The 57,671-nt window shown below is 64.2% G+C and carries 46 protein-coding genes (1 of these 46 running past the window's edge); 26 read left to right on the top strand and 20 right to left on the bottom strand.

Annotation, left to right across the window (positions count from 1 at the left end; all coding sequences use genetic code 11):
* A protein-coding gene (mazG, locus tag GXH28_RS10290; protein WP_240550325.1) for a nucleoside triphosphate pyrophosphohydrolase crosses the window boundary here: on the bottom strand, positions 1-738 show its start. Its footprint begins 903 nt before the window's first position; only the first 738 of its 1,641 coding nucleotides appear in the window; its start codon is at positions 736-738; its stop codon lies off the left edge, out of view.
* Between mazG and GXH28_RS10285 the strand changes: the two genes are divergently transcribed.
* From GXH28_RS10285 to GXH28_RS10270, 4 genes are all read left to right on the top strand, one after another.
* A complete protein-coding gene (locus tag GXH28_RS10285) occupies positions 737-2,848 on the top strand; it encodes an AAA family ATPase (protein ID WP_169238938.1) in 2,112 nt (703 codons plus the stop codon). The two genes, mazG and GXH28_RS10285, sit on opposite strands and share 2 nt — an antisense overlap.
* A gap of 47 nt (positions 2,849-2,895) precedes the next feature.
* Positions 2,896-3,795 carry a patatin-like phospholipase family protein gene (locus tag GXH28_RS10280; RefSeq protein WP_169238937.1) on the top strand — a complete coding sequence of 300 codons (900 nt, stop codon included), beginning with the start codon at positions 2,896-2,898 and terminating at the stop codon, positions 3,793-3,795.
* Positions 3,796-3,994: 199 nt separating this feature from the next.
* Positions 3,995-5,539, top strand: a complete 1,545-nt coding sequence (locus GXH28_RS10275; RefSeq protein ID WP_169238936.1) for a choice-of-anchor Q domain-containing protein — start codon at positions 3,995-3,997, stop codon at positions 5,537-5,539.
* A 68-nt stretch (positions 5,540-5,607) separates the two neighbouring features.
* The gene (locus GXH28_RS10270) at positions 5,608-7,056 is read left to right on the top strand and encodes a potassium/proton antiporter (RefSeq protein WP_169238935.1); all 1,449 of its coding nucleotides are present in this window, start codon (positions 5,608-5,610) and stop codon (positions 7,054-7,056) included.
* Between the two features lie 8 nt (positions 7,057-7,064).
* Here GXH28_RS10270 and GXH28_RS10265 read toward each other — a convergent pair whose 3' ends face one another.
* Together GXH28_RS10265 and GXH28_RS10260 are read right to left on the bottom strand one after the other, a co-directional pair.
* Positions 7,065-7,769: an energy-coupling factor transporter transmembrane component T family protein gene (locus tag GXH28_RS10265; protein WP_169238934.1), complete on the bottom strand. Its 705-nt coding sequence runs from the start codon at positions 7,767-7,769 to the stop codon at positions 7,065-7,067.
* A complete protein-coding gene (locus GXH28_RS10260) occupies positions 7,747-9,336 on the bottom strand; it encodes an ABC transporter ATP-binding protein (RefSeq protein ID WP_169238933.1) in 1,590 nt (529 codons plus the stop codon). The genes GXH28_RS10265 and GXH28_RS10260 overlap by 23 nt, the downstream gene beginning before the upstream one ends.
* A gap of 165 nt (positions 9,337-9,501) precedes the next feature.
* Here GXH28_RS10260 and GXH28_RS10255 point away from each other — a divergent pair, with 165 nt between their 5' ends.
* The gene (locus GXH28_RS10255) at positions 9,502-10,062 is read left to right on the top strand and encodes an ECF transporter S component (RefSeq protein ID WP_169238932.1); all 561 of its coding nucleotides are present in this window, start codon (positions 9,502-9,504) and stop codon (positions 10,060-10,062) included.
* A gap of 146 nt (positions 10,063-10,208) precedes the next feature.
* On the opposite strand, the gene GXH28_RS10250 is transcribed toward GXH28_RS10255, so the two are convergent.
* The 4 genes from GXH28_RS10250 to GXH28_RS10235 are packed head-to-tail and all read right to left on the bottom strand — an operon-like array spanning position 10,209 to position 14,270.
* On the bottom strand, positions 10,209-11,132 hold the full coding sequence (locus tag GXH28_RS10250) for an NAD-dependent epimerase/dehydratase family protein (RefSeq protein ID WP_169238931.1): 924 nt from the start codon (positions 11,130-11,132) through the stop codon (positions 10,209-10,211).
* A gap of 58 nt (positions 11,133-11,190) precedes the next feature.
* On the bottom strand, positions 11,191-12,177 hold the full coding sequence (locus GXH28_RS10245; RefSeq protein ID WP_169238930.1) for a P1 family peptidase: 987 nt from the start codon (positions 12,175-12,177) through the stop codon (positions 11,191-11,193).
* 3 nt (positions 12,178-12,180) lie between these two features.
* A complete protein-coding gene (locus GXH28_RS10240; RefSeq protein ID WP_169238929.1) occupies positions 12,181-13,449 on the bottom strand; it encodes a M20 family metallopeptidase in 1,269 nt (422 codons plus the stop codon).
* 35 nt (positions 13,450-13,484) lie between these two features.
* Positions 13,485-14,270, bottom strand: a complete 786-nt coding sequence (locus GXH28_RS10235) for an SDR family NAD(P)-dependent oxidoreductase (RefSeq protein WP_169238928.1) — start codon at positions 14,268-14,270, stop codon at positions 13,485-13,487.
* 75 nt (positions 14,271-14,345) lie between these two features.
* Between GXH28_RS10235 and argS the strand changes: the two genes are divergently transcribed.
* From argS to GXH28_RS10220, 3 genes are read left to right on the top strand one after another with little or no spacing between them, the layout of a single operon-like run.
* A complete protein-coding gene (gene argS / locus GXH28_RS10230) occupies positions 14,346-16,121 on the top strand; it encodes an arginine--tRNA ligase (RefSeq protein ID WP_169238927.1) in 1,776 nt (591 codons plus the stop codon).
* A 21-nt stretch (positions 16,122-16,142) separates the two neighbouring features.
* Positions 16,143-16,715 carry a dCTP deaminase gene (gene dcd / locus GXH28_RS10225; RefSeq protein ID WP_169238926.1) on the top strand — a complete coding sequence of 191 codons (573 nt, stop codon included), beginning with the start codon at positions 16,143-16,145 and terminating at the stop codon, positions 16,713-16,715.
* On the top strand, positions 16,712-17,266 hold the full coding sequence (locus tag GXH28_RS10220) for a M20/M25/M40 family metallo-hydrolase (RefSeq protein ID WP_169238925.1): 555 nt from the start codon (positions 16,712-16,714) through the stop codon (positions 17,264-17,266). Before dcd ends, GXH28_RS10220 begins: the two co-directional genes overlap by 4 nt.
* Before the next feature lie 23 nt (positions 17,267-17,289).
* Here GXH28_RS10220 and GXH28_RS16670 read toward each other — a convergent pair whose 3' ends face one another.
* Together GXH28_RS16670 and GXH28_RS10215 are read right to left on the bottom strand one after the other, a co-directional pair.
* Positions 17,290-17,415, bottom strand: coding sequence for a hypothetical protein (locus GXH28_RS16670; protein ID WP_255464569.1), 126 nt, complete (start codon positions 17,413-17,415; stop codon positions 17,290-17,292).
* 13 nt (positions 17,416-17,428) lie between these two features.
* Positions 17,429-19,222 (bottom strand): LCP family protein, encoded by a 1,794-nt coding sequence (locus GXH28_RS10215; RefSeq protein ID WP_169238924.1) that lies wholly within the window; start codon positions 19,220-19,222, stop codon positions 17,429-17,431.
* Positions 19,223-19,773: 551 nt separating this feature from the next.
* On the opposite strand from GXH28_RS10215, the gene GXH28_RS10210 reads away from it, so the two are divergent.
* Positions 19,774-20,409, top strand: coding sequence for a haloacid dehalogenase (locus tag GXH28_RS10210; protein WP_169238923.1), 636 nt, complete (start codon positions 19,774-19,776; stop codon positions 20,407-20,409).
* Positions 20,410-20,433: 24 nt separating this feature from the next.
* On the opposite strand, the gene mtnP is transcribed toward GXH28_RS10210, so the two are convergent.
* The 3 genes from mtnP to GXH28_RS10195 all read right to left on the bottom strand — a co-directional run bounded on the left by mtnP (position 20,434) and on the right by GXH28_RS10195 (position 22,634).
* Positions 20,434-21,312, bottom strand: coding sequence for an S-methyl-5'-thioadenosine phosphorylase (mtnP, locus tag GXH28_RS10205; protein WP_169238922.1), 879 nt, complete (start codon positions 21,310-21,312; stop codon positions 20,434-20,436).
* A gap of 85 nt (positions 21,313-21,397) precedes the next feature.
* On the bottom strand, positions 21,398-21,976 hold the full coding sequence (locus GXH28_RS10200) for a peroxiredoxin family protein (RefSeq protein ID WP_169238921.1): 579 nt from the start codon (positions 21,974-21,976) through the stop codon (positions 21,398-21,400).
* Between the two features lie 7 nt (positions 21,977-21,983).
* A complete protein-coding gene (locus tag GXH28_RS10195; RefSeq protein WP_169238920.1) occupies positions 21,984-22,634 on the bottom strand; it encodes a DUF2085 domain-containing protein in 651 nt (216 codons plus the stop codon).
* Positions 22,635-22,820: 186 nt separating this feature from the next.
* Between GXH28_RS10195 and GXH28_RS10190 the strand changes: the two genes are divergently transcribed.
* A complete protein-coding gene (locus GXH28_RS10190) occupies positions 22,821-28,913 on the top strand; it encodes an Ig-like domain-containing protein (protein ID WP_169238919.1) in 6,093 nt (2,030 codons plus the stop codon).
* Between the two features lie 165 nt (positions 28,914-29,078).
* Here GXH28_RS10190 and GXH28_RS10185 read toward each other — a convergent pair whose 3' ends face one another.
* From GXH28_RS10185 to GXH28_RS10160, 6 genes are all read right to left on the bottom strand, one after another.
* The gene (locus tag GXH28_RS10185; RefSeq protein ID WP_169238918.1) at positions 29,079-30,665 is read right to left on the bottom strand and encodes a methanobactin export MATE transporter MbnM; all 1,587 of its coding nucleotides are present in this window, start codon (positions 30,663-30,665) and stop codon (positions 29,079-29,081) included.
* Positions 30,637-31,350: an SCO family protein gene (locus GXH28_RS10180; protein WP_169238917.1), complete on the bottom strand. Its 714-nt coding sequence runs from the start codon at positions 31,348-31,350 to the stop codon at positions 30,637-30,639. The genes GXH28_RS10185 and GXH28_RS10180 overlap by 29 nt, the downstream gene beginning before the upstream one ends.
* A 39-nt stretch (positions 31,351-31,389) precedes the next feature.
* Positions 31,390-31,893, bottom strand: coding sequence for a c-type cytochrome (locus GXH28_RS10175; protein WP_169238916.1), 504 nt, complete (start codon positions 31,891-31,893; stop codon positions 31,390-31,392).
* An 86-nt stretch (positions 31,894-31,979) separates the two neighbouring features.
* Positions 31,980-33,194, bottom strand: coding sequence for an MbnP family copper-binding protein (locus tag GXH28_RS10170; RefSeq protein WP_169238915.1), 1,215 nt, complete (start codon positions 33,192-33,194; stop codon positions 31,980-31,982).
* Entirely contained in the window at positions 33,191-34,249 is a 1,059-nt protein-coding gene (locus GXH28_RS10165) for a copper resistance D family protein (protein ID WP_169238914.1), read from the bottom strand. The genes GXH28_RS10170 and GXH28_RS10165 overlap by 4 nt, the downstream gene beginning before the upstream one ends.
* A gap of 128 nt (positions 34,250-34,377) precedes the next feature.
* Positions 34,378-34,743: a hypothetical protein gene (locus GXH28_RS10160; RefSeq protein WP_169238913.1), complete on the bottom strand. Its 366-nt coding sequence runs from the start codon at positions 34,741-34,743 to the stop codon at positions 34,378-34,380.
* Between the two features lie 171 nt (positions 34,744-34,914).
* On the opposite strand from GXH28_RS10160, the gene GXH28_RS10155 reads away from it, so the two are divergent.
* Complete coding sequence (locus GXH28_RS10155; RefSeq protein WP_169238912.1) at positions 34,915-36,801, top strand: CAP domain-containing protein; 1,887 nt, start codon at positions 34,915-34,917, stop codon at positions 36,799-36,801.
* Positions 36,802-37,002: 201 nt separating this feature from the next.
* Here GXH28_RS10155 and GXH28_RS10150 read toward each other — a convergent pair whose 3' ends face one another.
* Complete coding sequence (locus tag GXH28_RS10150; RefSeq protein ID WP_169238911.1) at positions 37,003-38,184, bottom strand: class I SAM-dependent RNA methyltransferase; 1,182 nt, start codon at positions 38,182-38,184, stop codon at positions 37,003-37,005.
* Between the two features lie 226 nt (positions 38,185-38,410).
* Here GXH28_RS10150 and GXH28_RS10145 point away from each other — a divergent pair, with 226 nt between their 5' ends.
* Positions 38,411-38,854 (top strand): OsmC family protein, encoded by a 444-nt coding sequence (locus GXH28_RS10145; protein WP_169238910.1) that lies wholly within the window; start codon positions 38,411-38,413, stop codon positions 38,852-38,854.
* A 166-nt stretch (positions 38,855-39,020) separates the two neighbouring features.
* On the opposite strand, the gene GXH28_RS10140 is transcribed toward GXH28_RS10145, so the two are convergent.
* Positions 39,021-39,758, bottom strand: coding sequence for a FadR/GntR family transcriptional regulator (locus GXH28_RS10140; protein ID WP_169238909.1), 738 nt, complete (start codon positions 39,756-39,758; stop codon positions 39,021-39,023).
* A gap of 277 nt (positions 39,759-40,035) precedes the next feature.
* On the opposite strand from GXH28_RS10140, the gene ilvB reads away from it, so the two are divergent.
* From ilvB to GXH28_RS10070, 14 genes are all read left to right on the top strand, one after another.
* Positions 40,036-41,793 (top strand): biosynthetic-type acetolactate synthase large subunit, encoded by a 1,758-nt coding sequence (ilvB, locus tag GXH28_RS10135; RefSeq protein WP_320447947.1) that lies wholly within the window; start codon positions 40,036-40,038, stop codon positions 41,791-41,793.
* Positions 41,794-41,811: 18 nt separating this feature from the next.
* A complete protein-coding gene (ilvN, locus tag GXH28_RS10130) occupies positions 41,812-42,324 on the top strand; it encodes an acetolactate synthase small subunit (protein WP_169238908.1) in 513 nt (170 codons plus the stop codon).
* Between the two features lie 43 nt (positions 42,325-42,367).
* Entirely contained in the window at positions 42,368-43,387 is a 1,020-nt protein-coding gene (gene ilvC / locus GXH28_RS10125; protein ID WP_169238907.1) for a ketol-acid reductoisomerase, read from the top strand.
* 37 nt (positions 43,388-43,424) lie between these two features.
* Positions 43,425-45,062: an ATP-binding cassette domain-containing protein gene (locus GXH28_RS10120; RefSeq protein WP_169238906.1), complete on the top strand. Its 1,638-nt coding sequence runs from the start codon at positions 43,425-43,427 to the stop codon at positions 45,060-45,062.
* Positions 45,059-46,648: a 2-isopropylmalate synthase gene (locus GXH28_RS10115; RefSeq protein ID WP_169238905.1), complete on the top strand. Its 1,590-nt coding sequence runs from the start codon at positions 45,059-45,061 to the stop codon at positions 46,646-46,648. Before GXH28_RS10120 ends, GXH28_RS10115 begins: the two co-directional genes overlap by 4 nt.
* Before the next feature lie 3 nt (positions 46,649-46,651).
* Complete coding sequence (locus GXH28_RS10110; protein ID WP_169238904.1) at positions 46,652-47,341, top strand: hypothetical protein; 690 nt, start codon at positions 46,652-46,654, stop codon at positions 47,339-47,341.
* 6 nt (positions 47,342-47,347) lie between these two features.
* Positions 47,348-48,766 carry a 3-isopropylmalate dehydratase large subunit gene (gene leuC / locus GXH28_RS10105; RefSeq protein WP_169238903.1) on the top strand — a complete coding sequence of 473 codons (1,419 nt, stop codon included), beginning with the start codon at positions 47,348-47,350 and terminating at the stop codon, positions 48,764-48,766.
* Positions 48,767-48,802: 36 nt separating this feature from the next.
* Positions 48,803-49,393, top strand: a complete 591-nt coding sequence (leuD, locus tag GXH28_RS10100; RefSeq protein ID WP_169238902.1) for a 3-isopropylmalate dehydratase small subunit — start codon at positions 48,803-48,805, stop codon at positions 49,391-49,393.
* A gap of 60 nt (positions 49,394-49,453) precedes the next feature.
* Positions 49,454-50,044 (top strand): hypothetical protein, encoded by a 591-nt coding sequence (locus tag GXH28_RS10095; protein WP_169238901.1) that lies wholly within the window; start codon positions 49,454-49,456, stop codon positions 50,042-50,044.
* A gap of 1 nt (position 50,045) precedes the next feature.
* A complete protein-coding gene (locus tag GXH28_RS10090) occupies positions 50,046-50,606 on the top strand; it encodes a DUF6036 family nucleotidyltransferase (protein ID WP_169238900.1) in 561 nt (186 codons plus the stop codon).
* A gap of 518 nt (positions 50,607-51,124) precedes the next feature.
* Positions 51,125-52,711 (top strand): citramalate synthase, encoded by a 1,587-nt coding sequence (gene cimA / locus GXH28_RS10085; protein ID WP_169238899.1) that lies wholly within the window; start codon positions 51,125-51,127, stop codon positions 52,709-52,711.
* 192 nt (positions 52,712-52,903) lie between these two features.
* Entirely contained in the window at positions 52,904-53,779 is an 876-nt protein-coding gene (gene cmr1, locus GXH28_RS10080) for a type III-B CRISPR module RAMP protein Cmr1 (RefSeq protein WP_169238898.1), read from the top strand.
* Positions 53,769-55,106: a hypothetical protein gene (locus GXH28_RS10075; protein ID WP_169238897.1), complete on the top strand. Its 1,338-nt coding sequence runs from the start codon at positions 53,769-53,771 to the stop codon at positions 55,104-55,106. The genes cmr1 and GXH28_RS10075 overlap by 11 nt, the downstream gene beginning before the upstream one ends.
* Positions 55,099-57,633: a CRISPR-associated protein Csx11 gene (locus GXH28_RS10070; RefSeq protein ID WP_169238896.1), complete on the top strand. Its 2,535-nt coding sequence runs from the start codon at positions 55,099-55,101 to the stop codon at positions 57,631-57,633. Before GXH28_RS10075 ends, GXH28_RS10070 begins: the two co-directional genes overlap by 8 nt.
* Positions 57,634-57,671 lie beyond the last annotated feature (38 nt).

Genomic DNA, 57,671 nt, shown 5'->3' with positions numbered 1-57,671 from the left:
GACGAAGACGGGATGCTGCGGCGGATACTGGTTCATCAGCGTGAGCTTGACGTCGGAGGCGACGGCGCGCGAGTGGATTTGGGCGATCAGCGCCGGACGATCTGGGTTCAGCGGGGGATGATGGCGCGCGGCCATTTCGAGCGCGTCGCCGATTTGCAGGCCGTCCAGCGGGTCGAGCGAAAGGGGTTGAAGGTCATGGGTTGAGGGTCGAGTCGGTGCGGTCGAGGTGTGATCCGAACTCGGAACTAAACTCAACGCTTCCAGCGTGGATTCGATGAAACTCATCCCGCCGACGATGCGAGTGAGGATGCCAAGCTGCCGGGCGCGCCGGAGGATCAGCCATACGCTGGCCTCGCCGACGAGGGGGTGACCCGGCACGGCGTACACCACATCGCCTGAAGTCGCCTGAGCCGCTGCGATGATCGCCTCAGCGATTTGGGCATACACATCGTCGAAGTCGGTCGCGCTCTCGTAGAGCGCGTCGAAGTCGTGTAGCGCGAGGTGAGCCGGTAGTCCAGCGACGGCCGGGTGATGCCGTGTTCTCAGGTAAACACGCTCCACCGCGCTGAGCACCTCCCAGGCTTCCCGCGTCAGAAGGTTTGCGCTTCCGGGACCTAAGCCAAGCAAGATTATCACGATCTTCTCACCAAACTCTAAACCAATTGGGCTTGTTCTGATCTGGAGCAATACTACAATCAAAGGGCCGTAATTTGAAGAGTAGTTAAGGAGTTCGTTCATGGCGAGCCTTTCTGGCCCACTGAGTGTGTCCGATCCCAAACCCAAGAAGCAAAAGAAAAAGATCGACATCCCCTATAACCGTTGGCCGAACCGCTTGCGCCGGGCGATCCGCAGCTTCATCAAAATCTTCATCCTGGTCAGCCTGGGCGTCACGATCTACATGCTGGCCACCATTGACGACGTGTCGCTGAACATGTTCTTCAGCGCAGTGGGGCTAGCCATTGACCTCTCGTTGCGCATCATGGCTGTGCTGCTCAGCATCGTGCTGCAGTTCGGCTTGCTGTTCTGGTTCCTCTCCCGCCCCCAGGTGGAGATCATCCGACCCGGCGACGACACTACCGTCACCTTCGATGATTACTGGGGCCAACCGCAGCTTGTCAAGCTGGTGAAGCAGTGGATGAGTCTGTTGCGCGATCGCAAGGAATTCGAGAAGATGGGCGGCAAGTACATCAGCGGCTTGCTGCTCTACGGCCCGCCCGGCACCGGCAAGACGATGCTGGCCAAGGCCATCGCCGGCGAGTCGGGCATGGCGTTCATCAGCGCGCAGGGCACCAGCTTCCAGGGCATGTTCTGGGGCATGGACATCCTGAAGGTGCTTCGCTTCTGCAAGTGGGCGCGCGACCTGGCCAAGAAGTACGGCGCCTGCGTGGCCTACATTGATGAGATTGACGCGGTGGGCATGAACCGCGGCGGCGTGCGCGGCAGCGGGCCGCTGGTCGGCAGCTTCACCGGCTTCGGGTTGGGCATGTTCGCGCTCTCCACGCTGCTTAGCCAGATGGACGGCATGAACCAGCCCTCGCGCAGCGAAAAATTCTGGCGGCGCGTGTATCGCATGTTTGGCCGCGAGTATCGCCCCAAGCGCAACTGGCACGTGATGTGGATGGGCAGCACCAACCGCCCCGACGTGCTGGACCCGGCGCTCACCCGCTCCGGCCGGCTGGACACCAAGATCGCCGTCGAGCCGCCCGACCGCGCCAGCCGCCGCCTGATCATCCAGGGCTACTTGAGCAAGATCCAGCACGATGACACGGTGGACGTCGAGGCCATCGTTGCCGATACGGCCGGCATGACCCCCGCCGACATCGCCGGTGCCATTACCAAAGACGCCGTCCGACTGGCGTTCTTCGACGGGCGCAAGAAGGTGAGCCAACGGGACATTGACAAGGCGTTCATGGAGCAGACCATCGGCATCGAGACGCCAGTGGAAGAGATGGACGAATCTCAACGCCGCGTGCTGGCCTATCACGAAGCCGGCCATGCCGTCGCCCAATACTACGTCATGCCCGATCAGAAGATCGTCCGCGCCACCATCGTGCGGCTCTCCAGCGGCGCGCAGGGCCACGTCATGCCGGTAGACACGGTGGATCAGCACGTCGAGCCGGTGATGCGCTACGCCTACGAGATCATCGTGTCGCTGGCCGGCCGCGCCGCCGAGAAGATCCTGACCGGCGAGATGTTCGCCTCCACCGGCGGCGACTACCGCAACGTGCAGATCAACCTGTGGAAGCTGGCGGTGTACGGTTACTTCGGCCCACGCATGGCGATGCGCTTCGGATCGTTCGGCGCCGACAACATGGCCTCCGCCATGGCGCAGGATGATGTGCTGGAGAAATATTGGCTGCAGATGGAGCAAGTGACCGAGAAGCTGCTCCGCCGGCACTGGAAAGAAGTGACCGCGCTCGCCGAAGAACTCCTCGCCAGGAACACCTTGAACGGCAAAGAAGTCGTCGAGATCATCGAGGCTAACCAGAGCCTCGAAGCGTTCAAGGAAGAGGAGATCATCCCGCGCACGCTGGCCGCCATTCGCGCCCAGACGCTGGCCGAGTTGCGCAACGGCAAGAGCGGCGGCCAGTTGTTGAACGAGCCGGTGCCGGCGACTGTCGAAGCCAACGGGATGAATCGCCCCGTCGCCGAAGACGAGCCTGTGGTGATCATCAACGGCGCGTCGAACGGCAACGCATCGCATCAACCCACACCTGCGACCGTCGGCGCAGACGCGGACAATCCACCTGGCGAGGGGCCGACGTTGATCAGCAACGGCGTCGGCGATTTCACCCCTGAGATCGTCCACGGTCAGGATCAGCAGCCGCCCTCGCCCGAACAGAAATGAACGCTCAAGAGGTCAGATCGCTTCGCACGGTCTGACCTCCACCCTCGGTGCGCGCGTTTGTCCTCTCCGGCGGCGGTAACCGCGGGCCGTTGCAGGCAGGGGCCGTCAAGGCCTTGCTGCAACACGGCGTGGCGCCCGACATGGTCGTCGGCTCGTCCGTAGGCGCGCTGCACGGCGCTTATCTCGCCGCCGAACCCACGCTCGCTCAAGCCGAGCGCATGATCCAGCTCTGGCGCGATGCCGGTCGGCGCAGGCTATTCAGCAGCTCACCACTGCGCTCGATGCTCAAGGCGCTGCATGGCAGCGATCATCTGGCCGACAGCCGACGCATCCGCGCCTATATCGAACAGTCGCTGCCCAATCACGTGCGCACCTTCGGCGACTTGCAGATCCCGCTTTACGTAACCATCTGCCACCTGCAGACGCTCACACTTTATCTCTACGGCGACGATCCGAGCGCGCCGTTGATTGACGCTGTGCTCACCAGCGCCGCCGTACCCGGCTTCTTCCCACCCACATACCACAACGGTCAAGCGTTCGTGGACGGCGGCGTGATCTCCAACCTGCCGATCCTGGTTGCACTGGCGCGCGGCGCCACCGAGATCTGGGCGCTCGACCTGTCCTTCGAGGTGGATGCCGGTGCGTCGCTCAGAGGCGCCTTCGAGATCGCCGGCTACGCGATCAAGCGCCCGCTCTACAGCCTAGCGCTGCGCGAGTTGGAAGCTGCCGTGCAGACGCCCGGCGTCACCGTGCACCACATCGCGCTGCCGGCCTACGCCAACCTGCAACTAGGCGACTTCTCGAAGACCCAGGTCATGCTCGCCGAAGGCGAACGTTTGGCCTGTGCCTATCTGGCGCACCCGCGCCCAAACCAGATATGCTATCCGCACCGCTACACGGCGCGCGACTTGCCGCCCGGCCCACCCGGCGCGCGCCCGTTCCTGTAGCCCATCCGGCGCAGGTCTAGGCCAAGCCCGCCGCCACAAAACGGCCTCGTCCTGCCACGGAGACACGCGCGAGTTGGGTTAAGATTCAATGACCGTGCGCAGTCCAGCGTTCTTTCCGGATCGTTTGCTGCGGCGATTCAGCGGCCGTCGCCCACAGCAGACCCGCGCGCCTCGTTATTCCTGCCGCATCCCCGGCAGGATGACCCTTCTGGGCTTTGCTTGTATCGCCTCGCTCTGGGCGGCTGCGGAGGCCCACGCCGGCGGCGTGGTGGGCAGCGGCACGCCGGCCAGTTGCACCGAGGCCGCGCTGCAGGCTGCACTCGCCGGCGGCGGGTTAGTCACCTTCAATTGCGGCTCGAACCCGGTCACCATCACCCTGACCAGCTCGCTCACCATCTCCCAAACGACCGAGATTGACGGCGGCGGCCCCGCCCAAGGCGGCAAGGTCACGCTGAGCGGCGGCGGCAGCGTGCGCATCCTCTTCTTCGACGTGAGTTACTTGAACAGCACGAGCACGCCCGTCACGTTGACGCTGCGCAACCTCACGCTGGCGAACGGCTATAGCAATCGCGGCGGGGCGCTCCGCGCCGTCGGCTACAACGCGCGCGTCCGCATCCACAACAGCGTGTTCCGCGACAACGACAGCACCGCCGAGAACAAAGAAGGCGGCGGCGGCGCCATCTCGATGCACTACGGCGCGTTGCACATCGAGGACAGTCTGTTCGAGCGCAACCGCGGGATCAACGGCGGCGCGATCAACAACCTGCGTTGCCCGATCACCGTGCTGCGCTCCACCTTCCGCGACAACGACAGCACGCCGGGCAGCAACGCCAGCGTCAACTTCGGCTTCGGCGGCGCCATCTACAACGACGGCGCCAGCCGTCATTCCGGCATCGGCAATCAGGGGATCGGCGGCGAGGTGGTCATCCGCGACAGCGTCTTCATCGGCAACCAAGCGCGCAACCACGGCGGCGCCGTGTACACCTACCTCTACTACCCCGACCGCTCGACCATCGCGGGCAACTTGTTCATGAGCAACACGGTGTATGCCCGCTACGGCGGCGTCAGCGCCAACGGCGGCGCGCTGATGCACCACAACGGCCCACTCACGCTGCACAATTCCACTTTCGTCGGCAACCGCTCCGAGCAAAACGGCGGCGCGATTCGCATCGCGCAAAGCACCACCTACACTGCCTGGAGCACCGCCACGCTGGTCAACCTCACCATCGCCCACAACCGCGCCGACGCGCTCGCGGCCAACCGGGGCAGCGGCGGCGGGCTGCACATCGAGGGCGGGCAAGTCACTGCCATCAACCTGACGGTAGCCTATAACCACGCCGACGAGTTCGGCGGCGGGATCTACAATGCCAGCGGCTCGCCGGCCAACGCGCAACTGCGCAACCTGATCATCGCCGGCAACCAGCTCGGCGGCGGCCACACGTCCACGCAGTGCTTTGGCGCGCTGAGCGGCAGCCCCAACCTGCAAAGCCCGAGCGGGTCCGATTGCACCACCGGCATTGTGCGGGCCAACCCACTGCTTGCGGCCGGCGTCGCTAACAACGGCGGGCCGCTGCCGACGCTGGCCCTATTGTCCGGCAGCCCGGCCATTGATGCCGGCGTGAACTGCCCGCCGCAAGACCAGCGCGGCGTGGGGCGCTTCGGCCCATGCGACCTGGGCGCCTTCGAGTATGTGCCCGATTCTGCATACTCCCACAAGTCGTTCGCGCCGATCGTGATGCGTTGAGCAACTCAGCCCGCCGCTGGCGTTCGGCTCCCCGCCGAGTTGTTCGACCATCCTAAAATGACGCTCTCATGCCCATCGAACAGCTCCTGCTCATCGTCGCCGGGCTGTTGGCCCTGAGCGTGCTGGCGAGCAAGGCGTCCAGCGTGCTCGGCGTGCCATCATTGGTGTTGTTCCTCGCCATCGGCATGCTGGCCGGATCGGAAGGCCTCGGCGGCATCTACTTCGATGACGCGCGGCTGGCGCAGGCGGTGGGCGTGGTGGCGTTCAACTTCATCCTGTTTTCGGGCGGCCTGGACACGGCGTGGAATGAAGTGAGGCCGGTGTTGAAGCACGGCCTGGCATTGGCGACGGTGGGCGTGCTCATCACCGCATTGGCCGTAGGGCTATTCGCGACGGCCGTGCTGGGCTTTTCGCTCCTGGAGGGGCTGTTGTTCGGCGCCGTCATCTCGTCCACCGACGCGGCGGCAGTGTTCAGCCTGATGCGTATGCGCGCCACCCGGCTGGCCGGCCACCTCGAGCCACTGATCGAATTGGAGTCCGGCAGCAACGATCCGATGGCGGTCTTTCTCACGATCGGCATGATCAGCCTGCTGACCACGCCGGGCGCAAATGCGCTCGGCCTGGTGCCGATGTTCGCCTTGCAGATGTCACTCGGCGCTGCATTCGGGCTGATGAGCGGTTACCTCGGCGTGCGCGTGATGAATCGCATCCGCCTGCAGGCCGATGGGCTTTACGCGGCCATCACCATCGCCATCGTGCTGGTCGCCTACAGCGCCACGACGCTGGCCGGGGGCAACGGCTTCCTGGCAGTGTATCTGTGCGGCCTGTATATGGGCAACCAAGACTTCATCCACAAAGGCAGCCTATCGCGCTTTCATGATGGCCTGGCCTGGCTGATGCAGATCGCCATGTTCCTCACCCTCGGCCTGTTGGTCTTCCCTTCGCAGTTGCTCCCGCTCACCGGCGTGGCCCTGCTGAGCGCGGCCTTTCTGGTCTTCGTGGCGCGTCCGGCGGCGGTCTTGCTCTCGCTGTTCTGGGCGCGCATGTCACTGCGCGAACTGGCGCTGGTGTCGTGGGCGGGCCTGCGCGGTGCTGCGCCGATCGTGCTGGCCACCTTCCCGCTGGTGGCCGGCTTGCCGCAGGCGGACTTGATCTTCAACCTGGTCTTCTTCGTGGTGCTGACCTCGGTCTTGCTCCAAGGCACCACCGTGTCGCTGGTGGCGAATTGGCTGGGGTTGAACCTGCCCGAAGAGCGGCGCGTGCCACCGACGCTTCGCGTGATAGACGCCTCGGACGCCCGGCCGGTGGAAATCCGCATCAGCGCGTCTTCGCCGGCGGTGGGCAAGCAAATCGTGGACTTGCACCTCCCGCGTGGCGCGCTCATTGTGTTGATCACGCGCAACAGCGGTCATATCGTGCCGACCGGCAGCACGGTGATCGAAGCCGACGACACGCTCACGCTGTTAGCAAGCAAAGAGGATGCAGAATCCGCCCGCCAGCAGATCCTCAAGAGTTGAAGCGCGGCTCAGCCCAACAGCAGCCGCGACGCGACGCCGCCGGCCAGCAGGGCGAACGAGGCGACGATCAGCGCGCCGTCGCGCCATCGCAGGCGCAGCGTCTGCGCCCAGGTGCGTGGCCCGGTGCCGAAGGCGCGCAGGTCCATGGCATTGGCGCGCTCCTCGGCGTCCAGCACGGCGCGCACCACCACCGGCACGATGAGCGGGGCAAAGCGGCGCCCCACGGTGAGCATCGCTTTCAGGCTACGATCGCGCGATTCCAGCTCGTAGCCGCGCGCCCGTTGAGCGTCTATGGTGATGCGAAAGTCGCGGATGAGCGTGGGCACGAAGCGCAAGGTGAGGTCGAGCGCGAAGGCGAACGTGTCGGGCAGGCCCATGCGGCGGAAGGTGACGCCGAGTTGGGCTGGGTCGAAGGTGAGCATCACGGCCAGCGAAGCGGCCGCCATGGCCAGGGCGCGCAGCGCTTGCTGCGCCGCCTCCAGCGGCGTGCGAAAGAGCAGATTCAGCGCGGTGATGAACGCGATGAAGAGCAACGCGCCGATCCAGATAGGTCGGATGCGCGCCCACGGCAGGCGCGCCACGCCCAGCACAGCCAACGCCAGCACGGCCAGGCCGGCCAGGGCGCGCCAATCGTTCGCCACCAGCACCGCCGTGGTCAGGCAGGCGTAGAAGGTCACGCGCGCGCGGGGGTCAAACGTTTGCGCCGTCATCATCGTCCCTTCCTTGCGGCCGGGCGTCTTGGGCTACGTCCGGGTCCGCCCACGCCAACTCCGCCCGGCGCAACATCGCTTCGTCATCCAGCACTACTGACGGCGGCCCGTCGGCGACAATGCGCCCGGCGTGCATCAGCAGGACACGGTGGGCGAACCGGCGCGCCAAGGCAAAGTCGTGCGTCACCATCAGGATGGCGCGCGGCCCGTGCGGGGCGCGCAGCAATCGGCGCAACAGGTCCTCGGCGGTGTCGTCGTCCAAGCCGGCGGTGGGTTCGTCCAGGATCAGCACCTCCGGCTGCATGGCCATCACGCTGGCCACCGCCACGCGCTTCTGCTGGCCGAAGCTCAGCCCAAACGGCGATTGATCGAGCGACAGGTGGCTCAACCCCACAAGCTCCAGGGCCTGGCCGATGGCAGCGCCGATACGGTCCTCCGCCATGCCCACGTTGCGCGGCCCGAAGCTCAGCTCCTCGCGCAGGGTGGGGGCAAACAGCATGGCGGCCGGATTCTGGAAGACGTAGCCTACCCGGCGGGCGATTTGCGCCACGCTCAAGCGCGCGGCATCCATCTCGCCGAGAAAGACCCGGCCGCGCGTTGGGCGCAGCAGGCCGAGGGCGGTGCGGCACAGGGTGGACTTGCCGGCGCCGTTGGGGCCGATCAAGGCGATCACCTCGCCGGCGCGCACCTCGAACGACACCCCGCGCAGTTGGGGCTCGGCGGCGCCGGGGTAGGCATAGTGCACGTCGCGGAAGGTCAGCAGGGCCGGCCCCGGCGCCTCCGGCGGCAGGGGCGCAGGCAGTGCACTCGGCCCAGCGACGCCTTCGTCCGGCCGACTGCGCCATGCGTGAAAGCCGGCCGCGTCGCCGTCGAAGGCCACGGCGCCGTCGCGCAGCGCCACGCACCGCTCCGGCGCAATGCGCAATGCCTCGTGCACGCGGTGCTCCACCAGCGCGATGGCCAGACCGTCGTCAGCCAGCCGGCGAAAGAGCGCCAGCGCCCGGCGCGCCGAGGGCAGGTCGAGCGAAGCCAGCGGCTCATCGAGCAGCAGCACCCGCGGGCGCATCGCCAGCGTGGCGGCGATCACCACTTTCTGTTGTTCCCCGCCGCTCAGGGCATACGTCGGTCGCTCCAGCAAAGGCTCGATGCGCAACTGGCGCGCCACCGCGCTCACGCGGGCGATGATCTCCTCCCGCGGTAATCCCAGATTCTCCAACCCGAAAGCGATCTCGTTCCGCACCCGCGCCGCCACGACCTGCTTGTCGGGGTCTTGCAGCACGGTCCCGATGCGGCGCGCCAGTTGCGCTAATGACCACTGGGCCGTAGACTCCCCGTAGTAAAGGATGTGGCCGGAGAGTGTTCCCGCTTTGTAGCGATGTGGGATGAGGCCGTTGATGCAGCGGGTGAGCGTGGTTTTGCCGCTGCCGCTGCGACCTACGATCAGCGTCACCTCGCCGGCCCGAAGTTCGAGCCCGACGTTGCGCAGGGCCGGCTGCTCGCGGCGCGCGTAGGTATAACTCAGATCGGTGATGCACACCGCGGCGTGATGTGAAGCGTTTGGCTGATCCATTCAGCGGCCCGGCGGACAGGCATTGTATCAAACAGGTGCCGGCGCGCCAGCATGGGCAAGCGCCCAACAGTGGCGGCCTTTTCTGGTGTGAGGGAGGATACGCTCGGCGTGCATTGCGCGCCGGCGCGACGCGATGAATTTCACTAAAAGGAGAACCCTAATACTATGCTCTCGACCTCTTCTCATCCTTGGTCGGTCAACACCCGGACGGTGGTGTTGGCCGCGGTCTTCGGCGCGATGGTGGTGGCTTTGCAGGTGGTCGGCATCGGCTCGATCCCCGTGCCCAATTTGAGCGGTGCCATGACCACGCTCCTGATCCCGGTGATCCTGGGCGCGATCATCGGCGGGCCGCTCGTCGGGCTGTTCGCCGGGTTGATCATGGGCGTGCTCTACTTGATTTTGCCGGCGACCGCAGCATTCGGCCCCATCACGCTCATCGTGCCGCGGTTGGTGTTTGCGCTGGTGGCGTGGGCGGTCTTCCGCGCGCTGAAGCGCGCCGAGGGAGACACCACCAACACCGTGGTAGCCAGCGCTGCGGCCGGCGCCGCCGGCGCGCTCACCAACACCGTGACGGCGGTGGGGATCGCCATCCTGCTGGGCCAGGTGCCGGCTTCGATCATCCCCGCCATCCTGCCCCAGGCGCTGATCGAGCTGGTCGGCTGCGCCGTCCTCATCCCCATTGTGGTCGCGGCGGTGGAGTCCGCGTTGAGGGCGCGCGCCGCCTAGCCCGGCTTGCCGATCGGACGGAGCAGTGCGCGGCGCCCGTGGCCCCAAGCCTCAGGGCGCCGCGCTGTGGTTGCCCGCGGCGAGCGCAACGCCGCGCGGATGTTTCGATGCTGCCGTGTGGGACGCGCGCCGCTTCGCCCTGCACCTCACTCCCCGCGGAGGGCAGCCACGGTGCGCTGTAACCCACTCTCGAGCGAGACCTGCGGTTGCCAGCCCAGCTCCGCGACAGCCCGGCTGATGTCCAATTGGCTGTGGCGCACCTCGCCCGGCTGCGCCGGGGCATAAACGGGCGCGTGCGGGTAGTCGCACAGGCGTGCCAGCGACGTGAACAGCGCGTTCACCGAGGTGGGGTGTCCGGTGGCGATGTTGTAGATGCCCTGGCCGCGGGTGATGGCCAACAGATTGGCGCGCGCGACGTCGCCGACGTAAACGAAATCGCGCGTCTGCTCCCCATCTCCGTAGATCACCACCGCTTGCCGGCGCAACATGCGCCGGGTAAAAATAGACACCACCCCCGCCTCGCCTTGGCTGCCTTGGCGCGGGCCGTACACGTTGCTGTAGCGCAGGATGCACACCTCCAAGGCATGCGCGCAGGCATAACTGCGCATCAGCCCCTCGCCGGCCAGTTTGCTCACACCGTAAATGTCGAGCGGCAAGGTGGGGGCGGTCTCCGGGGTGGGCCGCTGAGCGGCATCGCCGTAGATCGCGCCGCCGGTCGAGGCGAAGATCACCTTGCGCACGCCCCAGCGGCGCGCTGCCTCAAGGATGTTGAGCGTGCCGGCGACGTTGACGTTGAGGTAGAGGTGTGGCGCGGCGAAGCTCTCGCGCACGTCCGCGCGCGCGGCCTGATGGAGGATCACCTCCGGGCGCTCGGCGCGGACAACGGCCTCCACCGCGCCTTGATCGCAGATATCTACGCAGTGCAAGGTGACATCGGCGGGCACGTGCGCGCGGCGGCCGCGGCTGAGGTCGTCGAGGACGCTCACGCGGAAGCCGGCCTCGCGCAACGTTTCGACGAGGTGCGAGCCGATAAATCCGGCGCCGCCGGTGATTAACACGTTGACCGTCATGCGCGTGCAGTAGTGGGCGAGAGTTTACCTTTGGCCTGCTGAGGGCGTGGGCTCGGCTTCACGGGGCGGGCGAGAGGTCGCGCGCGCACGGCAAACCGCCCAGCGGCTCGGCGGCCCACACCGCGTTGAGCACGGCCTGCGCCACGGCGTCGGCGGCCAGTGCGCCGACCGCGCTCACATCGGCGGGGCGCTCGCCCAAGGAAAGGGCGAAGATGGTGTCGCCGTCCAGCATGGTGTGGATGGGGCGGATGACGCGCGCCAATCCGTCGTGGGCCATCTGGGCGACTTTAGTGGCGTGGGGCTTGGACAGCGCGGCGTTGGTGGCGACCACGGCCAGGGTGGTGTTCTGGCCGGGGAAGCGCTCGGCCAGGCGCGCAATGGCCAGGCGGTCGGCGTTGGCCAGGTAAGCCGTCGTGTCGGCGAAGCCGTCGTCATCAAGCCGGCGCGCGCCGGCGAGGATGCGTCCGCTCTGCGGGTCAACCACGTCGCCGAAGGCGTTGACGGCAACCAGGGCCGCGACGATGAGGCCGTTGTCCAGGCGCAGGGCGGCCGAGCCGAGGCCGGTTTTGGTGGCGCGCCCGAAGCCGAGGACCTTGCCGCAGCTTGCGCCCGTTCCCGCTCCAACATTGCCCTGGACGACCGGGGCCTCTGTGGCGGCCTGACAGGCGGCGTAGCCGGCGGCGGCGTCGGGGCGCACGTCGGCGCGACCGACGGGCAGGTCAAACAAGACTGCTGCCGGCGCGATGGGCACCTTCGCCACGCCTACATCGAAGCCGTAGCCGCGTTCCTCCAGCCAGCGCATCACGCCGTCGGCGGCGGCCAGGCCGAAGGCGCTGCCGCCGCTCAACAACACGGCATGCACGCGCTCCACGCTGCAGGTCGGCGCCAGCAGCGCCGTCTCGCGCGTGCCCGGCGCGCCGCCGCGAACATCCACGCCGGCCACTGCGCCGGCGGGGCAGAGCACGACGGTGCAACCGGTGCCGGCGGCCAGGTGCGTCCAATGGCCTACCTGCAATCCGGGAATGGCAGTCAGGGTGGGGTTCATTCTTTATCCGAGATACCGCATCGCCGCCAGCGCATACATCCGCGCGGCCAGCTTGATCTCTGCGATGCTCACCCATTCGTCCACGTGATGCGGAATGTGGATGTCGCCCGGCCCACACGTGACGATGGGGATGCCCTTGCGGGCGTGCAGGATGGTGCCGTCGGTGCTGCCGGGCACGCCGCCGTAGATGGGCGGGGTGCCGGTCAAATCGGTGTAGGCAGAAGCGAGCGACTGCACGATCGGATGGTCGCGTTGGGTGTGGATTGGGTGTCGCACCTCGACCACTTCAAACGCATAGCGCAGCCGGTCGTCCACTGCGACGCAGGCGGCGAGCATTTGCTCAACGCGCCGCGCGAGCGCGTCGGGGTCTTGGCCGGGAATCAGGCGGATGTCGAGCACGCACTCGGCAGCGCCCGGCATGACGTTGGCTTGCGGCTCGCCTTCGCCGCGCGCAGGCGACATGACGATGGTCGGCGTGATGCTGGGTTGGCCGAGGAACTCATGCCGGCCGTGCCGGACGATTTCGCGCTCCTCCAGCGCTTGCACCATGGTGAGAAAGCGGGCCATGGGATACATGGCATTTACGCCGGTCAGCGGCATGGCGCCGTGGCTCATCACGCCGCGAATGACGCAGCGCAACCACATCACGCCCTTCTGCGCGATGCACAGGTGATTCTCCTCCGGCTCGCACACGATGCACGCCGTCACGTGATCGGCCCAGCCGCGCTCCACAAAGTGCTTGATGCCGATCATGCCACCCTCTTCGTCGCACACGGCGCCCAGCAGGATGCCCCCGTTCAAGTCAACGCCGCTGCGAACGATGGCCTTGATCGCGGCCAGCGCGCAGCACAAGCCGGCCTTCATGTCGTTTGCGCCGCGCCCGTAGATGCGCCCGTCGCGGATAACGGCGCTGAACGGTGGATCCGTCCACTGGGTCGGGTCGCCTTCGGTCACCACATCGGTATGACCCTCGAACATCAGCCACTTCCGCGCATGGGGCGACGCGGGCGGCCGCAGCAACTCCTCTATCGAGAAATCGGGCGACGAGGCGTAGGCGGCGATGACGTTAGGTCGGCCAGGGACGACGAACTCGAAGCGGGTTTGTAAGCCGATGTCGCGACAATGCGCCTCCACCCAGCGCGCAGCGGCTTCCTCGCCGATGCCCTGCTCGGGCTTCCACACGCTGGGGATGCGCGTCAGCGCCTGAACCCAGCCGATCAATTCGTCGTCATCAATGCAGTCGAGCACGCGGCGTTCGAGATCGGAAATCATGCGTCATCTCGGCGTTCATCGCAATTGATTCGGCGCTAGAGCGGCGGCGTAAAGCGGCCATCCTGCGCCGTCCAGCCCGCGTCCACGTAGAGCACCGCGCCCGTGACGTATGAGCTGGCATCGGAGGCGAGATACACCACTGCGCCGGCCATCTCATGCGGCTGCGCCCAGCGGCGCAGGGCGTTTTTCTCTGCATAGGCGCGATACCAGTCGGGATGATTGCGGATTGGGGCGGTGAGCGGGGTCTCCACCACGCCGGGAGCGATCAGGTTCACGCGCACGCCGCGCGGCCCCAGCTCGGCGGCCAGAGCGCGGCACAATTGGCGCACGCCGGCTTTGGTGGCCGCATATACGCCCTGCCCCGGCTCCACCACCTCGCCGCGAATGCTGCTGAAGACGATGATGCTGCCGCGCCCGCGCTCGGCCATGTCGCGCGCCACGTGGCGCATCAGCATGAACGTGCCGCGCAGGTTCAGGCCGATCACCCGGTCGAATTCCTCGTCGCGGATTGCCAGCAGCGGCTTGCGCACGTTGATGCTGGGCGTGCTCACCAACACGTCGAGCGGCGGGGCATCCTGCAGCGCTTCGGCGATGGCCGAAGCGTCGCGCATGTCGAGCTGGAGTGCGCCGGCACCGCCGCCGATGTCCTGCGCCACGCGCTGCGCAGCGGTCAGGTCGAGGTCGGCGCAGATCACGCGCGCGCCATGCGCGGCCAGCCCATGCGCGCTGGCCGCGCCGATGCCGCTGCCGGCGCCCACCACGAGCGCGGTGCGGCCGGTCAGGTCGAACATCCGACGATAGTCGAAGGCTGGGGTTGTCATAGGCGACAAGTAAACACCAGAGACGCCTGGCTGAAAAGCAGCGTTGTTAGAATACGCGCCTATCGAGCGGCTGCTATGATCCGAGACCACCTCATTCGTTGCATCGCCGACGCCATCGGCCGCGCCCAGCAAGCCGGTGAACTGCCTGACTGCGCCATACCGGCGATCGCTGTGGAACATCCGCGCCAGCCGGAGATGGGCGACTACGCGACCAACGTGGCCATGCAACTGGCGCGCGGGGCCAAGATGTCGCCCGCGACGATTGCCGAGACGATCGCCCGACATCTGCGCGCCATGCCGAGCGCGCCCTTCTCCGTCGAAGTCGCGCAAGGCTTCATCAACTTTCGCCTGACGCCCGCCTATCTCTCACAGCAAGTTGACGTCATCCTCGAGCGCGGTGCGCGCTGGGGGGAGATTGACCTGGGGCGAGGGCGCAAGGCGCAGGTGGAGCACGGCAGCGCTAACCCCACCGGCTACGCCACGATCGGCACCGGCCGCAACGTGGTGGTGGGCGACACGCTGGCCAACACGCTGGAGGCGGCCGGCTATCAGGTGCATCGCGAGTGGTACATCAACGACGCCGGCTCGCAGGTGCGCGTCTTCGGCGCGAGTGTGTATGCGCGCTATGCGCAGGCGCTGGGCGTGGATGAGCCAATGCCCGAGCGCGGCTACCTGGGCGAGGACGTGCAAGAGGTGGCCCGCCTCATCGCTGAGCGCGAAGGCGACAAATACCTGCGCCTGCCCAAAGATGAAGCGGTGCGCGCGTTGGGACGGCTCGGCATCGAAGCGGTGATGGCCAACATCAAGCGCACGCTGGCGCGGCTGAACATCCGCTACGACAACTTCTTCAGCGAGAAGAGCCTGTGGACCAGCGGCCTAGGCCACGAGATGATCGAGCGCCTACGCGCCAAAGGGTTGGTGATCGAACACGACGGCGCGCTGTGGTTCAGCGAGGATGGCTCGCCCATCCGCAGCGGCCAGGGTCAGCGCCGCACCGACGAAGAATACGCCGCGGACAAGGACGAAAGCGGCCGGGCGCTTCCGGTGCAGGCCGTGTTGATTCGCTCGCCGAAGGTGATCCATGATCCCGAGGAGCGACCGACTTACTTCGCCAGCGACATCCCCTACATGTGGCACAAGGTGATGCTGCGCGGCTTCAACCCGGCCATCTACGTGTGGGGCGAAGACCACCAGGCCGACGCGCCGCGCCTGCACGCTGCCGCGCGCGCCCTCGGGCTGCCGGAAGGTTCGATCCGCATCCTGATCTACCGCTTCATCACCCTGCTGCGCAGCGGCCAGGAAGTGCGCATGGGCAAGCGCAAGGGCAACGCGCTGCTGATTGACGACGTGGTGGACGAGATCGGCCCCGACGCGTTTCGCTACATCATGCTCTCGCGCAGCGTGGACACCAAGTTCACCTTCGACCTGGACGTGCTGAAGGAGCAAAATGAGAAGAACCCGGTCTACTACGTGCAATACGGCCACGCGCGCATCTGCGCCATCGAGCGCAAGGCGGCCGAGGAGAACTGGGGCGTAGCAATCGGCGACCCAGGATCGCATCCGGCGCCGAGCGCATATTGCTATGAGCACCCTGCCGAGCAAGCCCTCATCCGCAAGCTGCTGCAGTTGCCGGAAATCGTCGAGCTGGTGGCGACGACGCTGCAGCCGCATCACTACACCACCTATGCCCGCGAGGTGACTCAGGCCTTCAGCAAGTTCTACGAGGAATGTCGGATCAAGGGCAGCCCGCCAGAAGTGGCCCGCGCGCGCATGAGGCTGGCGCGCGCTGCGCAGTTGACGCTGGCGAAGACGTTGAAGCTGATGGGGATGAGCGCGCCGGAGCGCATGTGATTTTTGACATTGAGCGTTGACATGGGCATCAAACCCGATCATTGGATCCGCCGCATGGCGCTCGAACATCGCATGATCGAGCCGTTCGTCGAAAATTCCATCCGGCAAGGCGTGGTGAGCTATGGGCTATCGTCCTACGGCTACGACATTCGCGTGAGCGACGAGTTCAAGATCTTCACCAACGTCAACTCGGCCATCGTGGACCCGAAGAACTTCGTGCCGCAATCGTTTGTGGACTTCAAGGGCGACGTGTGCATCATTCCGCCCAACTCGTTTGTGCTCAGCCGCACGGTGGAATACTTCCGCATTCCGCGCGAGGTGCTGGTGGTGTGTCTGGGGAAGAGCACCTACGCCCGCTGCGGCCTGATCGTCAACGTCACGCCGCTGGAGCCGGAATGGGAGGGCTACCTGACGCTGGAGATCAGCAACACCACGCCGCTGCCGGCCAAGGTGTACGCCAACGAAGGGATCGCCCAGCTCATCTTTCTGGCCGGGGATGGCGTGTGCGAGCAGAGCTACCGCGACAAGAAAGGCAAATATCAGGGTCAGACCGGCGTCACCCTGCCGCGCATCGAGCAGGGCGGAGAACGATGAACGCTTCGTCTCCGCTGGGCGAAGCGCGCCGGGAGCGCATCGTCGCGCTAGCCCGCGACTTGATCCGCTGCAAAAGCCTCTCCGGCGAAGAACGCGACATTGTCGACGTCGTGGCGCGCGCGATGACGGCGCTCGGCTATGACGAGGTGAAGGCCGATGCGCCTGGCAACGTGGTGGGGCGCTTGCGGCCGGCTGCGCCGTCGAGCGAAGGCGCGCTGCTCTTCGACTCGCACATGGACACCGTCGCAGCCGCCGGCGATTGGACGAAGGACCCCTTCGGCGGCGAGGTGAGCGATGGGCGCATTTGGGGACGCGGCGCCAGCAACATGAAGGGCGCGCTGGCAGCCAGCCCGTGCTCAGCGGCATTCGCCCGACAAGACGGGCGGCTGCGCCGCGATGTGCTGGTGTGCGCCAGCGTCAATATCGGTTACTATCGCTTCTGCACGAACGCCGCGCGCAGCGCCGGTATGCTGGGCATTCCCACCCTGGGCTTCGACCCAGGCCTGGAGACCGACGCGCACATCGCCGATGAGTCGCTCAGCCTGGATTAGCTCTTCGGCGCCGCCGAGGGCTATTACCGGCTGGCATCTCTGTAGGCCGATGCCGCGTTGCGCCAGGCCTGCACGCGCTCGAGGGTTGCTTCATCGAACGAGCGGACGACGAGGTCGGCGTCCGAGCAATGCGCCGTCGAAGTCGCCATCGGCACCATCGCGTCATCCCCCTTCTGGCGCAGGTGTGGGTGTTGGCTCTGCCGGCGGCGCATTCGGATCAGCCGGCGCGTCCTCGGTAGGTGGTGCCGGGGCATCCCCCGTCGGCAGCGTGTTCTGCCCGTTCGTAGGCTGAATCGGCGATGGCGCGGCGCGCACGTTGGGCGGCGTGGTCTTGTAGTAACACGGGTCGAAGTCCCGACCGGCGATGATGCGGTAGCGCGGCCCATCCGGATTGGGCTGGGCGATAACATTCTCCGGCCGGAGGCCGAGCGCGCGTTGCAGCAGCGGGATTGCGCTGCCCTTCGCCGTCGTCGTAAAGTCAATCACCTGCGTCTTGGAATAGATGCCATCCGCATCCTGGATGCTCACCACGTTGAACCCCAACTCACGCAGCCGGTCGGCAGCCACGATGCCGAAATCGGCCTGATGTGTGCCGTTCCATACCTCGACGGCGATGCCGCTGCCGGCCTGCTGATTGAGCGGCACGTTCAAGGCCATTTGCAGGTATGGCGTGATGTTGTCTCGGTTGGGGATGAGCACGGCACCGACCACCGGCAACGTCACGCTGGTCATCCCGACATCGTCGAAATAGCGACTGCGAATGATGCTATCGTCAAAGCGATCGGCCTGAGCCGCCAGCGACAGAATTTGGTCGAGGGTGAGGTCGGTCTTGACGTTGCGGGCGAATTGGTTGAGCAGCGCCGGCAGGCGGGTGATCGCGATCAGGCTGCTGCTGCGCACTTTGTGAAGCAGTGCGCGCAACACGCGCTGCGCTCGGCGGGTGCGATCTACGTCGCCGCCGGGCACACCATAGCGCGCCCGCGCATAAGCCAAGGCCTGCAAGCCGTTCAGCTTGTATACGCCAGGGCGGGGGATATTGATCGTCTGCGTCGGCACCGCCTGTCCGGGTTGCCACACCTCGCCGGTGAAAGCGTCTGTATAGGGTGCGGTGACGGTCAGCGGCGTAACCGGATCGGCGGAATAATACGGATCCTTCGGGAAGACCTGGTAGAGCGGGCAGGTGGCGATGACCTCGATGCCGCCTAGCGTATTGACAGCGTTCACCAGGCCGGCAAAATTGATCGTGGCGTAGTAGTCCACGTTCAGGCCGAAGTTGTATTTGATGGTCTGCTTGAATACGTCCGGTCCGGCGGCAAACGCCGTGTTGACCTTGGCCATGCGCCGATTGGGGATATACACCAGCGTATCGCGCGGGATGGACAGCAGCGTCACAGCCGGGATGTTCGGGTTAATGCTGGCGATGATGATGACGTCGGTCAACATCCCCTTTTCAACAGGGCGCGTGTCCACGCCGAGCAGCGCAATGTTGATCACGCCGGGCGGCAACTTCACCGGCGCGACCGGCGGCGGGACTTCGGTGAGCGAAAGCAGACCGGTTGCTGTAATACCGGTGGTCGCAGAGACCGGCACCGCCGGCAGCGCAACGTCAGTGCCGACGAACGCGCCGAGTTCGATAGTCGGCTTGGCTGTGGGCGAAGGCAACGGCAGGGGCTGGGGCGCGCGCGTTGCAGCCGGCAGCTCGGTGGGCGTAGGCGGCATGGTAGCTGTGGGCGGTGGAATCGGTACAGCGGTGGGCGAGGCGCTCATCGTGATGACGATGGGCGTGGGCGATGGGGCGATCGCAGTGACGGTCGGCGTAATCGTGGGGACCTGATCGGCCGGAGCGGCTGAATTGCCGCACGCCGTCACGGCCGATGCCGCTCCCAGCCAAGCTGCAAGCATCCAGTAGAAGCTGGCGCGTCGCAAGCCGCGCCGGTGAGCGGTATCGGCCTTCATAATAGAGATGGCTTCAGATGACCCTGACAGCCGACCAGCCAAGCACCTCTCTGTCAGCGGGCAATAGTCCGCCGCGATCCTCATGGTCGCACCGTTCCGAACAGTCACGCAAGCTGGCCGATCACAATCTTGGGTGTGCACGCGCCGCAGCGCGCTCAACAGATCGCCTAGTCTCGCGGTCAACGATTATCCATTGATTCCACGTAAAGTTCTGTGCGTTTCCACAACGCAAGTCAGTCACGAAAGCAACTCACCTTATTTACGAGCGAACCGCTCGTTCCACATCTCCACACTGTTCACAGGGCTTTTCCTCCACAGGGTGTGAGTTTAGTCCGCGAATCCACACTTCCACACCCCAAATGTAGGGGTTATCCCAGGGTGTGAACAATCTCAATACACGTCACTTCCCGCGCCGGTCGCGCACAACGGCAACATTAAGCCTACATTTAGGGCGCGAATACATGTCGGGGCCAGATATAGGGCGTCCGGATGATTATCCCCAACATCAACAGCCCTACTATGGACTACAAACTAATTTTAGAATGGAGCATATGGCCGACAGCCCATTAGCGAAGATCGGAGAGCGCATCCGCGAAAATTTGCTGGCTAAGAATGCAGCGCGCGATAGAGCGGTGAACCTTTCTAGGGAATTGATTCGTTATTGCTCACTCGCCATCCGCGCTTCGCACCGCGACGAATGGGATGAAGCCGACCGCTTGCTCGGTGAAGCGCGTCGCGCGGCCGATGAACTTGTTACGGTCGTCCAACCGTATCCCGATTTGTGCTTTAGCGGATACACGCAAGATGCGTTGAAGGAGCTGGCCGAAGCGCATATCGCGCTGGCCATCGCACAAAATAAAACAGTCCCTGCGCCGGAGGAGATCGGCGTGGAATATGCAGCGTATCTCAATGGCCTGGCCGAAGCTGCCGGCGAGCTGCGTCGGCGTGTGCTGGACGAGATCCGCGGGGGCCACAGCCAAGAGGCCGAACGCCTGCTTGCTGCGATGGACGAGATCTACGATGTGTTGGTGATGATGGACTTCCCAGAGGCGATCACCGGCGGGCTGCGTCGCAACACCGACATGGTGCGCGGCGTGCTCGAACGCACGCGGAGCGATCTGACCGTCAGCTTCCGCGAATCGGAACTTAAGGCGGCGATTGACGCGCTGCGAGAGAAGCTGAATTAGACTCTACACCCTACGACTTGCGACTTACGACAAATAGTCGCCCACCAGCAGGTGCAATCTTTCCCGCGCTTCGGGGGATATGCGGTCGCGCGCGGTCATGACGGCATATCTCATCGCGCCGGCGCTCTCGTGTGGCAACGTCGCGACGACCGGCGCCAGGTTGGCGATCGCACGTTGCGCCAACGCCAGGTTGTCGTTCAGCCGCTGAATCACCATGTCCACCGTCACCTCGCCCTCTTCTTCGTGCCACACGTCGTAATCGGTGACATGAGCCATGATGGCGAAGTCCAATTCAGCTTCGCGGGCGAGGAAGGCTTCCGGGCAGGCGGTCATGCCGATGATGTCGCAGCCCCATGCGCGAAAGACGCGGCTTTCGGCTTGGGTGCTAAAGCGCGGGCCTTCAATGGTGATGAACACGCCGCCTTCGTGCGCCGTCCCGCCGGCGTCGCGCACCGCTCTGGCCAACGCCGCGCTGAGCGACTTTGAGAACGGCTTGCCGACCGAAACATGGCCGACCATGCCGCCCTCGAAGAACGAATAAGCGCGCTTGCCCTTGGTGAAATCGAACAGCTGATCGGGGATGACGATGTCGCGCGGGCGCAGGTGTTCGCGCAGGCTGCCGCACGCGCTCACGCTGACGACGTGTTTGACGCCCAGCGACTTGAGCGCCCAGATGTTGGCGCGATAGGGCACTTCGCTGGGGTTATAGCGGTGCCCGCGCCCATGACGGGGCAGGAAGGCGATGCGGCAACCGTGATAGGTGCCGAGCACAATTGCGTCCGACGGGTCGCCGAACGGCGTAGGGATTGTGACCTCTTCGACATCGGTGAGACCGGGCATGGCATATAGCCCGCTGCCGCCGATGACGGCCAAGGTAATGGGAGCATGAGATAACTGGGTCATTGGACAACGATAGTTTAGCAATCTCTAAATCTCCAATCTCCAATCTCCAATCTCCAATCTCCAATCATCAATGACCAATGACTACCTACCTCATCCCACGCATAATCTCGATTACCTGTTCCTTCTTGATCGCGCCGTTCCAGATGCGCCGCACCACGCCGCTGCTGTCTACGAACACGGTGGTGGGCATGCCGAGCACGCCATAGGCGTCGCTCACCTCGCCATCTGGGTCTTCGACGATGATATACGGGATGCGGTTGTTCTCGGCGAACTTCTCCAGGTTGGCGCGATCGTCGTTCGTGCCGATGCCGATGAACTCGATGTTGGGATTCGTCCGTTTGAGTTCTTCGTAAGCGGCGATCAATGCCGGCGTCTCCTCTAGGCAAGGGGGGCACCAGGATGCCCAGAAGTTAATCAGCGCCGCCTTGCCGCGCAGATCGGATAGCGCGACCGGCCGGCCGTCGAGCGTCTTGAGCGTAAATTCCGGCGCGGGCGCGCCTTCGCGCAGCAGCGCGCGTGTGGAAGGAGACAAGATCGGCAGACCGCTCTGTTGGGCTGCGCTACTGCTGCTCAAGACCAGCACGGCCAGCCCAACGCCCACCAATGTTGCGGTCGCGCCCAGCAAGATCAAGCCGAAGGGGAAGGATCGCTTTGGTGTGTCCATGTCAGCCTCAATCGCTGCGCACGGCAGTGCGTGGCGCTGCCGGCAGCGGCTTGAACGCGCTCTCGATCAGCGGGAAGATCAGCCAAGCTAGGCTAAATCCGAACAAAGCGCCGGTGATCAGGCGCAGCCCCCAAGTGCTCTCGCGGTAGGGAAGGAGGTTGAACGGGGGCTGGCTGAGCAACTGAGAGAATCCGTCAACGCCGATGGGCACGACGCCGATCAGCACAAACACGAGCCACGGCATGGGCCGCGCGCGGCGGCGCACCAGCGCGTAAGCGATGCCGTTGATGCCCATTGCGAAGTAGATCGCCACATCGCGCTGACAGAGCGCAACTTTATAGCCCATGCGCGCGTCGCCTTGAAAGTCGCGCGCCTGCAACAGGCCGATGAATGTGCCGGTGTCTATGCCCGACGCCTGCTCGAATTCCGGGCGGCTGTAGACAAACTGCTCGCCGAACAAGAAGAACGAGCGGAAGCCATAGGTATGGCACATCAGCTTATATGGCTGATAGATTATCTGTGCCAGCGCATCTAGGCCGAGCTTCTTCAAAATCGGCGCGCCGAACGGCAGCAGCGAATAGGTCAGCAGGATGCCGACCAGGACGGCCAGCCAGTGACGCTCGAAGCCGGCGCCAAGGCGGTTGAGTCGTTCAACCATCAGTGGCGCATTCTAGCGGATGGAAGACGCACGCTGCACAAGCGCCTGAAAGCTCGCGCTTTTGGGGGATAATCTATCTGCCTACAGCACAATGCGTGGCTATTGGCTTATCGAAGGCGCATCTTTGCTAAGCTTCTGAGCACACGATGCATTGCTGAGAAGGAAGAGTTTCTTTCATGCGAACCTATGTATAAGCATCAACTCGCCCACCTCGTGAGCCTCTTGCTCGTTGCTTCGAGCACCCTCGCCGGATGCAGCCAGCCTGCACCTGAGCTCACCACCGAGCCGAACGTCACGCCGCAGGTCACCGTTCAGATCAACCCGTCGGCCACGCCCGGCCCATCGCCCACCCTACGCCTGCTCGCCAACCCGATCCTGGTGGATCGCGTTCCTGTCCAGGGTGAGGAGCTGCCGGTGGACAAGCCCATCGAACTGATCTTCGACCAGCCGATGGACCGGCGCTCGGTTGAGCGCGCCCTGCGCGTGCAGAGCAGCGATGGCGTCGCCATCGCCGGCAGGCTCGAATGGCTGGGCGACAACCGCGCCGCGTTCAAGCCGAGCCAGAACTGGGCGCGCGCGGCGCGCTACAACGTCTCGCTTTCGACCGACGCGCGGAGCGCCAAGGGCTTGGGGCTAGCCCGGCCAGAGTCGTTCACCGTCAACACCATCGGCGCGCTGGCCGTCGCCCAGACGATCCCCGCCGCCAACGCGCAGGATGTCGCCGCCGACGCGACGATCACCGTACTGTTCAACCGACCGGTGGTTCCGCTCACCCTGCTCGACCAGCAGGCCGGCCTGCCTACGCCTGTCGCGTTCAATCCACCAATCCCCGGCCGTGGGCAGTGGCTCAATACCAGCATCTACGTCTTTCAGCCCTCACAGCCGCTGCAAGCCGGCGCGATCTACGAAGGCCGCGTCGCCGCCGGCCTTCAGGACACCACGGGCGCGCTGCTGGAGCGCGACTACGTTTGGACGTTCAGCGTCGCTGCGCCGGTCGTCAAATTCATCGCGCCGTCCGACGGGGCGCGGGGCATCGGCCTGCGCCAACCGATCAGTGTGACCTTCAGCCAGAAGATGGATCGCGCCAGCGCCGAGGCCGCGTTCGTCATCGAACCACCGGTGCGCGGGGCGTTCCGCTGGGCCGATGAGCCGCCCCCCGATGCGTTCGCATCAGAACAACCCGGCGAATCACCGCCCATGCCGCCCCCGCAAGCCACCGGCGAAGTGATGGCCTTCGTGCCCGCAGAGGATTATCGGCGCGGGCAGACCTACACCGTGCGTGTGAAGGCCGGCGCGCGCGCTGCTGTCGGGTCGGGCGCGACGGCCGTCGAGGCGACTACGACCTTCCAGGCCGTCCCGCTGCCGGCTGTGGTGAGCACGCGCCCGGCCAACGATCAAGCTCGCGCCTCGTCCAACGACGGCTTCTCCGTCCGCTTCAGCGCGCCGATGTCCGTGCCTACCGTCATCGCCAACCTGGCGTTCGATCCACCTATCACGCTGACCGGCGTGTATAGCTACTACGACGAGTTCAGCAACGAGTTCTCGCTCAACGTCAACCTCAAGCCGTCCACCAACTATCGTGTGCGCATCGGCGGCGATGCGGCCGACGTCTACGGCGTCAGGATCGGCCAGGATACCGAGGTGCGCTTCTCGACCGGCCCGCTGCCGCCGCTGGTGATCGTGCAGAGCGATGGATTGGTCGGCACCTACAACGCTGCGCAACCCACGCAGTTGTTCGTGCTCCATCGCAACGTCACCCGGCTGGATTTCGCGCTGGCCTCGCTCACGCCGCAACAGTTCTACGACCTCACCGGCGCGAACAACGCATATGAGAATCTGCGCACTTTCAAGCCCGGCGCCGACCAAGTAGTGCGCCGATGGACGGCGATGACCACGTCCGGGCTGAACGAATCGGCCAGCTACAAGCTCTTGCTGAGTGAGGACGGCGGCGCGTTGCCGACCGGCGTCTACCTGCTCGAAGTGAGCGCGCCGGAGTTGGTCGCCCTCGATCGCGAATTCCAGCCTGTGCGCCACATTCTCATCGTCACGAACGTGCACATCGGCCTAAAACATGGCGACCGCGAAGGGTTGGCCTGGGTGACGAACCTGAATACGGGCGCGCCCCTGTCGGGCGTGGCCGTCTCCTTCCGCGACGCTGCGTTTGCCGAGATCGCTTCCGGCGTCACCGGCACCGGCGAGGAAGCTGGCCAAGCCTTCGTCACCTTCCCTGAAAGCTACCGGCCCTACCAAACGCTTTATGCGCTGGTGGGCGAGCCGGGCGGATTAGGCCCGTTTGGCATCGCCTGGAGCGAAATGTCCTACGGCATCAACATCTACGACTTCAACCTGCCGGGGCGCTATCAGGCCGAACCATTCTTCGCTTACCTCTATACCGACCGGCCGATCTATCGCCCCGGCCAGATGGTGTTCTATAAGGGCATCGTGCGCCGCGATGACGACGCCCGCTACACCGTGCCGGCGGACGTTGCGCAGGTCAACCTCGCTATCTTCAACGGCCAAGCCCAGCAGGTGTTCAGCGCCACTGTGCCGCTGGACGCCAACGGCGGCTTCAACGGCCAGTTCACGCTGGACAACGGCGCGCCCACCGGCCAGTATTTCATTCAGGCGTGCGTCCCCAAACCCAACGTCGGCAGGGACGAGTCGCCGTGCAGCTACTACGGCGTGTCATTCCTCGTCGCCGCCTATCGCGCGCCGGAGTTCGAGGTGACGGCGACGACGGACAGGGCGGACTACCTCGACGGTGAGACGATCAACGCGACCTTCGACGCCGAATACTTCTTCGGCGGCAGCGTGGCAGGCGCGAAGGTGAGCTGGTCGTTGCTTGCCACCGATTACTTCTTCGACCGCTACACCGGCGCGGGCAACTACACCTTCGGCGACTTCGACTTCAGCCCGCGCAGCTTCTTCGGCTTCAATGAACTGATCGCCAGCGGCGAGGGTGTGACCGACGCACAGGGCCGCTTCACGCTGCGCTTGCCGGCCGACCTGAGCAAGCGCAAGACCAGCGCGCGCTTCACACTGGAAGCCAGCGTGACTGACGTCAACGACCAGAGCGTCTCGGCGCGCGCCGGCGTCGTCGTGCACAAGGGCGCGTTCTACTTCGGCATCGCCCCACGTGGCTATGTCTTCAACGCCGGCGACGAAGTCACCGCTGACGTGATCTCGGTAGGCTGGGATGGCCAACCGGTGGCCAACAAACCCGTCGTCGTCTCGTTCAACCGCCGCGAATGGTTCACGACGCAGGAACAAGACCCCTACGGCGGGCTGTACTACACCTCTGTGCCCAGCGATACCGAGGTGTTCTCGGTCACCGTCACGACCGCCGCCGACGGCAAAGCGCTGGCCAGTTTTCGGCCGCAGGAAGGCGGCGAGTACCACATCGTCGCTGCCGGCCCCACCGGCGCAGAGCCGGCCGTAGCGGCCGGCACGTCGGTCTATGTCTCGTCGGCCGGCGAATATGTGGCCTGGCGCGTGGAGAACAACGACCGCATCGAGCTGAAGGCCGACAAGCGCAGCTACCAAGTGGGCGAGACGGCCCGCGTGCTGGTGCCGTCGCCCTTCCAAGGCGCGGCCACGGCGCTGCTCACCATCGAACGCGGCGGCTTCATCCAACGCAAGACCCTCACCCTGCGCAGCAACAGCGATGTGCTCGACATCCCCATCGAGCCGAGCTTCGCGCCGAACGTCTACGTCTCAGTGATGCTCGTCAAGGGGGTGGGCAGCGACAACCCCGTGCCGGCCTACCGCTTGGGTTACACCCAGTTCGCGGTGGAGCCGACCCAGTTCGCCCTCAACATCGAGATCACGCCCGACCGGTCGCAGTATGCGCCGCGCGACACGGCCACTTACGATATTCGCGTCACCGATGTCGCCGGCAATCCCGTCCAAGCCGAGCTGTCGCTGGCGTTGGTGGATAAAGCCGTGCTCAGCCTGGCCGATTCGAACGTCGAACCGATCCTCGACGCGTTCTACGGCCGGCGCCCGCTCAGCGTGCGCACGGCGAGCACGCTCAACGTGAACGTGGATCGCATCACCGCCAAGGTGGCGGCGGCAGAAGGCAAAGGCGGCGGCGGGGGCGGCGAAGCGCTCGCCGACGCGCTATTCACCCGCCGCAACTTCAAGGACACCGCTTACTGGAACGCCGTGGTGCAGACCGGCGCCGATGGCCGGGCGCGCGTTCAGATCATCCTGCCCGACAACCTGACGACGTGGCGGATGACCGCGCGCGCCGTCACGCCCGATACGCGCGTCGGCGAGGCGATCAACGAGATCGTTTCGACCAAACCGCTGCTTGTGCGACCGGTGACCCCACGCTTCTTCGTCGCCGGCGACACGGTCACCATCGGCGCGGTGGTGAACAACAACACCGCGGCCGACCTCGACGCGCAGGTCGCCTTCGTCTCCACCGGCCTCACCCTCGTTGGGGGGAGCGCCATCCAGCGGGTCAACGTGAAGGCCGGCGGCACGGCGCGCGTGGATTGGACGGTGACCGTGCAGGAGCCGGCGATCGGCGCAGCGGCCGCGTCCGAGATCACCGTGACGGTGGCCGGCGGCGGCTTGCAGGATAGCGCGCAGCCCAGCGTCTTCGGCGCGCCGAACGGCATTCCCATCCTGCGCTATGCCGCGCCGGAGACGGTTGGCACGGCGGGCGACCTGGGCGAGCCGGGGCGCAAGCTCGAGCTGATCGCGCTGCCGCCACGCCTGAACACCGGCCAGGGCGATTTGACCGTCCGCGTGGACACCGGCCTCGGCGTTGCTGCGGCCAAGGGCGTGGAGGCGCTGGAAGCCTATCCCGACGAGAGCGCCGATCGGACGGCCTCACGCTTGATCGTGCGCCTGGCGCTGGCGCAGGCCGGCGTCCAGGCCGAAGACCTCGCCACGTTGCGGAATAACGTCGCAGCAATGCTGCAACGTCTCTACGGTCGGCAAAACAGCGACGGCGGTTGGGGTTGGTGGAGCGGCGGCGCGAGCGACCCGCTCATCAGCGCCCATGCCGTGCTGGCCATGTCGCGCGCGCGGCAGGCCGGCTTCTGGGTGGACGAAAGCACGCTGAACCGCGCGCACAACTACCTGAGCGAGCAGCTCAAACCGCCCAGCGCACTGGCCGACGCGACGGCCGCCAATCGTCAGGCCTACATCTTGTTTGCGCAGGCCGAAGCCGGCCGCGGCGACAGCGGCCGGCTGGGCGCGCTCTACGAGATCCGCGCCACGCTCAGCCACTATGGCCGGGCGCTGCTGGCCATGGCCCTGGACAAGGTGAACCCCGGCGATGCCCGCATCAAGACGCTGCTGGCCGACATCCAATCGGCGGCGATCACCAGCGCGACCGGCGTCTCGTGGCAGGAGCGCGAGCGCGACTGGGCCAACTTCTTCAGCGACACGCGCAGCACGGCCATCGTGCTGGCCGCGCTCGCACGACTTGACGCGCGCAACGCGCTCGCGCCCAATGTCGTGCGCTGGCTGATGGCGGCGCGCGCCGGCAGCGGCTGGTCCAGCACGCAGGAAACCGAATGGGCGATCGTCGCCTTCGCCGAATGGATCCAGGCGACCGATGAGCGCCCTAGCGCCTTCGATTGGCGGGTGACGCTGAACGACCAGAGCCTGATGCGCGGCCAGGCCAACCCGCAAGGCGAGTCGGCGGAAATCGTGGTTGCCGTCGGGCAACTGTTGCGCACGCAGGCCAACGAGCTGGCCTTCGAGCGCGGCGCGGGCGGGGGACGCCTGTATTACACCGCGCGCCTGCGCGCCTATGTGCCTGCCGATTCGGCGCCGGCCGTCAATCGCGGCATCGTGATCGCGCGCAAGTATGAGCTGGCCGACTGCGCGCCGGCGCCGGACAAGCCCTGCCCGGCCATTGCCGGCGCGAAGATCGGGCAGAACGTGCGCGTGCGGCTGACGATCGTCGCGCCGAGCGACCTATACTACGTGCGCGTCACCGACCCACTGCCGAGCGGCGCCGAGGTGGTGGACACCTCGTTGAAGACCAGCCAGACGCTGAACCTGGGCGACGAGCCGATCCCTCCCATCTTCGGCGGCAAGATGGGTTGGGGCTGGTGGTACTTCGCCCACCGCGAGATCTACGACGACCGCGTGGCCGTCTTCGCCAGCTACCTGCCCGCCGGCACATACGAATACACCTACGTCATCCGCCCCAGCATCGCCGGCCAGTTCAAGGTCATGCCGGCCTCGGCCGAGCAGACCTACTTCCCCGAGGTATTCGGGCGGAGCGACGGCGCGGCGTTCGCAATCGCGCGCTAGCGCGCCCCCCGGCCAGGTGCGTGCTTGGAACAGGTCAGACCGCTCGAAGCGGTCTGACCTGCTTTTCATCGAACTCTTTTTGGTAGAGACGCGCCGCGATGCGTCTCTACGGTGCGCCCCGCCCCTTTCGATAAACGGTGCTTGAGTTCACACTGATCTTTCTGATCAGCCGGCCGCCCGCGCCATCGCGCGCAGCAGGGCTTGCAGGTCGCGGATAGCCACGATGATCGCTGCTGGGCGGGCATCCTCCGATGTGAGCCGGGCGAGCACCTGGCCGTGTAGGTGCGCCTCGGCGCGGTCATGCGCGTCGCCGACCCCGAGGTGATGCGAAGTCGCGCGCAGCGCATGCAGGCGATCGTGCACCTGCTGCGCCAAGCGCTGCGCCTCGGCGCGGTGGCTGCGTCGCACCAGCGTCCTCAGCGCGTTGAGGTCCGTCAGGATGGCGTTCAGGCGCGTGCGATATTCCTGCTGGCTAAAGATCGGCGGTGGAGTAGGTGATGGCGCGACGGCTATCGGCGTCGCAGCCGGGCGCGGCGCCGGGGTGGCCTGCGCCGCCGGTGCAGGCGCGAACGGATCGCTGAAGCGCGGGTTTGTGACGAAATGCCAATCCGTCAGGCTCTCCAAAAAGGCAATCAGGTCTTGCCGCTGCGCATCGGTGAGCGTGAAGCCGGACACCAGGCCATTCTTCAACGGGCTGAGCCGCCCATCGCCGGCATATGGGCCGCTGGTGATTTTGCGCCCGCCGCGCTCGTAGAAGCGGATCACCTCTTCTAGCGTGGCTATGCTGCCGTCGTGCATGTAAGGCGCGGTGAGCGCCACGTTGCGCAGCGATGGCGGTCGGAAGCGCCCCATATCGGTTGGATCGTTGGTCAATTCCTTCACGCCCTCGTTGTCGGGCGGGTAGGCGCCCTTGCCGTCAATGTTGTACAGGCCGGTGTTGAAGAATGGCCGCTCGATGAAGACTGCGCCGGAGAAGGTGGTCGAAGCGCTCAGGTTGAAACCGGTGTGGCAGTGGTGGCACTCTAAATCCTCGGAGAAGAACATCTGCATGCCGCGGATGGCGGACGGGGTGAGCGCGGCCTGGTCGCCGGCCAGATAGCGGTCGTAAGGCGAATCGAACGAGGTAAGGCCACGGGTGAACGTCGCCAATGCATACACGATGTTCTTCCAGGTGATCGGCTCGGCTTCGCCGGGGAAGGCCGCCGCGAACATCCGCCGATACTGCGGGTCGGCGCGGAAGCGGTCGAGCACTTCCTGCTCTTTGCCGGTGATGCCCAGCTCGACCGGGAATTCGCCGAACATCGGGATCGGGATTTGCTTCTCGATCTCGGTGAGCAGCGGGTTGGCCCACGTCAGCGTTGAGAACCAGGCGACGTTGGCGAGCGACTGCGCGTTGCGCGGGTGAATCTCGCCAGTGCTGCCGATGCTCTGGGGCCGGCCGTCGGTGAAGGCCAGGCGCTGTTGGTGGCATGTCGCGCACGACTGCCTGCCGTTGCCGGAGAGACGCGCGTCGTAGAACAGATAGCGGCCCAGCTCGAACTTCTCCGGCGTCATCGGGTTCCATTCCGGCACGCGCGGCGGCGGCACGTGCGAAGGCAAGGCCCACACCCACGCGCGCGGCGATGCGACGGCCGGCTGTGGCTGGCGCATGGCGGTCAAGCCCGAACCGATGCACGCCAGGGCCAGCGCAATCATCAGCGCGCCGGGCGAGCGGCGCAAGGCTTCACAGCCCCAGCGAGTAAATGATCTCATCGGCGATCTCCTCGGCCGACATGCCTAGCGGGAAGCACATCGTCCAAAGCCCTTGCGGGTTCAGGTAGATGATGTAGGGTGTGAGCGGGACGAGCGCGCCGCCGGCGTGATGCGGAGACCGCAGTATGGTCACGCCGTGCTTGTGCGCGAAAGGTAAGACCGTCTGTGCATCTGCCGTCAGCGCCATGAAGTCCGGGTCGTATGAGCGCACCAGCCGCAGCAGCGAGTGCGGGCGGTCGCGCCCCACGTCCACACCGATCATCACGAATCGCACGCGTGCAGCCTGCGCGCCGAGCGCGGCTTTCACGCGCGTGAACTGTTTCAATACGTGTGTGCAGAGGCCGTCGCAGTCGAGCGTGCCGAAGAACAGCAACACCCCATAGCCGCGCAGCTCATCCAGCGTAAAAGGATCCAAGTGACCGTTCACGAAGGTCACGTTTGGCGGCTGTGACGGTGCGCGAATATGAATCGCCCGCTGCAACGGGGCGTCGGTGTATTGCGGCATGGCCAACGGTGCGATGGCGCGCCAGGCCATGCGCAGGTGCATGCGCGTCCGCGCGATGCCGAGCCGTGCCCATCGGCCGGCGAAGGGCGCGCCGGCGACCATCCCGGCGCACAGTAACGCGGCGAGAAAGGCGTAGCCGATGGGCTTGGGCTGCGTCATGTGAAGGGGCAGATGGCGCATGGGGGCGCATTGCCCTTTGCGCCATCTGCCGATGGCGAATCAGCGACCCAGCGTCATCAAGTAGCCGATCAGCGCTTCCAGTTCAGATTCGCTAATCTGATCCTTGAAGTTCTGGATCATCACGCCCTTCGGGCAGGGGCCGGTGGGACATTGAGCGACGACGAAGGCGTTCGGATTGAGGATGGACTCGCGGATGTACGCCTCGACCGTTGTCGCCTTGCCCTCACTGTTCTTGTACTCCGCGCTGGCGATGGTCTTTTGTGCATTGGTATAGAGGTTGTCCAGCGCCGGCCCGACTGCGCCCTCGGCGAAGCCTTGGATGGCGTGGCAGGCCTGGCAGCCATATTTGTTGTAGGCTTCCTTGCCCTTGGCCACTACATCGGCGGGCACTTTGGTCGGCTCGGCGGCTGGGGCAGCCGGCGGCGCCTGGGTTGGCTCAGGAGCCGAGCCGCCCCCGCATGCCGTCAACGCCAGCGCAACGCCGGCGGAGACGGCCAGCAACGTGTATCGGATGCCTTTTTTGTAGTGCTTTGTGTTCGTCATGTCGGTTGCTACACTCCTTTGTGAAAGTTTGCGGACTCGATCAACAGGACGGATGCATGGCGCGCCCATCCCAGGAATCAACGAGATCAGGGTTTCGGCGCGGCCTCGGCGCGGAAGAAGCGTTGGCCGCGGCAGCCATTCACGCACTGGCCTTTGGCCAGCGAGAGGCCGAAGTTCGGGATCAGCCGGCGGCAATCGGGGTCATCCACGCCGGACATGCAGCCGGCCGGCTTGGGCGTGGATTGGGCGATGTTGACATTCGTCAATAGGCCGGCCAGGTCGGCCACGATCTGGTCCTTGCTCGGGTCGAAGCGGTTTAACCGAATGGTGACCACGTTGGGGTTGTTGCAGGGCTTCTCCGGCGGCTTATTGGCCATGCCGTGCGGATCGCTGCTATGACCCTTCTCCATCTTGCCGCAGCCGGTGCTGCCCAGGTGGATGAACCACTTGTCGTTGGGCGGCGCGCTGTTGGTGGCCAGGTCAATCCGCACGAACTTGTAGCCGGTCTGCCAGTTCCACCATAGGGCCTGGATGTTGAGCGGCGCGGCTTCGACGGCTACATCGGCGTGATTCAGCTCGAACGGGATGCCAACGTCGAAGACGATGCCGGTGTACTTGCCGGCCGGCGCCTTGCCGACGATCACATCGCGCAGGTCGGCGTTGCCGGTCTCCTTGCACATTCCGGTGCCATCCTCGAAGTCGAGCAGCGCCACGCGATCGGTCTGCCATTTGCCATCCGGGACGAGTTCGAACGGCACTTCGCCGCCGGGACCGATCAAGCGGATGTTCGAGATATACAGCCGGGCGTCCATGATCTGCGCCGCAGTGCGCCGCGCGCCCAGGTTCTTGATCTCCTTGCCGCAAGCGACCGGCTCTTTGCCTGCTTTGAAAGCGAACTTCAACGTCATCTCGGCCATCTCGGCCAGGGTGAATTTGAAGCTCCCTTTCTCGGTGTGACCATCGGTGGATAGCGTCTTCCATTCCACGGTATAGCTGCCCGCGGCGAGCGTGGTCGGCACCTCGGCGATCAGCGTCTTCTTGGCCTTGTCCTCCGGATCGAGCATGGGCTTGCCGAGTTCGATCTTGGTCTTCTTTTCGTCAATCAGCGCGATCGAGTGACCAACGGCTTGAAGTTCTTCGCTGAACACCAACTTGATCTGTTTCGGCGAAACGCCAACGGTCGAGTTCGGCGCCGGGTCGGCGCTGACGAGCATGGCGTGCGCATGGGTCGTTCGGTTCGTCGTCAGGATGAGCGATGCGGCAAGTGCAAAGATTGCCGCCCGCCGAATCGAATTTTTCATCTGTTCTGAGATAGGGGGCGTGCGCGCCATTCCAGCGCGAACGCAACGGCGCCCGCTGCGAGGATCGCCAGAGCGGCGATCTGCAACGCGCGCTGAAAGCCTGGATCCGTCATCAGCATCATGTGCGTCGAGCCGTCGGGCATCTGGTGAGTTACCACATGGTGCGGCGGCGAGGTGGAAGCCAACAGGGCCGCGCCGGCAAAGATGCCGACCACGAGGAGCACCTCCGCCAGCAGCGTGCGGCTGAAACGCCGCACGTCGGCTTGCGTCTTCATGCGTCGGCGGGTCACGAACTTATGCAGCGCCGCCAGTGCGACGGCGCCTACCGCGAGAACAATCTTGAGCAGGATCAGCCGACCGTAGTCGGAGCCTCGGAGCGCAGCGGCATCGGCGACGTGCACCGATGAGAGCGCGATTCCTGTGCCGGCGGCGAGCGCGACGCCGGCGATGCCGAACGGCGAGAATCGCCCGATCAACATGCGCGTCATTTCGACGTCCCCACGCGCTTCGTCGCGCGGCGCGCAACGTGCGGCGATGAGCAGGGCGATCAGGCCGCCGCCCCACAGCGCGCCGGCGAGGAGGTGCGCGCAATCCGCAGCGACCGGCATCCACCCTGCGCCCATCGCTGCGCTGTGGCTGGTGCGGGTGAGGGTCGCCTGCGCTGCCAGCCCCACCAGCGCGCAGCCGGCCAGCCAGGTTGCCGGAGTCGCGCTGAACTTCAGGATGATGAGCGCCATCAACCCCAGCGCCACTCGGGCCATCCACATCTGGCCGAGCAGCGAGCGCTGCACGAACTCGGCCCACTCCGCGACGCTGCTGAACTCCAGTTCGAGCGGCATGACTTGCGCGACGAAGAAGGCCGTTGCGCCGACCAGCATCGCCAGCGAAGCTGCGATCAAACTGCGCCGGGCAAGCGCCAGGATCGGCTGGCTGACGGCGCCGTGGCGGCGGAAGACCGGCAGTACGACGCCGGCCAGTCCGATTGGCAAGCCGACCATGAGCATGAGCGCGATATAGATCACCGCTCGCGCCGGCGGCTCCAATGCGTTGATCATGCCTCCAGTTAGAGACTGAGATGTGATGACACAAGCGCGTGTATGCGAAGGTCATTCGTGATGCGCCTCGAACGCGCCGCACGCGCTCGGCGCGCCGGCGGGACATCACGACGTGAAAGTGGGGAAGATTAGCTAGGACGTGGGGGCGGTGTGGGCACGGCGAGGACCGGCTCACTCAGATGCAAGCGCAGGATGACGAAGCGCAGCACGATCGCCGATGCGCCGATCGTGAGACCCAGCGCCAGGAGAAACTCCGTGACGCTGTTCACCATCTGCTTCAGGCGCACCAAAGGCGCGGGGGCGTCGCCGTGGTGATCCGCGCGCTGCGACTTGCGTTCGGACAGGCTCAGCGCGTGCAGGCGGGCCATCTCGGCGAGCGAAGTCCGCGGACGGGCAACGTAGCGTTGCAGTTCGCAGAACTGCAGACACAACATCGGCGCAGCGATGACGAGTCCTGCGATGAACAGCAAGGTCGCCTGGCGCAACACGCGCATACGGCCGGCAATATAACTCAAGCAACGGCGCCGAGTAGTGCACACTGGCGCTCGCCTGGCGTGATGAAAGTCACGCCGCGGTCGGCTGCCGGCTGCGATTCGGCCTTTGGGGGCTAAAATAATTGCCGTCGGTGGTAATATCCTGAACGCCTAGCCAGGAGGATTCAGCTCATGAAACGAAGCGTCCTACCGTGCTTAGGGATGTTCGCAGTCGCGACGTTGACGCTCAGCGCTGCTGCGCGCGCCCAATCCGCCGCTGATGTGCCGTTGCCCCCACCCTTCATGCCCGACGCGGCAAACGCTACCCAAGCTCTTCCCCCTCCGCCCGCAACCGTTCAACCCTCGGCTACCGCATCCTTCGACCCCACGACGCAAACGCCCGACCTGATGCTTGATGAAGCGCGCACGGTTTACCTGGTGAACCTCACTCGGCAAGCACACGGCTTGCCGCCGTTGAAAGCGAATTGGAACCTCACCGTGGCTGCGCGTTGGTTCTCCTGGGACTCAACGGAGAACCGCCCGGGCGGCTACTGCGGACATCAGGATACCAACGGACAATGGCCCAGCGATCGCGGGCCGCGGTTCGGCTATCCCTCAAGTCTGGTCGCAGAGAACGCGTTCTGTGGCTACGTCACCCCGGAACAAGGCATCGAAGGGTGGATGAACAGCCCCGGGCATCGCGATAACATGCTTAACCCGGAATCCCGTGAAATTGGCCTGGGGTATTACCGCAACAGCACCGGCCGCGGATACATCGCTAAGAAACTTGCGCTCGATCACCCGTTCGGCGGAGTCATCATCGCGCATGAGGCCATCAGCACGCCCACTCCCCTGGTCAGCTTATACACGCAGCATTTCACCGCCCATGCCACATTGCTCGGATTTGGTCCGGCGCTCCAGATGCGGGTGAGCGAATCCCCCTGTTTCGAAGGGGCGAGCTGGATAACCTTCACCCCGACGTTCTCTTGGACGTTGTCCCCGGGTGAGGGTTGGAAGACGGTGTGGTCCCAGACTCGCGATGCATGGGGGCGCACGATGACCACGAACGACGTGATCTACTACGGTGCTTCCGTACCTCTGGACCAACTCGACCAATACGCACTGCGCCCCTCCCAAGTCGTGACCACGGTCACCTTGTTCAACGTCCCACCTCCTGGCGCCTGGACTGGCGTCCAGTTCAGCAACAGTTGGCTGGCCGACGACCGTGACGCCAATTTTAAGGTGTGGTGGGGCAGCGGTGAACGCGTCAACGACGCCCTCGCGCGCGGCGGCACTGCGCACCGTCTGTTCAGCCGCGGGACGTTCGCTTGGGTGTGGGATACCCAATTCATCACCAACACCCCGATGGTGGCTTATTTCCGGCTGAAGACTCCTAACAACACTTCTGGCGCCCCCCTCATCCGAATCGGAGTCGAGTCAAACCACACCGTAGTTGCCTCGCGCACCTTGCGCAGCGTGGATTTCGCTGCGCCGAATCAATACCAGGTGTTCCCCCTCAAATTCACCTTTGACAACCGGAGCGACCCGTTCCTGAAATTCACCCTAAGCATGGTGGGCGACGGCGAAGTTTACTTTGACGTGGTGCTGGTCTTTACCGAGGCGCAGCCACTCACCACGCCGCTGACGTGGGTGGTGCCGCGGGGATATCGCGGCCGGGGGATCTGGGTGCGCTACGTCAACGGCGACCAAGTCTCGCCGATCTACGCGGGCATGGTGCACCCTCCTTCCATCGAGGTCGCCACCTCCGGCATGACCTTCCTGGCAGGGCACAACGGCCCGCCCCCGCCTGCGCAGCGCCGCACCGTGCGAGCTGCCTGCACCGGTGGATGGCAGGTGCAAAGCAGCGCGCCCTGGCTTACCGCACAGCAGGACGGCGACGCGCTTGTCGCGCAGGTTCAGCCGCTGGGCTTGTCCGTCGGCGAGCACAGCGCCCAACTGACGCTGCGCCCCAATCAACAAGTGCACTTGGCGCCCGTGGTCATCCCGGTGCGCCTGATCGTGGCCGAGCAGGTGCACCGTCGCCACCTGCCCTACATCGCCCACAACGGGGCACGCTAAAGCCGCGTTCGACGCCGATGACGCATCCGAAGCGCCGGGCGCGTTACCCTATGCGGGGGCAGCCGCAAATCCCCGCCGGCTTCTCGAAGCACGCATCCAGGCCGTGGTTTGTTACGCGTCGCAACTGCGGGCCGTCTTTGGCGATGCCGAACTCATGCCCGAGCGCGTGCGCAGCCATGTCAGGCGCGTCGGTGGTGAGCGTTACTTCCGCGCAGGGCCGGACGCCTGCGCGCGCGCATCAGACAAGCTCAGGCGCGCGACCACCTCCACGTGCCGCGTCTGCGGGAACAGGTCGAGCGGCTGAACGCTTTCCAGCGCGTAGCCGGCGTCCAACAATCGGCGCAGATCGCGCGCAAGCGTGGCCGGATCACACGAAACATAAACGACGCGCGGCACGCGCAAAGCGATTAAGCGGTCCAACGCCAGACGCGCCATCCCCGCTCGTGGCGGATCAAGCACCACCGCATCCCACCGCACACGACGCAACGCCGGGCGCGCCAGCGCCTCGCCGACATCCGCAGCCCACACCTCGGCCGCCAAGCCAGCGACGTTCCGATGTGCAGCGCGCACGGCCGCTGCATCGCGCTCGACCCCCAACACATAGGCCACCCGCTCGGCCAAAGGACGCGTGAACAGCCCAACGCCACAATACAGGTCTAGCACGCGCCACGTCGGTTGCGGGTCCAAAACGCGCAGCGCCTCCATCACCAACACCTCGGCCATGGCAGTATTGACTTGGAAGAAAGCCTCCGCCGGCACAAAGTAGCGCCACCTCCCCAGGGTGATGGTCCCGTCGGTGTTCAGGGCATGAGGATGGGCGCCGACCACCCGCGGACCATCATCGAACAGGCGAAGGTCGGCAAAAGCGACATTCGCCGTCGGCAACGTCGCGATGAGCGTGTTCAACGCAGGGGGTGCTATGGGACAGGCCTGGATTGGCGTGACGGTGTGCGTGTGACGCATCCGGTAGCCCCAACCCGCACTGTCATCACTGGCGACGAGCTGAATGCGATTGCGATAGCCAAAAGCATGGAGCGCAGGCACGCATGGCCGCAGTGGGGGATCCGCGATGCCGCCTAAGCGATGCAATTGTTCGCGCACCAAGCCGGTTTTGAAGTCAACCTGGGCCGGGTAAGCGATATGCTGCCAGTCACATCCCCCACACCGCGTGAAATGCGGGCACATCGGCATCACCCGCGCCTTGGAAGGGCAGAGCACGCCGTGCAACGCGGCGCGCACAAAACGCCGCCGCTCATGCGTGATGCGAATTGCCACGCGCTCGCCCGGCAGGCCAAACGGCACAAAAGCGATCCGGCCATCCGGCAAACGCCCGACGGCCTCGCCCGTGGGCGCCAGCGCGGTCAAGGTCACTTCGTGCGTCATGAGGAGGGTGCCTCAGGCCAATCATACGCGTCATCCAAGCCGGACGACCGTTTTCATCCCGTAGGCTGAATCGGTGGCTGTAGCGCAGGAACGCGGCCGGTGTGCGCGCAGATGATGCGGCCCTTTCATAGGCTGACTCTTCCGCAGCCGGTTCCCTTTCATCGCTTACAATCATTGCGCCGGGTTTTCAACTGGGCAGCATTTCGTCAAAGAAAGGTGTTTGCACATGGAGACGATCAACGCTTCTGTCGTATGGACGCACGATCTTTCATTTGTCGGCAGTGCCGATAGCGGTTTCACCGTGAACCTCAGCGCCGATCCGTCGGTGGGCGGCAGCAACGATGGGCTGCGTCCGATGGAGCTGTTGGCGATCGGCTTGGCCGGCTGTACGGCGATGGACGTGCTGTCCATCTTGAAGAAGAAGCGTCAGGAAGTGACCGGCTTCGAGGTTAAAGTGCGCGCCGAACGCGCGCCCGATCATCCCAAAGTCTTTACCGAGATCCTCGTCGAGTATGTCGTGCGTGGGCGCGGGGTTGCTCCAGAGGCAGTTGAGCGCGCTATTGAGTTGTCTGAGACGAAATACTGTCCGGCTCAGGGCATGCTCGGTCGCGTGGTGCCCATTCAGCACACCTATCGGATCATCGAAGAGTCGGCTGCGCCGGCGGCTTAACGCTGCGCGCATTCGCGGTCGCGCAGTTCACAACTTGGGCCGCCCATAGCTCCACGGCGCGCTGTTGGTTATGCAAAATTAGCGTTAGCCGCCGGGCAAGGGGCATGACAACGGGAGCAGCAGTCGGTCCTGTATGCGCGCGTACGGGAATCTGCGCGTCCTGGGCTTATGGACTGCGCGCTGCTCCGCCTTCCCGACGCTGGATCAAAAAAGACAACGCCTCGCTGAAATGGATATCCATGGCGTGGCCGGCGCCGTCGGGGTTGCGATAGCCGATCTCGGTGACGATGGACTCATGCAGCGCATGCACCCGCTCCAGTTGCTGCCGGTTGCGCCGGCGATACAGCGTTTCATGCGTCAAGTCGTTGAGCGCGCCGCGCAGGGAGCGCACCAGATGCGCGATGATGAGATTGCCCGAGGCATCGGCGATCAGCGCGTGCAGGTCATGATCGAGGTCCACGTAAGCGTCGGCGTTGCCGATGTTACGCCGCATGCGCCGGATGATGTCCTGTAGCGCGTCGAGCTGGTCGGGTGTGCGCCGTTGGGCCGCCAGGCGCGCGCTCTGAATCTCGATCGGCTTGCGCGCTTCCATCAGCTCGCGAAAGGGCACGCGCTGCAGCGCGATCGCGTGGGTAAAGTAGGCGCGCAACTGCTGCTCGCCCAAGGGTCGGATGCGCGCGCCGCGCCCGTTGATCACTTCGATCAGCCCTCGTCCTTCCAATTGTTTGATCGCCTCGCGGATGACCGGCCGGCTAACCTGGAAGCGGTTGCCCAGTTCGCCCTCCGAAGGCAAGAATGCGCCCGGGCCTGCTCCGCGCTGAATCAGCTCCGACAAGATGTGATCGGCGAGCCGAGCCGGCAGCGCCGACGATGGCGCTGGATGCGTGATGGGCGTCTCCGGCATAGACCTGTCTTACAGGTGGCCATTGTAGTCGTTGACAGGTCGGCGGGCAAACGGGTATAAAGCAGGTGTTGAATATGAGTGGTTTGCTCGTCGTCGTCCTGGTTATTAGCTTGCTCCTCGTCCTTAGCGACCTGGAGCGAAACCTGTTTAGGACGGCGACTGCGCGGACCTAGCGCATATCCAAAGGATAGAAAGCCCTCCTAAACGGAGGGCTTTTTTGTTAACCCGCGAGCCGTTGAAGTGGTTATAGAAAGGCGGCGGGCTAAATGAAGAGGAGATGACCATGAAGCTGACCGGCGCACAAGTGATCTGGGAGACGATTATTCAACAAGGCACGAACGTGGTATTCGGTTACCCCGGCGGTGCCATTTTGCCCACCTACGACGCTCTGGTGGACTATCAGGACCGCGTGCATCACGTCCTCGTCCGCCACGAAGAGAACGCGGCGCTTGCTGCGGACGCCTATTTCCGCGCTACAGGCAAAGTCGGCGTATGCATGGCCACATCCGGCCCCGGCGCAACCAATCTGGTCACCGGCCTGGCCAACGCCATGATGGACTCGTCGGCGGTGGTGGCCATCACCGGCCAGGTGGCGTCCTATCTCGTCGGCTCGGACGCTTTTCAGGAGACCGACGTGACCGGCGTGACGCTGCCGATCACCAAGCACAACTACCTGGTGATGGACGTGAACGATCTGCCGCAGGTGATGGCCGAGGCGTTCTACATCGCGCGCAGCGGCCGGCCCGGCCCGGTGCTGGTGGATATCTGTAAGGACGTCCAGCAAAAGATGGTGGACTACGAGCCGATCACCAACGTGCAGATGCGGGGCTATCGCGCCATCAAACCCCACGGGCGCCAGGACATCCCGGCGCTGTTGCAGCGCGCCAAAGAGCTGATTGACCACGCGCGCCGGCCGGTCATCTTGGCCGGCCAGGGCATCAAGCACGGCAACGCGCACGAGGAGTTCCGCGCGTTTGTGGAGAAGAGCGGCATTCCGGTGGCCACCACGTTGCTGGGCATCGGCGTGTTGAGCGAGGACCATCCGCTGAACCTGCGCATGATGGGCATGCACGGCGAAGCCTATGTCAACCAGGCCATCGCCAACGCCGACCTGCTGATCGCCCTGGGCATGCGCTTCGACGACCGGGTGACCGGCAACCTCAAGACCTACGCCAAGAACGCTCGCGTGATCCACGTGGACATTGACGCCGCCGAGATCAATAAGAACGTGCCGGCCGACGTGGGCATCGTCGCCAGCGTCAAAGATGTGCTGCGCGAGCTGACGCCGATGATCGAGAAGCGCAGCTACCCGGCCTGGATGGAGCAGATCAACGAATGGCGCGCCGACACCCAGGCGCGCGACGTGCTCAACGTCGAGTTGCCGGACGACATGTTGCTTGCGCCGCATGTGATGCGCGCGATCTGGGAGGAGACGAAGGGCGAGTGCACCATCTGCACCGACGTCGGCCAGCACCAAATGTGGGAGACGCAATACTTCCAGCACACGCGCAAGAACCAGTTGATCACCAGCGGCGGATTGGGCACGATGGGCTTCGCGCTGCCGGCGGCGATCGGCGCCAAGTTCGGCCGGCCGGATGACGAAGTGTGGGCCATCGCCGGCGATGGCGGCTTCCAGATGAGCATCCCCGAACTGGCCACCGTGATGCAGGAGAATCTCGACATCAAAATCGCCATCATCAACAACAACTTCCTCGGCATGGTGCGCCAGTGGCAGGAGCTGATGCACAACCATCGCTACTCCGCCGTGGAGATGTGGACGCCGGACTTCGTGAAGCTGGCGCAAGCCTACGGCATGTGCGGGATGCGGGCGACCAACTTGAAGGAAGCCCGCGAGGTCATCCGTCGCGCCCGCGAACACAAGGGGCCGGCGCTGATCGAGTTCGTCGTGGAGAAGGAGACGAACGTCTTCCCCATGATCCAGCCTGGCAAGTCGCTGAACGAGATGACCCGACGCCCGATCCAGCCTGCGGCGCTCGGCGGCGGGATGGAATTCATGAAGGAGAAAGCGCGGTAGCCATTCGACAGGAGAACCATGCTGATTGACCGAATCGAAGCCCGCAAGAACCCGACCAAGCACACGCTGGTGGCGCTGGTGGAAAATAAACCCGGCGTGCTCAACCGGGTGGCCAGCCTGATGCGCCGGCGCAACTTCAACATCGAGAGCCTGGCCGTCGGCACGACCGAAGATCCGACCGTCTCGCGCATGACCATCGTGATTGACGCCAGCCGAACCAACGCGGCGCTGGTGGAGCGCAACCTCTACAAGCTGGTCAACGTGATTGACGTGCAGGATGTGACCAACCTGCCCACCGTCGTGCGCGAGCTGGCCCTCATCAAGGTGCGGGTGAGCGACGCCCAACATCGCGGCGAGATCAAGCAGATCGCCGACATGTTCCAAAGCCGCGTCGTGGACGTGGCGAAGGAATCCGTCATTATCGAAGTCACCGGCGAGGAGCAAAAGGTGGATTCGATCCTCAACGTGCTGCAGGACTACGGCATCCTGGAAGTCGTCCGCACCGGCCGCATCGCAATGACCCGGGGTTGAGCCCCCTCTCACAACCGAACCCTTCACGACGCAACTACTCACTATGGCTAAGGTTTACTACGACAACGACGCCAATCTCGAACTCCTCAAGGACAAGACCATCGCCGTCATCGGCTTTGGCAGCCAGGGGCACGCCCACGCGCTCAATCTGAAGGACAGCGGCGTGAACGTGGTCGTTGGCCTACCGGAGACCAGCCGGAGCCGCGAGAAGGCCCAAAACGCCGGCTTGCGCGTGATGAACGTGAGCGAAGCGGCGCAGGCCGGCGACTTCATCATGATGCTGGTGCCCGACGTGCCGGCCGCGCAAATCTACCGAGAACACATCGAGCCGCACCTGACCAAGGGCAAGACGTTGATGTTCGCCCATGGCTTCAACATCCACTTCGGGCAGATCGTCCCGCCGACATACGTGGACGTGAGCATGGTCGCGCCCAAAGCGCCCGGCCATACCGTGCGCGGCACCTACCAGGACGGCGGCGGCGTGCCGTGCCTGGTCGCCGTGCACCAGGGTGGGACGCGCGCATTGAAGAACGCGCTCGCTTACGCCAAGGCGATCGGCGGCACGCGCGCGGGCGTCATCCGCACCACGTTCAAAGAAGAGACCGAAACCGACCTGTTCGGCGAGCAGGTCGTGCTGTGCGGCGGCGTCTCGCACCTGATCAAGGCGGCCTTCGAGACGTTGACCGAGGCCGGCTATGCGCCGGAGATGGCCTACTTTGAGTGCCTGCACGAACTCAAGCTGATTGTTGATTTGATGTATCGCGGCGGCTTGAACTTCATGCGCTACAGCGTGAGCGACACCGCCGAATGGGGCGATTACATCAGCGGCCCACGCATCATCAACGACCGCACCCGCGCCGAGATGAAGAAGATCCTGGCCGACATCCAGTCCGGCAAATTCGCCCGCGAATGGATCAAGGAGAATCAGACCGGCCGCAAGCGCTTCAACGAATACCGCCAGCGCGACATCAATCATCCGATCGAGAAAGTCGGGCTGAAGCTGCGGCGGATGATGCCGTGGCTCAACCCGCGCGAGGTCAAGCCCGGCGAAGGCGGCGCGTGATCGAGGACGGGGCCACCGGGGGATGAGGGGACGGGCGATGGCAGCTACTGACATCCGATCGCTGCCCGATGAAAGCATCGCGTCGGTGGGACGCCGCCTCTCCCGGTCGGCCGGACGCGCCTGGTCTGCGTCCATGACGGCCGGGGAGGAGCTGATCCGCCTCGAGCACGTGAACGTCGCGCTGAACGGCGCGCGCGTGCTGCACGACCTCACCTGGTCGTTGCGGCGCGGCGAGAACTGGGCCGTGCTCGGCCCCAACGGCGCCGGCAAGAGCACCTTCCTGCGCCTGTTGCGCGGCGAGATTTGGCCGGCGCCCGTGGACGGCGGGTTACGCATCTACGCCTTCGACGGCCGGCCGACCCAGTCGCCCATCGGCGTGAAGCAGCGCATCGCCATTGTCAGCGCCGAGCAACAACAGCGCTGCCTGCGCGCGCACACGCGCCGATACGGCGACGACTTTCGCCCGCGCATCACGGCGCGCGAGATCGTGTTCACCGGCCTGCTCGACAGCGAGCTGGTCACGCGCAAGCCCACGCCGGCCGAAGCGGCGCGCGTCGCGCAAGTGATGCGCGACATCGGCATCGAAGCCCTGGCCGACGTGCCCCTCGACAAGCTATCCCAGGGACAGTTGCGCAAGGCGCTCATCGCGCGCGCGATCGTCGCCAAGCCGGACGTGCTCATCCTCGACGAAGTGGGCGTCGGACTCGACGCGCGCTCGCGCAGCGCTTTGCTCGACATGATTCAAGGCATCGCCGAGCGAGGCGCGCAGATCCTGATGACCACCCATCGGCGCGACGAACTGATCCCGGCCATCACCCACGTGATGGAGTTCAAGCACGGCCGGATCATCGCGCAGACGCGGCGCAGCGAGACGGCGGATCGCCGGCGCGCCGCGCCGCCGCAATTTCGCGCGATCACCGATTCCCACTCCCGCGACGCCCGCCCCGCGCTGATCAACATCCGCCGCGCCAACGTCGCATCGGACGACGGGACGACGATTGTGCTGCACGACGTGAACTGGCGGATGAACGAGGGCGAGCACTGGATGATCACCGGCGACAACGGCGTCGGCAAGAGCACCCTGCTGCGGCTGATCCTGGGCGAGCTGCGGCCGGCGCGCGGCGGCCAGATCGAGCGCTTCGGGCGCAACGGCTTCGACAACGTGTGGGAGATCAAGAAGCGCATCGGCTACGTCTCGTGCGAATTCCAGGCGCGCTATGCGGCCGACCTGACCGCAGCGCAAGTGATCGCGTCGGGCTTCTTCGCCAGCGTCGGTTGGCTGCAACCGCTGACGCCAGCCCAGCGCCGGCGGCTCCGCGAGGTCATCGCGTGGCTCGACCTGGAGCCGTTGGCCCAACGCAGCATCCTGGAGATGAGCTACGGGCAAGCGCGCAAGGTGCTGGTGGCGCGGGCGTTGGTGAACGCGCCGCGCCTGCTCATCCTGGACGAAGTGTTCGACGGGTTAGATCAAAAGTGTCGCGCCGAACTCGCAGACATCCTAGAAGCGGCATCGCGCGACGCCGGCATCATCTTGGTCGCTCACCACGAGGACGATTGCCTGCCCTGCATCACCCATCGCATGGTCATCGCGGGTGGTCGCATTGTTGCGCAAGAAGCCCGCGTGAAACCTGGAGCAGCCACCCCGCGTATGCAGTTGGAAGAGGATAAGCCATGAACGACCCAAACCGTGTATTGATCTTCGACACCACCCTGCGCGATGGCGAGCAATCGCCCGGCGCAACGCTGAACCTGGCCGAAAAGCTGGAGATCGCGCGCCAGCTCGCCCGGTTGGGCGTGGACATCATCGAGGCCGGTTTTGCGATCGCCTCGCCCGGCGACTTCGAGGCGGTCAGCCGAATCGCTCAGGAGGTTGGCCAGCTCGATCAACCGCCTGTGATCGCCAGCCTCGCCCGTTGCGCCAAGAAGGACATCGAACAGGCGTGGAGCGCCGTGCAGTGGGCCAAGCGGCCGCGCATCCACACCTTCCTGGCCACCAGCGACATCCACTTGAAGTACAAGCTCAAGATCAGCCGCAACGACTGCATCGAGCAGGTGGGCGAGTTCGTCTCGTATGCCAAGAGCTTCTGCGACGATGTGGAGTTTTCGCCGGAGGACGCCGGCCGCAGCGACCCGGAGTTCCTCTGGCAAGTGCTGAGCGTTGCCGTGCAAGCCGGCGCAACCACGCTGAACATCCCCGATACCGTGGGCTACTGCACGCCGCAGGAATACGGCCAGCTCATCGAGGGCATCATCAACAACGTCCCCGGCATCAAAGCGGGCAAGGTGATCGTCAGCGTGCATTGCCACAACGACCTGGGCATGGCCACGGCCAACACGCTGGCCGGCATCAAAGCCGGCGCGCGGCAGGCCGAGGTCACCATCAACGGCATCGGGGAACGCGCCGGCAACACCAGCCTTGAAGAAGTGGTGATGGCGCTGAAGACCCGCCCGCAGTTCTTCGGCGGACTCTACACGAACATTGACACCACCCAGTTGGTGCGCACCAGCAAGATGGTGAGCAGCTTGACCTCGATCCCGGTGCAGCCGAATAAAGCCATCGTCGGCGCCAACGCATTCGCCCACGAGGCCGGCATTCACCAGGATGGCATGTTGAAGAATCCGCTGACCTACGAGATCATGCGGCCGGAGGACGTGGGCTGGAACAGCACCAACCTGGTGTTGGGCAAGCACAGCGGCCGCCATGCCTTTGCCGACCGACTGCGGCAGATGGGCTACGACCTGAACCGCGACGAGCTGGACAAGGCCTTCGAGCGCTTCAAGGCGTTGTGTGACAAGAAGAAGGTGGTCAGCGACGCCGACATTGAGGCGCTGCTCACCGATCAGTTTGAGAGTTTGGGCAACGACTTGTTCAAGCTGGACGAGTTGCACGTGGCCACCGGCACGGGCAATACGCCGGTCGCCAGCGTGCGCCTGATTGATCAGGACGGCGAGCGGCACGAGGACGCCGCGCTCGGCAACGGGCCGGTCAACGCCGTGTGCAATTGCATCAATCGCATCACCGGCGCCAACGCCAAGCTCGTGGAGTTCCACGTGCACGCCGTGACCGAGGGGATTGACGCCATCGCTCACGTCACCATCCGCGTGGAGATGAGCGACAGCGAGGGCAAGAAGTACGTCTTCAGCGGGCGCAGCGCCGATACCGACACGCTGGTCGCCAGCGGCAAGGCCTATCTGGCTGCGGTGAATCGCGGCTTACAGCGCACGCAACTGGCGCGCAGGCCCGTGGCCGAGTCCGTCTAGCGCATGCTCACGCTCTTCCACACCGCCGCGTCCAACGTTGCGCTATTCGACGCGCTGCTCAAGCAGCTTGCGCCGGACATTCCCGCGCGCCACGTCGTGGATGAGGCGATCCTGCGCGAGGTGCGCGCCGCCGGCGCCGTGACGCCGGCGGTGATCGCGCGCGTGCGCGCCGCTCTCGCCCCGCTCACCGGCCCGCAGTCTTTCGTGCTGTGCACCTGCTCTTCGATCGGCGGGCTGGCCGAGCAATCCGGCGCGCGCGTGATGCGCGTGGATCGCCCGATGGCCGAGCGCGCTGTGTCGCTCGGCCGCCGCATCGCCATCGCGGCCACCCTGCAGAGCACGTTGGCCCCGACCCAGGCGCTGATCCAGGACGTCGCACGGCAAGCCGATAAGGCCGTCGAGACCGGCGCGCTGTTCATCTCATCGGCGTGGCCGTTGATCGAGCGCGGCGACCCAGCCGGCTATGCCCGCGAGATCGCCGCCGCCTTGGCCGACGCCTGCGCGGGCGACCGGTTCGACGTGATCGTGCTGGCGCAGGCCAGCATGGCCGTCGCCGAGCCGCTGTGCGCCGACCTGCCCTGCCCAGTCTTGAGCAGCCCCCGGTTGGGGGTGGAAGCCGCCGCGCGCGCGTATCGGGCGCGCTTCTCAGACCCCTTATCTTCTGAAGCACCATCCAATCGCGTAGAATCCTGACCGGCTATGAACGACCGACCCCGAACGCTCTTTGAAAAGATTTGGGATGCGCACGTCGTGGCGCAAGAGCCGGACAGCCCGGCCGTCCTCTACATTGACCTCCACCTGGTGCACGAGGTGACCTCGCCGCAGGCCTTCGAGGGCTTACGGTGCCGCGGCTTGAAGGTGCGTCGGCCCGACCGCACCTTCGCCACGCTCGATCACGGCATCCCCACGCACGACCGCCGCCTGCCGATTGTGGACGAGATGGCGCGCAAGCAGATCGAGATGATGGAGCGCAACGCTGCCGAGAACGGCATTACGCTCTACGGCATCAAGACCGGCGCCGACAAGCAAGGCATCGTGCACGTGATCGGCCCGGAGCTGGGGCTGACCCAGCCGGGCATGACCATCGTGTGCGGCGATAGCCATACCGCGACCCACGGCGCCTTCGGCGCGCTCGGCTTTGGCATCGGCACCAGCGAGGTGGAGATGGTGCTGGCCACCCAGTGCCTGTTGCAGCGCAAGCCCAAGACGATGAACGTGCGCATTGACGGCGCGCTCAAGCCCGGCGTCACGGCCAAGGACATCATCCTGGGCCTCATCGCCAAGTATGGCGTGGGCGCAGGCACCGGCTATGTGTTCGAATACACCGGCGAGGCCATCCGCCGGCTCTCGATGGAAGAACGGATGACCATCTGCAATATGAGCATCGAAGGGGGCAGCCGCGCCGGCATGATCGCCCCCGACGACACCACCTTTGAGTGGATGGCCGGTCGCGAGTTTGCCCCGAAGGGCGCAGATTGGGATCGCGCGCTGGCCTACTGGCGCACCCTCCCCACGGACGAGGGCGCCCGCTACGACGCCGAGATCTCGCTCGACGCCGGCGCGCTCGAGCCGATGATCACCTACGGCACCAACCCCGGTATGGGGATGCCGATCACCGGCCGCGTGCCCGACCCCGACCAGGTCGGCGATCCGGCGCACAAAGCGGCGCTGCAGAAGGCGCTGGCCTACATGGGCCTGCGGCCCAACCAGCCATTGCTGGGCCACCCGGTGGACGTGGTGTTCATCGGCAGTTGCACCAACTCGCGCATCAGCGACCTGCGCGAAGCGGCCCGCTTGTTGAAGGGGCGCAAGGTGAAGGAAGGCTTGCGCGTCATGGTGGTGCCCGGCAGCGCTCAGGTGAAGCGGCAAGCCGAGCGCGAAGGACTCCACGAGATCTTCCTGGCCGCCGGCGCGGAGTGGCGCGAGCCAGGCTGCAGCATGTGCATCGCCATGAACGGCGACCAACTCGAACCCGGCCAGTACGCCATCAGCACCAGCAATCGCAACTTCGAGGGCCGCCAGGGCAAAGGCGGGCGCACCTTCCTGGCCTCGCCGCTGACCGCCGCTGCCAGCGCCATCACCGGCGTCATCACCGACGCGCGGACGCTGTTGCAGTAGTCGCTCCGCGCAACGAGTACCCCGCTATCGGCAACTATGACCTGCTTCACAACGCTCACCAGCAAGATCGTTCCGCTGCCGGTGGACAACGTGGACACCGACCAGATCATCCCCGCGCGCTTCCTGAAGGTGACCGACAAGGCCGGCCTGGGCGACAACCTGTTCGCCGACTGGCGCTACGACGCCGAGGGGAACCCCAAACCCGACTTCGTGCTGAACCGCCCGGAGATGAAGGGCCGCCAGGTGCTGCTGGTCGGCGACAACTTCGGATGCGGCTCGTCGCGCGAGCATGCGCCCTGGGCGTTGACCGGCTACGGCTTCCGCGCGGTGATCAGCACTTCGTTCGCCGACATCTTCCGCAACAACGCGCTGAAGAATCGTCTGCTGCCGGTGATCGTGGACAAGCCCACCCACCAACAGCTCTTCAGCCTGTGCGAAGAAGCCCCCGATTTCGAGGTGACGATTGACCTGGCGGCGCAAACGCTCACCCTGCCCGATGGGCGCGCCGTCGGCTTCCCGATTGATGCCTTCAGCAAGGCGTGCCTGCTGAACGGCGTGGACGAGATCGGCTACGTGTTGCGCATGACCGACCAAATCCTGGCTTTCGAGGCGGCGCATCACAAGTGAACGCTGCGCAAGCGATCACCTGCGCGGCATTGGGTGGATAATCGCGCCGGCGATGACGACATGAACGCGATGACGCCTCCCCCCGCCAGCCGCGAGGAGCTGGTCGCCGCCTTGCATGCGCGCGGCCTGTGTTATCTTGCGCCCACGCCGCGCGGCGATGAGCGCCCGCTGGACGACGATGAGCTGATCGCCGGCTTGGCGGCATCCCCGGATGCGCGCCTGCGCTTCGCGCTGGCCGCTCTGTTGCTGGCGCATCCCGCGCTGGCCGAGCGCGCCGCCGCCCTCGTCCAGGGTCAAGCGTCGTTCGCGCTCGACGACGCAGCGCGCGCCGAAATCCGGAAGCAGTACCTCGCCGCGATGTATTTGCAGCGCATGTGGCGCACGCGGCTCAGGATGCACTTCGGCGAGACGCCGTTGATTCAGGAACGCTTCGCGCGCGAGATGGGGCTGCCGCCGGCCGACGCGATGTTCGGCGAGCTGGGCTTGCGCGCCCTCACCGAGCGCAGCGCTTATAACGACTGGTCGTCCTACGAGCAGGTGGTGGATCTGCTGTGCGAGCAGCCGTGCGCGACGCCCGACTTCTCGCTGCCGACTCCCCATACCGCTCCTGCGCATCGGGAGTCGGGAGTTGGGAGCAACACCCCTCGGTAACATGCGCCCGCCAATAGACCGCTTGCGCGTGCACTACTTCTTGGTGAAGCTCGGCATCGAGTTTCGCCACCCGGCGCGGGTATATCTCGTCGGCGGCACGACGTTGGTGTATGAAGGGCTGCGCGATCAATCGCTCGATATTGACATCCATTACGAAGTGGACGACGAACATGAGGCCGAGTTTGCCCAGGTGGTGCGCCGACTGAAAGAGGAACTGCAGATCAACGTCGAGCAAGCCTCGCCCGGCGACTTTATCCCGTTGCCGGCGGGCTGGAAGGAGCGCGCCAAGCACGTCGGCCGCTTCGGCCAGGTGGACGTTTTTCACTTCGACCTCTACAGCACGGCGCTCAGCAAGATCGAACGCGGGCGCGAAGGCGACTTCCAGGACGTGCTGGCGCTGCTGCAATCCGGCCAGATCGAGATGGACATGCTTCGCCAAGCCTTCAATAACATCCTGCCCCGCGTGGAGCGCGAGAGCCTGAAGCGCAACCCGGAACGCTTCCGGCGCAACTTCGCCGCGCTGGAGGCGATGCTCGCTGCGGACGGCGCAAAGGACGACTGACACGGAGGACGGATCGGCGTGGTCTTCCTGCGACTCTTCGGCCTGCTGCTCAGTTCGTCGGGCGCGATCCTGTTGCTGGTCGGCATCATCTGTGGGACAGCCTTCCAGGCTGTCTAGGACAGGCCAGAACGTTTGGCTGTTTCGTGCGGTTGGAAGGCAGGCCGCGCCTGCCCAGGGGTGTTGCTGCTGTCGGTCGGCGCCCGCGCCGGCGAACGCATATCCGAGAAGCAGAGAGCCAGGACGGAGAAGCAGGCTTGAACGGGGTTGACAACTGCCTCTGAAGGGGTAGACTTTTTAGCAGAACAATGCGCGCGATCGCTCTGCAGACTATCGCTATTATTTCGATTCGCGTTTCGATTATTCGGAGCGCGAATCGTGGGCACGGGTCGGGGCAGGCGAGCTGATCGCGCCAGTGATCGTGAGCAGGCAAATCACAGAGCCTTCCGCAACCCGGAAGGCTCTGTTCATTTCGATTTGCGACCACGCAGAAATCGAATGAACGAGCGAGGCTGATTCTGATGACGACGATGCTTTACGACACGACGCTGCGAGATGGCACACAGGGCGAGGGCGTCAACTTATCCGTCGAGGATAAGCTGCGCATCGCGCAGCGGCTGGACGCATTTGGCATGCACTACATTGAGGGCGGCTGGCCCGGCAGCAACCCGAAGGACGCCGAGTTCTTCGCGCGGGCGAAGACGCTGGACTTCAAACATGCGCGGCTGGCCGCCTTTGGCAGCACGCGCAAGGCCAACACCAACGTCGAGCAAGACCCGCAGATTCGCGCGTTGCTCGACGCCGGCACGCCGGTGGTCACGCTGGTCGCCAAGACCAGCCCCTTGCACGTGACGCACGTGCTGGAGACGACGCTGGAGGAGAATCTGAAGATGATCGGCGACAGCGTGGCCTTCTTCAAGGCGCGCGGTCGAGAGGTGGTGCACGACGCCGAGCATTTCTTCGACGGCTTTAAGCTGGACAAGGACTACGCGCTGGCCACGCTGCGCGCCGCGCGCGACGCCGGCGCCGACTGGCTGGTGTTGTGCGACACCAACGGCGGCAGTATGCCCTGGGAGGTCGAGGAGATCACGCGGTTCACGATCGGCGAGTTGCAGCGAGGCGAACGTCAAGTCGGGAGTCGGGCGTCGGAGGTGAAGTTTGGGATTCACACCCACAACGACGCCGGCGTGGCCGTGGCCAACGCGCTGGCGGCGGTGCGCGCCGGCTGCGTGCAGGTGCAGGGCACCATCAACGGCATCGGCGAGCGGGTGGGCAACTGCGACCTGGTGACCACGCTGGCCAACTTGAAGCTGAAGATGAACGACGACTGCGTGAGCGACGAGCAACTGCGAGGGCTCACCGAACTGGCGCGCTACGTCTTCGAGATCGCCAACCTCACCCTCGACATCCGCCATCCCTACGTCGGGCAGGCGGCCTTCGCGCACAAAGGCGGCATCCACGTCGCCGCCATCCTCAAGGTGGAAGAGAGCTACCAACACGTTGACCCGGCGCGCGTGGGCAACCAGAAGCGCGTGTTGGTGAGCGAGCTGAGCGGCCGGGGCAACATCGCCTACAAAGCCAGAGAGTTCGGCCTCAACCCCGACGGCGTCGAGGTCAAGCAGGTGTTGCAGCGCATCAAGGAGATGGAGAACCGCGGCTTCTTCTTCGAGGGCGCCGACGCCAGCGTGGAATTGATGCTGCGCCGCGCGCAGCCCGGCTACGTCAAGTTATTCGAACTGCTGGATTACATGGTGGTCGTCGAGCATCGCGACGGGCGCGGCGTGCTGGCCGAGGCGACCGTCAAGATCAAGGTGGACGACGAGATCACCCATACCGCTGCGGAGGGCGACGGGCCGGTGAACGCGCTCGACCTGGCCACGCGCAAGGCGCTGTTGCCGCACTACCCCAAGCTGAAAAAGATGCGCCTGGTGGACTACAAGGTGCGCATCATTGACAGCGACAAAGCGACCGGCGCCACCACGCGCGTGACGATTGACTCGACCAACGGCCACCGCACCTGGACGACGGTCGGCTGCTCGTCCAACATCGTAGATGCCTCATGGCAGGCGTTGGCCGACTCGATGGAATACGCGTTGCTCGTGGCGTAGCGTGCCAAGGGCGAGCAGGATTAGACCGCTTCAGATGACGGGGGTATTGTCCGCCTGGATCGCAATTCACCTCCGGCGCCTGAGATGTAAAAAGCAACTGCGCGATCTACAATAACTTGACAGATCGGCGGGATTTTTGGAACGACGGGCATGTTGGCATAATTAACGATGGTGGGACAAAGGGAATCAGCCATGGTCTCTTCTTCTCAACGCATCACCCTGAAGACATTAACCCCGCTCTGGACCGGCGGCGTGGACCAGACCAGCGACCGTCTGCACGAGACGGGCCTGATCGGCTCGCTGCGCTGGTGGTACGAAGCCTTGGTGCGCGGCCTGGGCGGGTATGCGTGCGACCCGACGAGTGAGGACCGCTGCCCAGATAAGGATGGGAAACACTGCGTAGCCTGTGAATTGTTCGGCTGCACGGGCTGGGGGCGAAAGTTCCGGTTGCGTGCGCTAAATGAGCAGGGACAACCCATCGAAGATGCTCTGGCGGAAAACATCACCTTTCATCTGGAATTCTTGGAACTGCGCCCAATCACTGAAGAGGAAAAGTGGTTACTGACCAAATCTGTGGAAATTGCTGCCAGATATGGCGCGTTGGGAGGAAAGACAACCCTCAAGCCGCAAAAAGGGAAAATCGGTGAAGATTATGGCATTGTTCAGATAATCACTCTACCCAATATAGCAAGACCTGACATTCCCCGCTTTCTTTCGCAATTTCGGCAAGTGACACCCAAAGATGCAGCAGATTTACGCTGGTTCTTTTTCATCAAAGGGTCTTTTCTCTGGCGCAAGCAAATGAACGATCTGATGGGGCTTTCAGAAAACGGACAAGAGATTACAGGAAACAAACACTATCAGCAATTCTTACGCGGCAGGCGTGGCGACGCAACACATGACGCCATTAGCAAAAAACTTTTTTCATTTCGTGCCGACGGCGGGTGCATTTGGGGATATGCCAGGGATGCCAAAATGCGCGACGAGATTAGCCATCAAATCAAACAGACGCTTGGCACAGGAAAGTATACGGTAAAAACCGGCGAGGAGGTGCTCCGTGAGTTATGACCTGTACATTGACCAACCGCAAGGTGACGAGGCCACGCAACTGCGCTTGCTGGTCACAAAGGATAGCCCCTTACCCTCCTATCTGAAACTGATACATGGGACGTTTGACAAAAAGAGCAAGCAGCGGACGCCTGGCGCTTTCAATCAGTTCATCAGTCATCAGCAGGAGCAATTACAGAAGCTCGGAATCAACCCGCCTCAACCACCCAACCTCACCCTCCTCCCTCCCGGCTCCTGGTTCCTCCAGTTTACCTTCACCCTGGCCAAGCCTTGGATGAGCAAGGATGATGACCCCTTTTACGTGGCCGAGAGCGTCAACCCGGTGCGCAAGGACAAGGTCTTCAAAGTGCCGATGATGGCCGCCGCTTCCTGGAAGGGGCTCTTGCGCTGGACAGTGATGCACATCCGCTTGGTGAAACAAAAGAGCAGCCTGACGCCTGAGCAATTTGCCCAGGAGCGCTTCCGGCAGGCTTTGCTCTTCGGCGACGAAAAGGGTGAGGAGCCGGGCGGGACCAAAGACTTCGCCGCTTACCTGGACAGACTCAAGCCCGAAGCCCGCGCCGAATACGAGCGTCTGTTGCGTCGCTATTATGATCTCCAGGACGAAGATCCACTCCCCCATCACAGCGGCCGCCTGCTGTTCTACCCGACCTTCTTCGATGCAATTGACGTGGAGGTGATCAACCCGCACTCGCGCAAAACGAAAGCCGGCACGCACCCCATTTACCTGGAATGCGTCCCCGCCGGCGCAAGCGGCACCTTCTCCCTGCTCTACGTCCCCTTCGACCTGATCGGCAAGCCCAAAGACGAAATTAGCAAGCAGGCGCTGGCTGACCTCCAACTCGTAGCCGAAGGGCTGCAGGCCATGTTCCTCACCTACGGATTCTCGGCCAAGCGCACCAGCGGATACGGAACGGCAAGGGAAACAGTGGCGGATGGTTTCTTCCAGATTCGCATTGAAGAAACGCCTGCTCAACCTGCCGCCGCACCGCCGCCAACCACCGCTGCCCAATCGCTGCCCAAATACCTTCAAGCCCCCGGCAAACTCAAGGACGAATATCTCAACCCCGATGGCACCTTCCGCGAGCGCAACGAAGCAGAATTGAAAGCCATGAAAAAGTCGGATCGTCAGGAATACGACAAAGCCAAAAAGTGGTGGGAGCGCGAAGGCAAAGCGCTGACAGAACAACCATCTCCACCTGCGGAAACGCAACCCGCTGCGGAAGAAGCCCCGCCGCCAGCCTGGTTGAAGCGCAAGTTTACTTCGTTCGTCCAATTGGTTGACGAAGCCAAGAAATTACAACCCAAGGAGGCCAGCCATGAGTAACGTGCCCTCTCTTCAACCTCTCGCCAACAACCGCGACGCCCTGCTGCTGGCGGAAGCCATTGGCTGGCTGCACGATTACCGCAAGTGTTCAGAAGAGCATTTGCAAACGCAAGCCCCGGGCAGTAATACTCAAGCGTTGCAGCGAACCGAACTGGCAAACAAGCAACCGAACCTACAGAGCATCTCTCCGGCACTGCAATCAATTCAACAAAATCAACAAAATTCGTGCAGTGTGATAGATTTACTTGATGACCGAAAGTGGAATCAATCCACGTTGGGACAGTTTCTCTCTCGCTGCCACAATACGTCGCACTTTGACAAGCAAGAACCCGTTGACGGTAAGCAAACTTATCCTGGTACACGAATGAGTTCCCCCTTTGGTTTTGAGCAACCAGTTGGCACGAACCTGACTCAAAATCTGTGGAGCTTGCCCTGGAACGATTTAACTCAGGTTGCTCAAAAAAGACAGCATTTAAGGGAGCAAATCAGTTCATTATTTTCTCAAACGGTCGCAGACAGCCGACGTCCCATCAACGAAGTGGATTTATGGAGCTGGGGTGCCTTCGTAGGCGCACTGTATAAGGCGGCGCTTGCCGGAGCATTGTTGACAGGCACAACGCCCGCGCCCCAAAGTTTACAATGGCGCTTGCTCAGCATTCGAGTGGATGGTCTGGCTTACATTTCTAATGTTGCGCGTATTCCAGATCTGCTGGCTCGCCAACAGTTACTCGTCGGGGCACTTGATACTGTGCGTGATTTACTTGAAGTCACCTATCCGTTGGGGAGCGAAGTATATCGGGATGAGAATGGCAGCGTTTTTATCGTGCCTGATGTACCTGACCTGCTTGATGCAAGTGATGGACAAGGGGTGACTCTTCGCGCCGAAATCGTGCGGGCCTTTAGCCAAACAATGAATGGCGAACTATTACCTGAGGTAACTTTGGAGCAGAATCCCTGGTGGGGGCAAGATCCAAATTGGCCAAATGCAACCAACGACAGGTTGCCTAATGTCAAGAAAATGCTGACCATCCCAATTGTTGCGTCTGTGGACGTGTCGGCTATCGAGTCGTTGTGGAAGGGTAAGGAAGGAAACTGGGAACTCTGCCCCGTCTGCCGTCTGCGCCCCAAACAGGAAAGCAAAGACACCTGCGCGCACTGCGAAAAGCGTCGCGGCTCGCGCATTGCGGCTTGGGAGAAAGACCCCCATCGCACCATCTGGATGGACGAACTCGCTGACGCCAACAGCCGCGTCGCGCTCCTCATCGGCAAGTTCGGCCTGGACGACTGGCTCTCCGGCGACCTGGTGCAGACCTTGTTGGTCAAGGCCGACCCGCAAAACAACACCTTCACGCCCAAGAACCCCTCCCCGGCCCGCCTGCGCCGCGTCTGGGAAACCTGCCAGAGATTCTGGACGGAGACGGTTCAATCTATCCTGGACGCTTTGCCAGGCCGGGAGCGCTGGCTGTTGGAAGTGCAAGAAACGGATCTACCACATCAAGGCGTTGTCTGCGATGGCACGCTCAATGGGCAGCCGATCAGCGTTTGGCGCTTGAACGGCGCATTGCTCACCGTTTCGTTTGTGCCGGAGCAGCCCAGTGTAGGCCAATTGCACATTACCTGGGAGGACCAGAGACAGAAAAGGCTAGCAACTTATCAGGTGAAAGATGTGAAGAAGCCGTCGGCAGATTATCTCTGCTACCACCCGACTTTGACCTTGCTCGCCTCGCCCGATCAGTTCCTCGCCCTCGTCCCCGCCGCCGATGCTGTGGAGATCACCAATAAAATTCGCGGTGAGTACGAAACGCAATTCGGCAAAGTGCAAAACCGCCTGCCGCTCTTTCTGGGCATCGTCTTCTTCCCGCGCAAGATGCCGCTGATGGCGGTGATGGATACGGCGCGGCGGATGCTGGAGCAGGTAGAGTTCAAAGAGGAAACATGGCAGGTAGAATGCAGTTGCCCCTCGGAAGATAAGCTGACCCGACACCTGCGCCTCGCCAAAGATCAGGCGCGTATCGTCTATGAGGTTCCAGTCAGAATGGGTGACAAGCACACCGACGATCTCTGGTATCCCTATTTCTTCTTTCAGGGGAACCCTACTGCTCGTCCGTTACGCTTTCAACACAATGGGCGCTGGCTGGTCCATGCCAACGATCTGCGTGAAGAGGATACTATCCTCGTCACCCCCTCGCGCTTCGCCTACATTTTTCTGGAAAGCACCGCCCAGCGCTTCCGCTTTGACTCACAAGCAGACATGATGTTGCTGGACGAACTGCCGCACCTGATCAAGATGTGGGCTGATTTGAAACAAAGCGGCATCACCGACACCGGCCTGCACGCTGTATCGGCCTTGCTGGAGACGAAGCAAGCCTCCTGGGGAAGCGGCCAGGAATTTGACCGCCTGGTCCGAACGACCCTCAAAGAAGCCGGCCTGCTGCCTAACGTGGTCAGGCCGGAAGATGTCCAGAACGGACGATTCTTCCGCTGTCTGGAACTCTACCAGCACATTCTCAAACAAAAAGTTCACTAAGGAGGGCCGACATGGCTTATCAACCTGATGTCCCCAAG

Source organism: Candidatus Roseilinea sp. NK_OTU-006 (assembly GCF_012931985.1).
Taxonomy (GTDB): domain Bacteria; phylum Chloroflexota; class Anaerolineae; order J036; family Brachytrichaceae; genus JAAFGM01.
Note: the sequence above shows the minus strand (reverse complement) of the source record. Positions and strands in the feature narration are given on the sequence as shown.

Coding starts and splice junctions, on each gene's coding strand:
- GXH28_RS10285 (WP_169238938.1), top strand. CDS start 737: ATGGCGAGCCTTTCTGGCCCACTGAGTGTGTCCGATCCCAAACCCAAG.
- GXH28_RS10275 (WP_169238936.1), top strand. CDS start 3,995: ATGACCCTTCTGGGCTTTGCTTGTATCGCCTCGCTCTGGGCGGCTGCG.
- GXH28_RS10270 (WP_169238935.1), top strand. CDS start 5,608: ATGCCCATCGAACAGCTCCTGCTCATCGTCGCCGGGCTGTTGGCCCTG.
- GXH28_RS10265 (WP_169238934.1), bottom strand. CDS start 7,769: ATGATGACGGCGCAAACGTTTGACCCCCGCGCGCGCGTGACCTTCTAC.
- GXH28_RS10260 (WP_169238933.1), bottom strand. CDS start 9,336: ATGGATCAGCCAAACGCTTCACATCACGCCGCGGTGTGCATCACCGAT.
- GXH28_RS10255 (WP_169238932.1), top strand. CDS start 9,502: ATGCTCTCGACCTCTTCTCATCCTTGGTCGGTCAACACCCGGACGGTG.
- GXH28_RS10250 (WP_169238931.1), bottom strand. CDS start 11,132: ATGACGGTCAACGTGTTAATCACCGGCGGCGCCGGATTTATCGGCTCG.
- GXH28_RS10245 (WP_169238930.1), bottom strand. CDS start 12,177: ATGAACCCCACCCTGACTGCCATTCCCGGATTGCAGGTAGGCCATTGG.
- GXH28_RS10240 (WP_169238929.1), bottom strand. CDS start 13,449: ATGATTTCCGATCTCGAACGCCGCGTGCTCGACTGCATTGATGACGAC.
- GXH28_RS10235 (WP_169238928.1), bottom strand. CDS start 14,270: ATGACAACCCCAGCCTTCGACTATCGTCGGATGTTCGACCTGACCGGC.
- argS (WP_169238927.1), top strand. CDS start 14,346: ATGATCCGAGACCACCTCATTCGTTGCATCGCCGACGCCATCGGCCGC.
- dcd (WP_169238926.1), top strand. CDS start 16,143: ATGGGCATCAAACCCGATCATTGGATCCGCCGCATGGCGCTCGAACAT.
- GXH28_RS10220 (WP_169238925.1), top strand. CDS start 16,712: ATGAACGCTTCGTCTCCGCTGGGCGAAGCGCGCCGGGAGCGCATCGTC.
- GXH28_RS16670 (WP_255464569.1), bottom strand. CDS start 17,415: ATGGCGACTTCGACGGCGCATTGCTCGGACGCCGACCTCGTCGTCCGC.
- GXH28_RS10215 (WP_169238924.1), bottom strand. CDS start 19,222: ATGAAGGCCGATACCGCTCACCGGCGCGGCTTGCGACGCGCCAGCTTC.
- GXH28_RS10210 (WP_169238923.1), top strand. CDS start 19,774: ATGGCCGACAGCCCATTAGCGAAGATCGGAGAGCGCATCCGCGAAAAT.
- mtnP (WP_169238922.1), bottom strand. CDS start 21,312: ATGACCCAGTTATCTCATGCTCCCATTACCTTGGCCGTCATCGGCGGC.
- GXH28_RS10200 (WP_169238921.1), bottom strand. CDS start 21,976: ATGGACACACCAAAGCGATCCTTCCCCTTCGGCTTGATCTTGCTGGGC.
- GXH28_RS10195 (WP_169238920.1), bottom strand. CDS start 22,634: ATGGTTGAACGACTCAACCGCCTTGGCGCCGGCTTCGAGCGTCACTGG.
- GXH28_RS10190 (WP_169238919.1), top strand. CDS start 22,821: ATGTATAAGCATCAACTCGCCCACCTCGTGAGCCTCTTGCTCGTTGCT.
- GXH28_RS10185 (WP_169238918.1), bottom strand. CDS start 30,665: ATGAGATCATTTACTCGCTGGGGCTGTGAAGCCTTGCGCCGCTCGCCC.
- GXH28_RS10180 (WP_169238917.1), bottom strand. CDS start 31,350: ATGCGCCATCTGCCCCTTCACATGACGCAGCCCAAGCCCATCGGCTAC.
- GXH28_RS10175 (WP_169238916.1), bottom strand. CDS start 31,893: ATGACGAACACAAAGCACTACAAAAAAGGCATCCGATACACGTTGCTG.
- GXH28_RS10170 (WP_169238915.1), bottom strand. CDS start 33,194: ATGAAAAATTCGATTCGGCGGGCGGCAATCTTTGCACTTGCCGCATCG.
- GXH28_RS10165 (WP_169238914.1), bottom strand. CDS start 34,249: ATGATCAACGCATTGGAGCCGCCGGCGCGAGCGGTGATCTATATCGCG.
- GXH28_RS10160 (WP_169238913.1), bottom strand. CDS start 34,743: ATGCGCGTGTTGCGCCAGGCGACCTTGCTGTTCATCGCAGGACTCGTC.
- GXH28_RS10155 (WP_169238912.1), top strand. CDS start 34,915: ATGAAACGAAGCGTCCTACCGTGCTTAGGGATGTTCGCAGTCGCGACG.
- GXH28_RS10150 (WP_169238911.1), bottom strand. CDS start 38,184: ATGACGCACGAAGTGACCTTGACCGCGCTGGCGCCCACGGGCGAGGCC.
- GXH28_RS10145 (WP_169238910.1), top strand. CDS start 38,411: ATGGAGACGATCAACGCTTCTGTCGTATGGACGCACGATCTTTCATTT.
- GXH28_RS10140 (WP_169238909.1), bottom strand. CDS start 39,758: ATGCCGGAGACGCCCATCACGCATCCAGCGCCATCGTCGGCGCTGCCG.
- ilvB (WP_320447947.1), top strand. CDS start 40,036: ATGACCATGAAGCTGACCGGCGCACAAGTGATCTGGGAGACGATTATT.
- ilvN (WP_169238908.1), top strand. CDS start 41,812: ATGCTGATTGACCGAATCGAAGCCCGCAAGAACCCGACCAAGCACACG.
- ilvC (WP_169238907.1), top strand. CDS start 42,368: ATGGCTAAGGTTTACTACGACAACGACGCCAATCTCGAACTCCTCAAG.
- GXH28_RS10120 (WP_169238906.1), top strand. CDS start 43,425: ATGGCAGCTACTGACATCCGATCGCTGCCCGATGAAAGCATCGCGTCG.
- GXH28_RS10115 (WP_169238905.1), top strand. CDS start 45,059: ATGAACGACCCAAACCGTGTATTGATCTTCGACACCACCCTGCGCGAT.
- GXH28_RS10110 (WP_169238904.1), top strand. CDS start 46,652: ATGCTCACGCTCTTCCACACCGCCGCGTCCAACGTTGCGCTATTCGAC.
- leuC (WP_169238903.1), top strand. CDS start 47,348: ATGAACGACCGACCCCGAACGCTCTTTGAAAAGATTTGGGATGCGCAC.
- leuD (WP_169238902.1), top strand. CDS start 48,803: ATGACCTGCTTCACAACGCTCACCAGCAAGATCGTTCCGCTGCCGGTG.
- GXH28_RS10095 (WP_169238901.1), top strand. CDS start 49,454: ATGAACGCGATGACGCCTCCCCCCGCCAGCCGCGAGGAGCTGGTCGCC.
- GXH28_RS10090 (WP_169238900.1), top strand. CDS start 50,046: ATGCGCCCGCCAATAGACCGCTTGCGCGTGCACTACTTCTTGGTGAAG.
- cimA (WP_169238899.1), top strand. CDS start 51,125: ATGACGACGATGCTTTACGACACGACGCTGCGAGATGGCACACAGGGC.
- cmr1 (WP_169238898.1), top strand. CDS start 52,904: ATGGTCTCTTCTTCTCAACGCATCACCCTGAAGACATTAACCCCGCTC.
- GXH28_RS10070 (WP_169238896.1), top strand. CDS start 55,099: ATGAGTAACGTGCCCTCTCTTCAACCTCTCGCCAACAACCGCGACGCC.